Source organism: Pseudomonas sp. GW821-FHT05D12 (assembly GCF_059419825.1).
In genome coordinates this window covers 55,118-112,788 of the sequence record NZ_JBWKSN010000010.1, presented here as the reverse complement: position 1 = coordinate 112,788, position 57,671 = coordinate 55,118, and the positions used below count along the sequence as shown (strand labels likewise).

52 protein-coding genes and 1 pseudogene (1 of these 53 cut by a window edge) are annotated in these 57,671 nt (G+C 61.7%); 29 read left to right on the top strand and 24 right to left on the bottom strand.

Annotation, left to right across the window (positions count from 1 at the left end; translation table 11 throughout):
- The 7 genes in view from AC07SI_RS19640 to tssA are tightly spaced (at most 32 nt apart) and all read right to left on the bottom strand, a layout consistent with a single transcriptional unit that may run on beyond the window.
- Positions 1-367: the 5' end (the start) of an AAA family ATPase gene (locus AC07SI_RS19640; RefSeq protein WP_495006320.1), read on the bottom strand. Its footprint begins 2,066 nt before the window's first position; only the first 367 of its 2,433 coding nucleotides appear in the window; the start codon lies at positions 365-367; its stop codon lies off the left edge, out of view.
- Positions 368-379: 12 nt separating this feature from the next.
- Positions 380-1,387, bottom strand: a complete 1,008-nt coding sequence (tssG, locus tag AC07SI_RS19635; RefSeq protein ID WP_495006319.1) for a type VI secretion system baseplate subunit TssG — start codon at positions 1,385-1,387, stop codon at positions 380-382.
- Positions 1,351-3,138, bottom strand: coding sequence for a type VI secretion system baseplate subunit TssF (tssF, locus tag AC07SI_RS19630; protein WP_495006318.1), 1,788 nt, complete (start codon positions 3,136-3,138; stop codon positions 1,351-1,353). Before tssF ends, tssG begins: the two co-directional genes overlap by 37 nt.
- The gene (gene tssE / locus AC07SI_RS19625) at positions 3,128-3,529 is read right to left on the bottom strand and encodes a type VI secretion system baseplate subunit TssE (protein WP_495006317.1); all 402 of its coding nucleotides are present in this window, start codon (positions 3,527-3,529) and stop codon (positions 3,128-3,130) included. Before tssE ends, tssF begins: the two co-directional genes overlap by 11 nt.
- 14 nt (positions 3,530-3,543) lie before the next feature.
- A complete protein-coding gene (gene tssC, locus AC07SI_RS19620; protein ID WP_106803592.1) occupies positions 3,544-5,019 on the bottom strand; it encodes a type VI secretion system contractile sheath large subunit in 1,476 nt (491 codons plus the stop codon).
- A gap of 28 nt (positions 5,020-5,047) precedes the next feature.
- The gene (tssB, locus tag AC07SI_RS19615; RefSeq protein ID WP_495006316.1) at positions 5,048-5,545 is read right to left on the bottom strand and encodes a type VI secretion system contractile sheath small subunit; all 498 of its coding nucleotides are present in this window, start codon (positions 5,543-5,545) and stop codon (positions 5,048-5,050) included.
- A 32-nt stretch (positions 5,546-5,577) separates the two neighbouring features.
- Complete coding sequence (gene tssA / locus AC07SI_RS19610; RefSeq protein ID WP_495006315.1) at positions 5,578-7,131, bottom strand: type VI secretion system protein TssA; 1,554 nt, start codon at positions 7,129-7,131, stop codon at positions 5,578-5,580.
- Between the two features lie 478 nt (positions 7,132-7,609).
- Between tssA and AC07SI_RS19605 the strand changes: the two genes are divergently transcribed.
- On the top strand, positions 7,610-8,125 hold the full coding sequence (locus tag AC07SI_RS19605; protein WP_106803590.1) for an Hcp family type VI secretion system effector: 516 nt from the start codon (positions 7,610-7,612) through the stop codon (positions 8,123-8,125).
- 52 nt (positions 8,126-8,177) lie between these two features.
- Here AC07SI_RS19605 and AC07SI_RS19600 read toward each other — a convergent pair whose 3' ends face one another.
- Entirely contained in the window at positions 8,178-8,999 is an 822-nt protein-coding gene (locus AC07SI_RS19600; protein WP_495006314.1) for an aldo/keto reductase, read from the bottom strand.
- A 106-nt stretch (positions 9,000-9,105) separates the two neighbouring features.
- Here AC07SI_RS19600 and AC07SI_RS19595 point away from each other — a divergent pair, with 106 nt between their 5' ends.
- The 15 genes from AC07SI_RS19595 (at position 9,106) to AC07SI_RS19525 (ending at position 28,311) form a co-directional block, all read left to right on the top strand.
- Positions 9,106-9,600, top strand: coding sequence for a DUF1543 domain-containing protein (locus AC07SI_RS19595; protein WP_065907782.1), 495 nt, complete (start codon positions 9,106-9,108; stop codon positions 9,598-9,600).
- A 104-nt stretch (positions 9,601-9,704) separates the two neighbouring features.
- Positions 9,705-10,805 (top strand): polyamine ABC transporter substrate-binding protein, encoded by a 1,101-nt coding sequence (locus AC07SI_RS19590; protein ID WP_106803588.1) that lies wholly within the window; start codon positions 9,705-9,707, stop codon positions 10,803-10,805.
- Between the two features lie 25 nt (positions 10,806-10,830).
- Positions 10,831-12,249: an aminotransferase gene (locus AC07SI_RS19585; protein ID WP_106803587.1), complete on the top strand. Its 1,419-nt coding sequence runs from the start codon at positions 10,831-10,833 to the stop codon at positions 12,247-12,249.
- Positions 12,250-12,314: 65 nt separating this feature from the next.
- Positions 12,315-13,160: a helix-turn-helix domain-containing protein gene (locus AC07SI_RS19580; RefSeq protein ID WP_065907777.1), complete on the top strand. Its 846-nt coding sequence runs from the start codon at positions 12,315-12,317 to the stop codon at positions 13,158-13,160.
- A gap of 87 nt (positions 13,161-13,247) precedes the next feature.
- Positions 13,248-13,529, top strand: coding sequence for a peptidylprolyl isomerase (locus AC07SI_RS19575; protein ID WP_065887453.1), 282 nt, complete (start codon positions 13,248-13,250; stop codon positions 13,527-13,529).
- A gap of 130 nt (positions 13,530-13,659) precedes the next feature.
- The gene (locus AC07SI_RS19570; protein WP_282396927.1) at positions 13,660-15,519 is read left to right on the top strand and encodes an extracellular solute-binding protein; all 1,860 of its coding nucleotides are present in this window, start codon (positions 13,660-13,662) and stop codon (positions 15,517-15,519) included.
- Positions 15,519-16,580, top strand: coding sequence for a microcin C ABC transporter permease YejB (locus AC07SI_RS19565; RefSeq protein ID WP_106803584.1), 1,062 nt, complete (start codon positions 15,519-15,521; stop codon positions 16,578-16,580). The genes AC07SI_RS19570 and AC07SI_RS19565 overlap by 1 nt, the downstream gene beginning before the upstream one ends.
- Positions 16,580-17,602 (top strand): ABC transporter permease, encoded by a 1,023-nt coding sequence (locus AC07SI_RS19560; protein ID WP_495006313.1) that lies wholly within the window; start codon positions 16,580-16,582, stop codon positions 17,600-17,602. Before AC07SI_RS19565 ends, AC07SI_RS19560 begins: the two co-directional genes overlap by 1 nt.
- Before the next feature lie 10 nt (positions 17,603-17,612).
- Entirely contained in the window at positions 17,613-19,184 is a 1,572-nt protein-coding gene (locus tag AC07SI_RS19555) for an ABC transporter ATP-binding protein (RefSeq protein WP_495006312.1), read from the top strand.
- Positions 19,185-19,322: 138 nt separating this feature from the next.
- The gene (locus AC07SI_RS19550; protein ID WP_495006311.1) at positions 19,323-20,729 is read left to right on the top strand and encodes a sigma-54 interaction domain-containing protein; all 1,407 of its coding nucleotides are present in this window, start codon (positions 19,323-19,325) and stop codon (positions 20,727-20,729) included.
- A 287-nt stretch (positions 20,730-21,016) separates the two neighbouring features.
- Positions 21,017-22,408: a GntP family permease gene (locus AC07SI_RS19545; protein ID WP_065907757.1), complete on the top strand. Its 1,392-nt coding sequence runs from the start codon at positions 21,017-21,019 to the stop codon at positions 22,406-22,408.
- A gap of 7 nt (positions 22,409-22,415) precedes the next feature.
- Positions 22,416-23,189 carry a 3-hydroxybutyrate dehydrogenase gene (locus AC07SI_RS19540; RefSeq protein WP_495006310.1) on the top strand — a complete coding sequence of 258 codons (774 nt, stop codon included), beginning with the start codon at positions 22,416-22,418 and terminating at the stop codon, positions 23,187-23,189.
- A gap of 170 nt (positions 23,190-23,359) precedes the next feature.
- Positions 23,360-25,312 carry an acetoacetate--CoA ligase gene (locus tag AC07SI_RS19535; protein WP_495006309.1) on the top strand — a complete coding sequence of 651 codons (1,953 nt, stop codon included), beginning with the start codon at positions 23,360-23,362 and terminating at the stop codon, positions 25,310-25,312.
- Between the two features lie 142 nt (positions 25,313-25,454).
- Entirely contained in the window at positions 25,455-27,992 is a 2,538-nt protein-coding gene (locus tag AC07SI_RS19530) for a PAS domain-containing hybrid sensor histidine kinase/response regulator family protein (protein ID WP_201144975.1), read from the top strand.
- Between the two features lie 43 nt (positions 27,993-28,035).
- Complete coding sequence (locus AC07SI_RS19525) at positions 28,036-28,311, top strand: peptidylprolyl isomerase (protein WP_003174397.1); 276 nt, start codon at positions 28,036-28,038, stop codon at positions 28,309-28,311.
- 170 nt (positions 28,312-28,481) lie between these two features.
- Here the strand turns inward: AC07SI_RS19525 and AC07SI_RS19520 are convergent, their stop codons facing one another.
- The 8 genes from AC07SI_RS19520 to AC07SI_RS19485 all read right to left on the bottom strand — a co-directional run bounded on the left by AC07SI_RS19520 (position 28,482) and on the right by AC07SI_RS19485 (position 35,063).
- The gene (locus tag AC07SI_RS19520; RefSeq protein WP_495006308.1) at positions 28,482-29,390 is read right to left on the bottom strand and encodes a sugar kinase; all 909 of its coding nucleotides are present in this window, start codon (positions 29,388-29,390) and stop codon (positions 28,482-28,484) included.
- A gap of 90 nt (positions 29,391-29,480) precedes the next feature.
- Positions 29,481-30,689 carry an amino acid deaminase gene (locus tag AC07SI_RS19515; RefSeq protein ID WP_120448865.1) on the bottom strand — a complete coding sequence of 403 codons (1,209 nt, stop codon included), beginning with the start codon at positions 30,687-30,689 and terminating at the stop codon, positions 29,481-29,483.
- Between the two features lie 9 nt (positions 30,690-30,698).
- Complete coding sequence (locus AC07SI_RS19510; RefSeq protein ID WP_065907743.1) at positions 30,699-31,463, bottom strand: IclR family transcriptional regulator; 765 nt, start codon at positions 31,461-31,463, stop codon at positions 30,699-30,701.
- A gap of 167 nt (positions 31,464-31,630) precedes the next feature.
- Positions 31,631-32,020, bottom strand: a complete 390-nt coding sequence (locus AC07SI_RS19505) for a RidA family protein (protein WP_032896881.1) — start codon at positions 32,018-32,020, stop codon at positions 31,631-31,633.
- Between the two features lie 26 nt (positions 32,021-32,046).
- A complete protein-coding gene (locus AC07SI_RS19500; RefSeq protein ID WP_065907741.1) occupies positions 32,047-32,829 on the bottom strand; it encodes an amino acid ABC transporter ATP-binding protein in 783 nt (260 codons plus the stop codon).
- Positions 32,826-33,488 (bottom strand): amino acid ABC transporter permease, encoded by a 663-nt coding sequence (locus tag AC07SI_RS19495; protein ID WP_065907739.1) that lies wholly within the window; start codon positions 33,486-33,488, stop codon positions 32,826-32,828. The genes AC07SI_RS19500 and AC07SI_RS19495 overlap by 4 nt, the downstream gene beginning before the upstream one ends.
- A gap of 11 nt (positions 33,489-33,499) precedes the next feature.
- Complete coding sequence (locus tag AC07SI_RS19490; protein WP_065907738.1) at positions 33,500-34,162, bottom strand: amino acid ABC transporter permease; 663 nt, start codon at positions 34,160-34,162, stop codon at positions 33,500-33,502.
- Positions 34,163-34,214: 52 nt separating this feature from the next.
- The gene (locus AC07SI_RS19485; protein WP_065907736.1) at positions 34,215-35,063 is read right to left on the bottom strand and encodes a transporter substrate-binding protein; all 849 of its coding nucleotides are present in this window, start codon (positions 35,061-35,063) and stop codon (positions 34,215-34,217) included.
- Between the two features lie 404 nt (positions 35,064-35,467).
- On the opposite strand from AC07SI_RS19485, the gene AC07SI_RS19480 reads away from it, so the two are divergent.
- Together AC07SI_RS19480 and AC07SI_RS19475 are read left to right on the top strand one after the other, a co-directional pair.
- Complete coding sequence (locus tag AC07SI_RS19480) at positions 35,468-35,722, top strand: hypothetical protein (protein ID WP_065907734.1); 255 nt, start codon at positions 35,468-35,470, stop codon at positions 35,720-35,722.
- 69 nt (positions 35,723-35,791) lie between these two features.
- A pseudogene (locus AC07SI_RS19475) lies at positions 35,792-36,079 on the top strand (thioredoxin family protein); the annotation flags it as partial.
- A 28-nt stretch (positions 36,080-36,107) separates the two neighbouring features.
- On the opposite strand, the gene AC07SI_RS19470 reads toward AC07SI_RS19475, so the two are convergent.
- The 3 genes from AC07SI_RS19470 to rpiB form a co-directional block, all read right to left on the bottom strand.
- The gene (locus AC07SI_RS19470) at positions 36,108-37,676 is read right to left on the bottom strand and encodes a TerC family protein (protein ID WP_213553971.1); all 1,569 of its coding nucleotides are present in this window, start codon (positions 37,674-37,676) and stop codon (positions 36,108-36,110) included.
- 376 nt (positions 37,677-38,052) lie between these two features.
- Positions 38,053-39,033 (bottom strand): sugar-binding transcriptional regulator, encoded by a 981-nt coding sequence (locus AC07SI_RS19465; protein ID WP_025857542.1) that lies wholly within the window; start codon positions 39,031-39,033, stop codon positions 38,053-38,055.
- 63 nt (positions 39,034-39,096) lie between these two features.
- Positions 39,097-39,558 carry a ribose 5-phosphate isomerase B gene (gene rpiB, locus AC07SI_RS19460; RefSeq protein WP_016969738.1) on the bottom strand — a complete coding sequence of 154 codons (462 nt, stop codon included), beginning with the start codon at positions 39,556-39,558 and terminating at the stop codon, positions 39,097-39,099.
- A 283-nt stretch (positions 39,559-39,841) separates the two neighbouring features.
- Between rpiB and AC07SI_RS19455 the strand changes: the two genes are divergently transcribed.
- From AC07SI_RS19455 to dhaL, 7 genes are all read left to right on the top strand, one after another.
- Entirely contained in the window at positions 39,842-41,329 is a 1,488-nt protein-coding gene (locus AC07SI_RS19455; protein WP_495006307.1) for a sugar ABC transporter ATP-binding protein, read from the top strand.
- Positions 41,326-42,312, top strand: coding sequence for an ABC transporter permease (locus tag AC07SI_RS19450; protein WP_025857540.1), 987 nt, complete (start codon positions 41,326-41,328; stop codon positions 42,310-42,312). The genes AC07SI_RS19455 and AC07SI_RS19450 overlap by 4 nt, the downstream gene beginning before the upstream one ends.
- A gap of 34 nt (positions 42,313-42,346) precedes the next feature.
- The gene (locus AC07SI_RS19445) at positions 42,347-43,354 is read left to right on the top strand and encodes a substrate-binding domain-containing protein (RefSeq protein ID WP_106803573.1); all 1,008 of its coding nucleotides are present in this window, start codon (positions 42,347-42,349) and stop codon (positions 43,352-43,354) included.
- Between the two features lie 142 nt (positions 43,355-43,496).
- Complete coding sequence (locus AC07SI_RS19440; RefSeq protein ID WP_065907725.1) at positions 43,497-44,252, top strand: SDR family oxidoreductase; 756 nt, start codon at positions 43,497-43,499, stop codon at positions 44,250-44,252.
- 26 nt (positions 44,253-44,278) lie between these two features.
- Entirely contained in the window at positions 44,279-45,394 is a 1,116-nt protein-coding gene (locus AC07SI_RS19435) for an MDR/zinc-dependent alcohol dehydrogenase-like family protein (RefSeq protein ID WP_065907723.1), read from the top strand.
- 69 nt (positions 45,395-45,463) lie between these two features.
- Entirely contained in the window at positions 45,464-46,465 is a 1,002-nt protein-coding gene (locus tag AC07SI_RS19430; protein ID WP_201144987.1) for a dihydroxyacetone kinase subunit DhaK, read from the top strand.
- A gap of 3 nt (positions 46,466-46,468) precedes the next feature.
- Positions 46,469-47,116, top strand: coding sequence for a dihydroxyacetone kinase subunit DhaL (gene dhaL / locus AC07SI_RS19425; RefSeq protein WP_120448870.1), 648 nt, complete (start codon positions 46,469-46,471; stop codon positions 47,114-47,116).
- Here dhaL and AC07SI_RS19420 read toward each other — a convergent pair.
- Entirely contained in the window at positions 47,073-47,969 is an 897-nt protein-coding gene (locus AC07SI_RS19420; RefSeq protein ID WP_106803570.1) for a LysR family transcriptional regulator, read from the bottom strand. The genes dhaL and AC07SI_RS19420 overlap by 44 nt on opposite strands.
- Before the next feature lie 103 nt (positions 47,970-48,072).
- Here AC07SI_RS19420 and AC07SI_RS19415 point away from each other — a divergent pair, with 103 nt between their 5' ends.
- Both AC07SI_RS19415 and AC07SI_RS19410 read left to right on the top strand, forming a co-directional pair.
- On the top strand, positions 48,073-48,558 hold the full coding sequence (locus AC07SI_RS19415) for a GlcG/HbpS family heme-binding protein (RefSeq protein ID WP_495006306.1): 486 nt from the start codon (positions 48,073-48,075) through the stop codon (positions 48,556-48,558).
- Complete coding sequence (locus AC07SI_RS19410; RefSeq protein WP_495006305.1) at positions 48,555-50,087, top strand: MFS transporter; 1,533 nt, start codon at positions 48,555-48,557, stop codon at positions 50,085-50,087. The genes AC07SI_RS19415 and AC07SI_RS19410 overlap by 4 nt, the downstream gene beginning before the upstream one ends.
- Before the next feature lie 114 nt (positions 50,088-50,201).
- Here the strand turns inward: AC07SI_RS19410 and sohB are convergent, their stop codons facing one another.
- On the bottom strand, positions 50,202-51,227 hold the full coding sequence (sohB, locus tag AC07SI_RS19405; protein WP_065907712.1) for a protease SohB: 1,026 nt from the start codon (positions 51,225-51,227) through the stop codon (positions 50,202-50,204).
- 193 nt (positions 51,228-51,420) lie between these two features.
- Here sohB and AC07SI_RS19400 point away from each other — a divergent pair, with 193 nt between their 5' ends.
- Complete coding sequence (locus AC07SI_RS19400; protein ID WP_065907710.1) at positions 51,421-52,131, top strand: histidine phosphatase family protein; 711 nt, start codon at positions 51,421-51,423, stop codon at positions 52,129-52,131.
- 56 nt (positions 52,132-52,187) lie between these two features.
- Positions 52,188-52,502, top strand: coding sequence for an SCP2 sterol-binding domain-containing protein (locus tag AC07SI_RS19395; RefSeq protein WP_016969749.1), 315 nt, complete (start codon positions 52,188-52,190; stop codon positions 52,500-52,502).
- 62 nt (positions 52,503-52,564) lie between these two features.
- Here the strand turns inward: AC07SI_RS19395 and AC07SI_RS19390 are convergent, their stop codons facing one another.
- The 3 genes from AC07SI_RS19390 to AC07SI_RS19380 form a co-directional block, all read right to left on the bottom strand.
- On the bottom strand, positions 52,565-53,158 hold the full coding sequence (locus AC07SI_RS19390; RefSeq protein WP_495006304.1) for a hypothetical protein: 594 nt from the start codon (positions 53,156-53,158) through the stop codon (positions 52,565-52,567).
- 213 nt (positions 53,159-53,371) lie between these two features.
- A complete protein-coding gene (locus AC07SI_RS19385; protein WP_495006303.1) occupies positions 53,372-56,008 on the bottom strand; it encodes an MGH1-like glycoside hydrolase domain-containing protein in 2,637 nt (878 codons plus the stop codon).
- A gap of 69 nt (positions 56,009-56,077) precedes the next feature.
- On the bottom strand, positions 56,078-57,487 hold the full coding sequence (locus AC07SI_RS19380) for an OprD family outer membrane porin (RefSeq protein WP_106803564.1): 1,410 nt from the start codon (positions 57,485-57,487) through the stop codon (positions 56,078-56,080).
- Positions 57,488-57,671: the final 184 nt, after the last annotated feature.

Sequence of the window (57,671 nt, the reverse complement as noted above, 5' to 3'; positions counted from 1 at the left end):
ACGGATGGCGCAACAGCGCCAGCAACAGGGCGCCATGATCAACTTCGGTGTGTTTGAGCTCCAGTTGGGCAACCATCCAGGCTTGTTGCAGCCATTGCACAAGCGCCATGGCAAATACCGGGTTGCGTGACGCGCTCGACTCGCCCTTGGGTTGCAAGGTGGCTCGCAGCTCGCCGGCGTCGATCCCTGCATCCGCCAACGCTTGCATCAGAAGGCCTTCGTGATCGTCCAGCAAGGCCAACAGCAAGTCTTCCACCAGCACTTGCGTGCCGCCGCGAGCCACACAACGCTCGGCTGAACGGGCAAGGTCCTGGCGGGCTTGGGCGGTCAACGTCTGGATCAGGTGTTGCAGGTCCACATTCATCATGATGATTCATCCCTAATTAGCGTTGCTGGCCACAATGACCACACCGTCAGCGCATTCATGCGTCAGCCAGCTGGTCCAACCGAGGTGGCAAACGTTCTGTTCGCCCAGGTGCAATGGCCTTATCGATTCCTTGGCCAGCACCAGGCGCAGGTCATATTCCAGAGGGTCCCGTGCGGTCAGTCGCACCAATGAACACAACAATGGATAGTCCGTGCCCGTGGGTAAAAACCCGTGAAAGCGCTGCCAGTCGAGACCTTGCACGTGCACCCTGAACTTGCCGCTGCGATCGGCAACCCGACTTCCCAGCACTTGGTCCACACCCAGCACACTGTTGGCAGTACCCAGGCGATTTCGCTGTGAATCGGCAATCACCACCGTGCGTTCAACCCATTGCTCGATGTGCAAGCGACGGTGCTTGAAGTAGTAACGCAGTACCGTTTCGATCAAGGCTGCCGAATGCGCGCGCAGGCTGAGCAGGCCCAGGTAGGGCAGCAGCCGCTTGCAGTTCAATGGCACAGCGTTGCGGATCTGCGGCCCCCGCAAGCCGATCAAGGCAAACATCTGCTCGGAAAAAGCATCGCGCGCCCCCGCCTGGAAACACGCCCGATAGCGATATTTGCGCCAGATAGGCAGCATCAGCCGCTGCAGGCGATGGTGAAACAGGTCGAGAAACTCGCGCGTCGTGTTGCCCCCTACGCCATCGGCAAACGCCTGCTCGCCATAAAACGCAGGCAGTGGCGAACCGGCACCGCACAGGCCCAGCACGTTAAGGCGCAGCCGCGCTCGCAACAGGCCGCGCTCAACGAAAAACTCCACCCGGTCAATATCGTGACCGGGAAACCCCAGGCCCGGGTTGGCCTGAAACTCCAACTGGTCATACAGCGCGTCGTCATCCAAGGTCGGATGGGCAACACGCAGACGCTTGATCACCTGCAGAACCGCCTGGAACAGCGAGTACTCACGGATGACGCAGGACAGCGCCGTCAAAGCAGGGGTTGCTGGCCCATCCGGGGTGGCCATAGATACACGTCTCCTTGTGTGCTGATGACTCGTAGTTCGTGGAAGGCATTCAGGCTGGCGTAGAGTGCGAAGAACTCATTGAGTACCGACGCGAACACAAACACTTCGCCCTGGCCGAGAAAGCCTTGCGGATCGATCGTCAGGTCGATGCGTAACCCTCGAAACGGCAGGCCACGCTGCAATCGGTCGACGGCCACATGCCTGACGGAGTGCAATGCGCCCAGCCGTCTCTCGCTGACCTTCTGCGCTTGCCGGTCGTGGTAGCGCGGCAAGTCATAGGTTTCGAGGATGACCCTCAGGGCATTGATGTCGCTCAGTGACAGGTAGTTGAGCGACAGGTTGCTGATAAGCCGCCAGAGAAAGTCCTGGTCCAGGGGCGGTGAAAAACTCGCCGTCGGTGCACTGATATTCCGAAACGACAACCCTTGGGGTGTCTGCTCGCATGGCTGGTTGATCATCCCGATCTGAAGCAACCTGGGCAGGTTGTGGTTGGTACAGGTCAACTCGATAGACAGCGTTTCCTGATCGTGCTCCGGCGCCCTGTCGAACCCCAGCCAGGTATCGAGCCCGGCGTGCTGTGCAGATGGGCGTTGGCGGATGCTGTAGCTGGGTGACGCCTTGGATGCCTCGGTCGCGCCGTCATGCTCGAAGGACTCGAACGGTACGTAGGTCCGATACCCTTGCCCGCCGGGCTGCCAACCGGTGATGCTGTCCACGGAAAACACACAGGCGTGTTCGCGCGAATATTCCCCCGGAATCAGCAGGTACTCGTCCTGTTTGCCGTCCAGGCGGATGGGCACCGCGTCATGCTTGAACAGGTTGACGATTGGCGTGCAGTACAGCTTCACATTCTCCAACGTGGGGTGCCGGGGCCCATGGCACGGATTGCGCAGCTCGAAACGCATCACCACCCCACGCACCTGTCTGAGCTGCTCTGACGACAAGCTGCGCAGCGCATTCAGCCCACCGACGTCGACAAACAGGTATTTGTCAGGAAAGGCGAAGTACTCCTGCAAATGGCGATACCCGCGGAAGGTATTCATCGGGTAGGGAATCAACGCGTGCTCCTCGTTGAATCCCACCGGGCTCACCTGGTCGGCACCGAGCCGCAGCGCGAGCGCCTGGCCATCAACGCCGCAGACCGGCAAGCCATCGTGGCCGAAGGGCAACACCTCGATACCTTCGAGATGGCGCAACAGGTCCAGGTACAACCCTTGGCCGAGATAGCGATCGCCGGCCAGGTGCAGGCGCAATTGATCGAAGGTCCACTCACTGAAATTGCCTTCGGCACTCATCTCCAGGCGCAGGCTCAACCGGCCCTGCTGGCCCTGTAGGCTGTAGTCCACAGCGCTCAGTTGCAGCGGCAGGACCTGTGTGGCGTAACAGGTACGGAAGCGACAGCGCTCGCCGTTGATGGCCGCACTTTCCACCGGTGTATCCCGCGCAACACTCACACCCGGCCCCGCATGCTTCAACGGATCAAACTGCAGGATGCTGAAAGCAGGCATCGGCCGCATGTAGTTGGGCCACAACAGGTGCATGAGGGAATGGGTCAGCTCCGGCAACTCGTCGTCCAGTTTCTGCCGCAGGCGCCCCGTGAGAAACGCAAAGCCCTCCAGCAACCGCTCGACATCCGGATCCTGGCCGGGCTCGGCAAGAAACGGTGCGAGCGCCGGATTGCGTTCGGAGAAACGTCGCCCCAGTTGACGCAGCGCACTGAGCTCGCTCTGGTAATAGCGATTAAAGGACATCCGGCAAGACCTCGACCTGCCCGGCATCACGCAGCCGCGCGGTAAAAACCACTGGTTGCTTGCCCCCTGCGCCCGTCATCACCGCCTCAATGACAAATGCGAGTGCCAACGGGTCGTGATCCCGTGGCAGCGCGATGACCCGCACCTCCTTTAACCGCGGCTCATAAGCACGGATAAACCGCTCGATCAGCAGGCGCGACTGGCTCAATGACTCATGCAGGCTCTGGTTCATATCATTGAGGTCGGGCAACCCATAGTCCGCCAGTGTCAGAACGCTGCCCGCGCGGATGCTGAGCATTTTCCCCAGGTGGGCTGCTACAGACGTCACGCCGCAAACGGGCGCAGTTTCCGGGCGATCAAGGCGTTCGAACAGGCTTCGGTTGTGGGTCATCCCCTGCCCCCTGCTCATGCTTTATCGAGCTTGCCAACAAGCGACAGGGTGAAATCCGCCCCCATGTACTTGAAGTGCGGTCGCACGCTGAGGTTCACGCGATACCAGCCAGGCTCACCGTCGACGTCACTGACAACGATGCGTGCCGCCCGCAATGGACGTCGCCCACGCACTTCGGCACTGGGGTTTTCCTGGTCGGCGACGTACTGGCGAATCCACTTGTTGAGCTCCAGTTCCAGGTCGGTGCGCTCCTTCCACGAACCCAGTTGCTCACGCTGCAAGACCTTCAGGTAATGGGCCAGGCGGTTGACCACCATCATGTAGGGCAGTTGGGTACCCAGGCGATAATTCAGTTCGGCATCCTTGCCCTCGGCGCTGATGCCGAACTGCTTGGGTTTCTGCACCGAGCTGGCGGAGAAGAACGCGGCGTTGTCGCTGCCCTTGCGCATCGTCAGGGCAATGAAGCCCTCTTGCGCCAACTCGTATTCACGCCGGTCAGACACCAATACTTCGGTGGGAATCTTGGTTTCGATTTCACCCATGCTGTGGAAGTGATGCAACGGCAAGTCTTCCACGGCCCCTCCGCTTTGCGGCCCGATGATATTCGGGCACCAGCGAAAGCGCGCGAAGCTGTCGGTCAACCGGGTGGCGAAGGCATAGGCCGTATTGCCCCACAGATAGTGCTCGTGGCTGTTCACCACATTTTCCTGGTACGCGAAGGTCTTGACCGGGCATTCAAGGGGATCGTAAGGCGTGCGCAGCAGAAAGCGCGGCACCGTCAACCCGATGTAGCGCGAGTCTTCGCTCTGGCGAAAACTTTGCCATTTGGCAAACTGCGGACCTTCGAAATGGTCTTTGAGATCCTTGAGGTCAGGCAGGCCAGTGAAGCTTTCCAGGCCAAAAAAGCCCGGCCCGGCGGCAGCGATGAAAGGCGCGTGCGCCATGCAGGCCACACTTGAAGCGTATTGCATCAGCTTCACGTCGGGCGCACTGGGGGAAAGAAAGTAGTTGGCGATCACCGCGCCCACCGGTTGGCCACCAAACTGGCCGTATTCAGCGCTGTAGATGTGCTTGTACAACCCCGACTGGGTGACTTCCGGTGAGTCTTCGAAATCATCCAGCAGGTCCTGCCGCGAGACGTTCAGCAGTTCGATCTTGATGTTTTCACGGAAGTCGGTGCGTTCGACCAGTAACTGCAAGCCACGCCAGGCGGCTTCCAGCGCCTGAAAATCCGGGTGGTGCAGGATCTCGTCCATTTGCTGGCTGAGCTTCGTGTCGATCTCGGCGATCATGCGGTCGACCAAACGTTTCTTGACCGGCTCGCCGCTGTTCTGCGGCTTGATCAGTTCTTCGATAAACGCCGAGACGCCCCGCTTGGCAATCCCGTACGCTTCGTCGTCGGCGCCGAGCAAAGTCTGGGCAATGATGTTGTCGAGGATGCTGTATTCATCCACGGCGTGTGCAGGCGTCGCGTTCTGTTGGGTGGTCATGCTGTCAGTGTCCTTTTAACTGAGAATGTCAGGCGGTAGGGCCGTTCAGCCCTAGCTCTGCCAATACCCTTGCGCGGGAAACGTCATCGGCCAGAGCCTGCTCGATGGCTTTGCGAAAGCTCGGCGTATTGCCCAGCGGTCCCTTGAGCGCCATGAGTGCCTCACGCAACGCCATCAACTTGTGCAGCTGGGGAATCTGCTCCACCAGGTTCGCAGGGTTGAAATCCTTCATGGTGTTGATACGCACCTGGATGGCCAACTCGGCGGCGTCGTCGCCTTCCTGGAGCCGGTTGGGTACATTCAGCGTCAGGCTCAGTGCCTGCTTGGCCAGCACCTCGTCGAGCGTGTTCTTGTCGAGTGCGACGGGCTTGCGGTCTTCAAGCTTGCGCAGGTCTTCACGCTGGGTGAAATCACCGAGGACCAGCAGCTTGAGCGGCAGCTCAACCTCTTCCTGCGCCCCACCGATAGCTGGCTTGAAGGTGATATTGATACGTTCCTTGGGTGCTACCGAACCGTCTTTGGCCATGGTGCTGCTCCGTTTTCATGTGGCTCGAAAGCCTATTCAAGTACCGCTTCAAGATCGAAGAGGCACAGCCTGCGATGGGTGTCTTCCTTGCGCTCGCGCACGGCGTGATTTTGTGGCATCAGGTCGCAGCAGCGGTGCAGGAGCTGGGCCACCTGCAGTGCCAGCTGCGGCTCCCAGCGCTCAAGCGCCGACCGTTGCAACTCGTGATCGAGGTATTCGAGCTGGATCTTTGCCAGCTCATGCTTGCCCGCGTGTACACACACGCGGGCCTGTGCGAGACGCCAATGAAACCGGGCACGATCACTGTGGGCGCCGTGCATGCCCTGCTTGAACACAGGGATGACACTCTTGAGCCCGTCCTTGCGCAGCCTGGGCACCGCCTCCTGCAAGGCCTTCTCCCAAGGTTCGGCATCGACATCGGCCGCGACTGCCGGTGACTCAGGCCTGCGCAGGTGACGGGTTACCTGCAGCGCGATCCAATCGCGGGTTGCCGTGTCGGCGAACGGTGTGCCGTCGTGAAAGCGATACTCGGGCAGGTTGGGCAAGCGCTGCAGCAACAAGGCAAAAGACACTTCCAGCTCGGTCATGGCCTGATCCGCCTGCAGCGCCTCCAGGCATTGCCAGAGCCTATGCAGCCCGTCGAACCAGAACATGGCACCGGCGAGGCTGGCCTCAAGTTCGAGCATCAGGTCGGCGTGATGCCCTTGGGCAAAACGCTCCTGGAATCGTGTGAGTTTGTCGGGGGCCAGTCCGCGCAATGAGGTGACGTGCTGGTTGTCGGCGTCCGGATAACTGACCAGCGCCAGCCATGCCAAGGTTCGATTCAGGCGTAATGCCCGCAGGTCGGTGGCGCTCTGTCGCAACCACCAGGCACACAAGGGACGAGCTTGCTCCTGCAAGGTGCGCAACACTCTGTGCGCTTGTTTTTCGTTCTCCACCACCGCTTCGGGCTTCAGCAGTTGAGTGGTGGCCTGCTTGACCTGGGCAATCGCACCGCTCAACCCGGCAGCCTGCGGCTGATCGTGTGCAACGCGTTCCAATCGCTGCGTCAGTTGTCGGCGAATCGGCAGCAACAGCGGCGCGTCATCTCCCAGGTGTTCGGTCCACAGTTCATCGAGCCGCACCAACTGTTCGAGTACGCAGTGAAACAAGGGCTGCTGGCTCTGTACCGATACACTCTGCGCAAACAACGGCTCAAGCCGTAATACCAACCAACGCAGCGCTGCGCTCCGGGTGCGCAGCTTTGCGGGATACAGCGCCGCCCAGTGCTGCTCGCAGAGATAACGCAACAACCCGAGGCCGGCCAGCAACCCGGGGAAGGAGTCACGCTGATGCAATGCCCAGGTCAACCAGACGCCTACGCGCAGATCCTTGGACTGGCGACACAACAGCGACTCACTGATTTCGAGGACCTTGTGCCAATCGGGCTGGCCGCTGCCGTGCAGCGATTGCGCCTTCTCCAACTCGGTCTCGAGCGCGTCATACTCATTCGAAAAGCGCATGTCGCTGCCAGCAAAACTTGTTTGCGAGCACGGCATTTTCGCGACTTCAAGATAATGATCACACAACTTGTCCGAATAAGACATTGAGCACCGCGCACAACTACCAAAGACAGAAAAGGCCAACTAAGCACATTAAATTCGTGCATCAGAATGCCACCTGACCTTCGCTCGATTCGCAACGAAGTTCGCAAACCTTAGCCATGCATTGAACATCCAGCAAGCGAGGGAAGTGCACTTAAGGAATTTCCTACAACCCTTGTAAATTGAGGCGTGCGCAGCAGATTGCACAGGTAGACAAGCATCCAAGCCGTAACTTCCGCCCCTACCCCAAATGCGGCTTACACAAAGCCTATGAGCAACTAATTGCGCACTTATGCGCAAAGCTCATCACTTAACACCGCTTAAAAACACCCCCACTGACTCAATAGTTCGATCAAGAACCTGCCAGACCATTACTTTCATTGACCCTCGCACTTTCCGGCACGCTTCTTGTTAAGGGTATGTCTCCGACCGGCGCACTTGCCCGTTGGAACTACCTCATCAATCAGGCAAGGAAACCGTCATGCCAACACCCGCGTATCTTTCCATCACCGGCGTCAAGCAAGGTTTGATAACGGCAGGTACATTCACCCAGGACTCGGTAGGCAATATTTATCAGGAAGGCCACGAGGACCAGATTCTGGTGCAGGCCTTTTCTCATCAGGTGATCATTCCCCGTGATCCGCAGTCCGGCCAGCCAACGGGCCAGAGGGTCCACAAGCCCCTGATGATCAGCAAGGTGTTCGATAAGTCCTCGCCACTGCTGTTCAGCGCGTTGACCAGCGGCGAGGAGGTCAAGTGCCGGCTAGAATGGCTGCGCACGTCCTCGGCCGGCACCCAAGAGCATTACTTCACCATCGAGCTTGAAGGCGCGACCATCGTCGATATCCAGTCACGCATGCCCAATTGCCAGGACCCGGACAATGCCCACTTCACTCATCTTGAGGAGGTGTACTTCACCTATCGCAAGATCGTCTGGACGCACGAAGTCTCTGGCACGTCCGGATCGGATGACTGGCGCAGCCCGGTAGCGGGCTGAGGCAACTCGTGCCGCAACGGCAGCCAGGGACGGCGCCGTTGCGGCCAGGTGGCTAGACCATGGCCAACGGGTGCTTGCGCTTGGGGGCGCCGAACACGCGGTCGATGGCGTCAAGGTCATGCTCGTCCAGCACCAGCTTGGCCGCAGCGGCGTTGAGCCGTACGTGCTCAGGGGTGACCGCCTTGGGGATGGCGATCACGCCGTCCTGGCGCAACACCCAGGCCAGGGCGACCTGGGCGGGTGAGACCTCATGACGGCGCGCAATCTGCTTGAGGGTCGTGCTGGACAACAACGCTCCGCCTTGGGCAATCGGACAGTACGCCATCAACGGCAAGTGATGTTGTTGCCACCACGGCAGCAGGTCGAATTCGATACCACGCTCTTCGATGTTGTAGAGCACCTGGTTGGTCGCGCAGGCCGGGGATGCAAGTTCCTGCAGGTCGGCCACATCGAAATTGGAGACACCCCAGCGGCCGATCTTGCCCGCCTCGCGCAAACGTTCGAAGGCCTCGACGGTTTCTTCAAGCGGGTACTGGCCACGCCAGTGCAACAGATACAGATCGATATAGTCGGTACCCAGGCGCGCGAGACTGGCTTCGCACGCACGCGGGATACCCTTCTGGCTGGCATTGTGCGGGTAGACCTTGCTCACCAGGAACACCTGGTCACGCCGGCCGCGGATAGCCTCGCCGACCACCGTTTCGGCGCCGCCTTCGCCGTACATCTCGGCGGTATCGATCAGGGTCAGGCCCTCGTCGATGCCCAGTTGCAACGCCGCGACTTCAGCGCGGTGCTGGTCCGGATCCTCGCCCATGCGCCAGGTGCCCTGGCCGACGACAGGGACGGGAACGCCCGCCAGATCAATGGTACGCATGACAATCTCCTGATGAGTGTGCGGATTAACAGTGTGGCATTGGCCGGACAAAAGGGTTCAATCGAAGTATGGTTGCGCTCTGCCAAGTCGCCAGGAAGGACCAGCAATGCTGTTTGTCGTGATGCTCGGGGGCAAGCACCCCAGGGCGAAAATTGAAGTGCATGATGTGGTGTTCGCTGCGGCGGACACGCTGGAAGCCACCTATCCGCAACTGCGCGATGGCTGGTTCGGCAGCCCCAAGGGCGTGCATATCGATTCGTGGATGGCAGTGGATGGCGTCGACGGCTGGAAGGTCGAACTCAGCCACCTGGCTCCCGAGGCGGGAGCGCATCACCTGTATTTCATCAACCTCGGCGGTTATGAAGCCAACAGCTTCGGCGAGGCCCATCATTACCTGCTGGTAGTCGCGCGCAACAAACAGGACGCCACCCGCCAGGGCAAGCAGCAGATGCTGCGCCATTGGTCCCAGGCCCACACCGACGGCGTGCTGGATATCGACGACTGCCTGCCCATCGACCTCGTGGACGGCCGCTACCTGCACCTGGTGCAGGGCCCGCACCGGCCGATCATCCAGCGCAACGACTATATCGTCCTGCCCTGAATCCGGCGCCCTACCCGAACGGGGTATGGCGCCCTGCCCGCCACCTGCCTGACAGTGCCATCAGTCCCTTCGCCTGATAACAGCACAACACAAGGTGGGTCCCCATGCATAAAGCCTTTATCGCCCTGCTCAGCACCGTATTGCTGGCCTTGCCGGCCCTGAGCCAGGCCGCAGACGCCGCGGATAACACCCTGCGTATCTACAACTGGGCGGATTATATCGGCGAGACCACCCTGGCCGACTTCGAGAAGGCCACGGGGATCAAGGTGATCTACGACACCTACGATTCCTACGAAACCGTGCAGGGCAAGTTGCTCTCCGGACGTTCCGGTTATGACCTGGCCTTGCTCAACGCCTCGCTGGTGCCGCTGCTGATCCAGGGCAAGGTGTTCCAGCCACTGGACAAAACGCAACTGCCCGACTGGAAAAACCTCGACCCGTTGGTACTCAAGCACCTGGAAGCCCATGACCCGGGTGTCACCTATTCCGCGCCGTATACCTGGGGCAGCAATGGCGTGACCTATAACGTCGACATGATCAAGGCGCGCATGCCGGATGCGCCCATCGGTTCGCTGGCGATGATTTTCGATCCGAAGATCGTGTCGCGATTTGCCGACTGCGGCATCACCTTCATGGATTCGCCCACCGACATGATCCCGCTGGCCCTGACCTATCTGCACCTGGACCCGAACAGTGTCGCGCCCAAAGACCTCAAGGCGGCCCAGGCGGTGTTGATGGCCGTGCGACCGTACATTCGAAAATTCGACTCCAGCGGTTTCATCAACGGCCTGGCCAACGGCGATCTGTGCCTGGCCACCACCTGGTCCGGCGATTACGCCACCTCCCAGGCGCGCGCGACGGAGGCCGGGGCGAAGATCAACCTGGACTACTTCATTCCCCAGGAAGGCTCGCTGATCTGGTTCGATAACTTCTATATCCCGGCGGATGCGCCGCATGTCGCCAATGCCCACAAATTCATCGAATTTCTCCTGCAGCCCGCGACCATGGCCGGCGTGAGCAACACCATCCATTACGCCAACAGCAACCTGGCATCCAAGCCGCTGGTGAATGCCGATATCCGCGACAACCCGGCGATCTACCCCGACGCCGCGACCCTGCAGCGCCTGTTCACGCAAAAAAGCCAGCCACCGGCCGCCGTGCGCCTGATCACCCGTACCTGGAATGCCGTGAAGACCGGCAAGTGAAACCCAGCCATTGAAGGTAAATGCCATGACTCTGCCAAATCCTGCTTTCTTCGCCCAGTTCGACAATGCCAAGCTGGACGCCGCCGACAAAGCTCACTACATGCACGGTTTCCATATGTTCGACGAGCACCGTGAACAGGGCTCGCTGAATATTGCCGCCGGCGACGGGGCCTACATCTACGACACCCAGGGCAATCGATACCTGGATGCGGTCGGCGGCATGTGGTGTACGAATATCGGCCTGGGCCGCGAGGAAATGGCCGAGGCCATCGCCAATCAGGTGCGTCAGCTGGCTTATTCCAACCCGTTCTGCGACATGGCCAATGTCACCGCCATCGAGCTGTGCGCCAAGCTTGCCAGCCTGGCGCCCGGCGACCTCGACCATGTGTTTCTCACCACCGGCGGTTCAACGGCGGTGGACACCGCTTACCGGCTGGTGCAGTTCTACCAGAACAGCCGTGGCAAGCCGGCCAAGAAACACATCATTTCGCGTTTCAGCGCATACCACGGCAGCACGTTCCTGACCATGTCGATCGGCAACAAGGCCGCCGACCGCGCGCCGGAATTCGATTTCATGAGCGACCTGTTCCACCACATCGCCTGCCCCAATTACTACCGGGCGCCACAGGGGATGAGCGAGGCGGAGTTTCTCGACAGCCTGGTCAACGAGTTCGAAGACAAGATCCTTACCCTGGGCGCGGACAACGTCGCAGCGTTCTTTGCCGAGCCAATCATGGGGTCGGGTGGCGTGATCATTCCGCCCAAGGGCTACCACCGGCGCATGTGGGAAATCTGTCAGCGCTACGACTTGCTGTACGTGGCCGATGAGGTGGTGACGTCCTTCGGACGCCTCGGTGCGTTTTTTGCCTCCGAGGACGTGTTTGGCATGCAGCCGGACATCATCACCACCGCCAAGGGCCTGACCTCCGGCTACCTGCCATTGGGCGCGTGTATTTTCTCCGAGCGCATCTGGCAGGTGATCGGCGAGCCGGGCAAGGGCCGTTGCTTTACCCACGGTTTCACCTACAGCGGCCACCCGGTGAGTTGCGTGGCGGCGCTGAAGAATATCGAGATCATCGAGCGCGAAAACCTGCTGGCGCATGTGGAAGATGTCGGGGTTTATCTGGAGCAACGCCTGCAAACCCTGGTCGATTTGCCACTGGTAGGCGATATCCGCTGCCAGCGCCTGATGGCCTGCATCGAGTTTGTCGCCGACAAACGCACCAAGGCGCTGCTGCCGGACGCGGTCAATATCGGCGAAAAAATCCATCTTCGCGCCCAGGCCAAGGGCTTGTTGGTACGCCCCATCGGTCACTTGAATGTGATGTCACCGCCGCTGATCATCACCCATGCGCAGGTCGACGAGGTGGTCGAGACCCTGCGCCAATGCATCCTCGACACCGCCGCCGAACTGCGCCAGACGGGCGAGTACCAGGGCCAATGAACCTCAACGCCGAGCCTGTCTCGGCGTTTTTGCCTGGGGGTTGGCCTGCGGGTAGACTGGCCAGCATGACGACAGCCCCCGACCCGACCCTGCAGCAACTGGAAGCCTGGCACCGCGCCCTGGCCCAGGCACTGATCCATGTGGACGAGGCGTGCTTCCTCGAACACCTGGCCAGCGCGCTGTGTGTGCTCACGCCCATCGAATCGATGATGATCAGCCTGGAGCGCCAGGGCCTGGCCCCGCATCTGCTCTATCAGCAGGGTATTCCCCGCGCCTATCAGGACGAAATCATCCACCGCTACTTCTCGCGCGGCTACCTGCTGGACCCGTTCTGCCTGGCAGTCGACAAGGGCCTGGCCGAGGGTTTCTATCACTTGGCCCAGATCGCCCCGGACGATTTTTTCAACAGCGAGTACTACAAGACCTACTACCTGCGCAGCGGCGGTGCCCAGGAGAGTTACTACATTGTTGACCTGGGGCCGCAGAGCAAGATCTCGCTGTGCATGTTCCAGGGCCTCAGCGCCGGGCAGTTCAGCGACGCGCAACTGGCGTTGCAGCAGGCCACCCAGGCCATGGTCCGCGAATTGCTGCGCCGCTTTGGCACCACCGGGGGCCTGGCCAAGGTGATCCGTGATGAAGGGTTTACCCAGACCCAGGCGCACCAGCAAATCGAGGCGGCGTTCATGGGGTTTGCCAGTGGCGTGCTGACCGTGCGCGAGCGCGAGATCGCGCACTTGATCCTGCGCGGCCACTCGGTGAAATCCACGGCCCAGGTGCTGGGGATCTCGCCGGAAACCGTGCGCATGCACCGCAAGAACCTGTACACCAAGCTCGCGATCAATTCCCAGGCCGAGCTGTTTGCGTTGTTTATCGAATGGTTGACCCGCAGCGGCGCCATGGCCCGCGCGTGAGCCACTGGGCATTTACCGGGAACTTTGCCAGGAAATAACCGCCTGAATCCGGTACGCTCACCGTTTTTACTCAAGGAGTTAATCCCCATGGCCAAAGCCACCGCCCGTCACATCCTCGTTTCCACTGAAGACAAGTGCAACGAACTCAAGGCCCAAATCGAAGGCGGCGCTGATTTCGCAGAAGTTGCCAAAGCCAACTCCAGCTGCCCATCCAGCCGCCAAGGCGGTGACTTGGGTTCGTTCGGTCCAGGCCAGATGGTCAAGGAATTCGACAGCGTCGTGTTCAGCGCCCCGGTCAACACCGTGCAAGGCCCGGTGAAAACCCAGTTTGGCTACCACCTGCTGGAAGTGACCAGCCGCCAGGACTGATCCAGTCTGCGCTGATGCTATAAACAACGGCCCGCCTTTTGGTGGGCCGTTGTGCATGTGGTGACTGGCGACGTTGATGCCGTTAGCGTACAAATCCCTAATCTTCTTCACCCGGCGTTCAAGGCTGACAATGCGATTGGCTTTTTCATCTCTGCTGAGTTCCACCCTGGCCTTGCTGATGGCCAGCACGGCCGTGATCGCGGCCCCGCAAACCTACCTGACGGTGTACGGCGAACCGGCCAAATATGCTGCCGGCTTTACCCATTTCGACTACGCCAATCCGAATGCGCCCAAGGGCGGCACGCTGCGGCGCTCGGCCCTGGAAATCGGGCGTTTCGACCACGTGTTGCCGTATATCGACAAAGGCATCGGCGTGTCCCAGGTCGACGGCTGGCTGTATGCCCCCCTCGCCCAGCGTTCCTTGGATGAACCCTACACGGTGTATGGCCTGGTGGCCGAGAAGATGGAACGCGCCGACGACGGCCTGTCGCTGCGTTTCTACCTCAACCCCAAGGCGCGTTTTGCCGATGGCAAGCCGATCACCGCCGAAGACGTGCGCTACAGCTTCGACCTGCTGATGACCCAGGGCAGCCTGCGCTTTCGCACACTGTTCGCCGACGTCAAGCACGTCGAGGTCGAAGGCCCGCGCCAGGTGCGCTTCGATTTTTCCAGCAACGAGAACCGCACCCTGCCGCTGGATATCGCCACCCTGCCGGTGTTCCCCGAGCACTGGTGGAAAACCCGCGACTTCGCCAACGGCGGCGGCTACGAAGCCCCGCTGGGCAGCGGCCCGTACAAGGTCAGCAAGATCGATTCGGGCAACACCATCACCTTTACCCGCGACCCGGACTGGTGGGGCAAGGACCTGCCCGTCAGCCGTGGCCTGTACAACTTCGATCACCTGAGCCTGGAATACTTCGGCGACACCGAGGTGGCCCGCCAGGTACTGCGCGGCGGCGCCTACGATTTCAACCGTGAATTCTCCGCCACCGGTTACTCCATCGGCTACAACGGCCCGGCACTCGACGATGGCCGCCTGCAACGCGCGCACTTGGCCAAAGCGATGTCGCAGCCGTCCCAGGGTTATGTGTTCAACGTGCAAAAACCGATGTTCAAGGACCGCCGTGTGCGCCAGGCGCTGGCGATGCTGTGGGATTTCGAATGGGCCAACCGGCAGATGATGCGCAATATGTACATCCGCCAGCAGAGCTACTTCTCCAACAGCCCATTGGCCGCAACCCAGTTGCCGACCCCGGAGGAACTGGCAATTCTGGAGCCCTTGCGCGGCCAGGTGCCGGACGAGGTGTTCACCCAGGTGTTCAAGGCGCCGGTCACCGACGGCAGCGGCATGATCCGCGACAAGCAACTGCAAGCCCTGGCCCTGCTTGAAGAGGCCGGTTGGAAACCGCAGGGCGACAAGCTGGTCAACGCCGCGGGCGAGCCACTGGAATTCACCTTCCTGAATGCCCAGAACGGCGTCGAGCGTTTGCTGTTGCCGTATAAACGCAACCTCGCGCAGATCGGCATCACCTTGAATATTCGCCGCATCGACTCCTCGCAGTACGTGAACCGGCTGATGGCGCGCGACTACGACATGATCGTGACCGGCTTCCCGGTGACGACGTCGCCCGGCATGGAGCTGTACAACTACTTCGGTTCGGCGGCCGCGTTTGATTCGGGCGCCAACAACTACATGGTGCTCAAGGACCCGGCCGTCGACACGCTGATCAAGGGCCTGGTCAAGGCTGATACCCAGGCGCAGATGCTCAACTACGCCCATGCCCTGGACCGCGTGCTGCAATGGAATTACCTGTGGATCCCCAATTACTACCCGCCCGGCACGTCCGCCGCGTGGTGGAACCGGTTCGGTCGCCCGGCCATCGAGGCGCAGAACGACGAGGCCCTGGAAACCTGGTGGGAGATCAGCCCGACGCCGCTGACCAATGAGCAAATGGACGCCGAGCTGAAAAAACGCGGAGGGACGCGCTGATGTTTGCCTATATCGTGCGGCGCCTGCTGCTGATCATCCCGACGCTGGTGATTATCCTGCTGGTCAATTTCGTCATCGTGCAGGCCGCGCCAGGCGGCCCGGTGGAACAAGCCATCGCCCACCTGCAAGGCATCGGCGGCGGCGCAATCGGCGGTTCATCCGGCGAGGGCATCAGCAGCGGCTCCCGCGCCAGCCGTGGCCTGGACCCGAAACTGATCAAGGACATCGAAAAACAGTACGGCTTCGACAAGCCCGCGCCGGAACGCCTGTGGCTGATGCTCAAGAGCTACGCCAAGCTGGATTTCGGCAACAGTTTCTTTCGCGGCGCCACGGTAACCGACCTGATCCTGGAGAAAATGCCAGTCACCGTATCTCTCGGCCTGTGGGCCACGCTGATCACCTACCTGGTATCGATCCCCCTGGGAATTCGCAAGGCGGTGCGCCATGGCAGCAGCTTTGATGTGTGGAGCAGCACCGCCATCGTGATCGGTTATGCGATGCCGGCGTTCCTGTTCGCAATGTTCCTGATCGTGGTGTTCGCCGGCGGCACGTCGCTGAACTGGTTCCCGGTACGCGGGCTGGTCTCGGAGAATTTCGAAGAGCTGAGCACCGTGGGCAAGATTGCCGATTATTTCTGGCACCTGGTGCTGCCAGTGTCTGCATTGGTGATCGGCGGGTTCGCGACCCTGACCATCCTCACGAAGAATTCGTTTCTCAATGAAATCACGCGTCAATACGTGGTGACCGCGCGCGCCAAGGGCTTGAGCGAACGGCGAGTGCTGTACGGCCATGTGTTCCGCAATGCCATGCTGCTGGTGATTTCGGGGATTCCCCAGGCGTTTATCAGCGTGTTTTTTGCCGGTTCGCTGCTGATCGAGGTGATCTTCTCCCTCGATGGGCTCGGGCGCATGAGCTACGAAGCCGCCGTGTCGCGTGACTACCCGGTGGTGTTTGGCTCGCTGTTTATCTTCACCTTGTTTGGCCTGCTGATAAAACTCATCGGCGACCTCTGCTACACACTGGTGGACCCGCGTATCGACTTTGCCGCGAGGAACGCCTGATGCTTAATCTGTCTCCGGTGGCCCGTCGGCGTTTCGAACGCTTCAAGAAGAACCGTCGCGGCTGGTGGTCGCTGTGGCTGTTCATCGGCCTGTTCATCCTGACCCTGGGCGGCGAGTTGATCGCCAATGACAAGCCCCTGGTGCTCAGCTTCAAGAACGAACTGTATTTCCCGGTGTTCAAGCGCTACACCGAACAGCAGTTCGGCGGGCAACTGCCGTTCCAGGCCGATTACCGCAGTGACTACGTGCAACAGCTGATCAAGCAGGACGGTGGCTGGATGCTGTTCCCGCCGATTGCGTTCAGCGAGGACACCCCCAACTACGAACTGACCCGCCCTGCCCCCAGCCCGCCCTCGGCGGTGAACTGGCTGGGCACCGACGATCAGTCGCGGGACGTGCTGGCGCGGGTGATCTTCGGCGCGCGGGTGTCGATCCTGTTTGCCCTGGCGCTCACCGCGATCAGTGCCACCATCGGCATCGCCGCCGGTGCATTGCAGGGTTACTACGGCGGCTGGGTGGATTTGCTTGGCCAGCGCATCCTGGAGGTGTGGTCCGGGCTGCCGGTGCTGTATCTGCTGATCATCCTGTCGGGCTTTGTCGAGCCCAACTTCTGGTGGCTGCTGGGGATCATGGCGCTGTTCTCCTGGCTGGCCCTGGTGGACGTGGTGCGCGCCGAGTTCCTGCGCGGCCGCAACCTGGAGTACGTCAAGGCGGCGCGGGCCTTGGGCTTGGGCGACGGCAAGATCATTCGCCGGCATATCCTGCCCAACGCCATGACCGCCACCTTGAGCTACCTGCCGTTTATTCTGACCGGGGCGATTTCGACCTTGAGCGCCCTGGATTTCCTCGGCTTCGGCATGCCGGCGGGCAGCGCGTCGCTGGGGGAACTGATCGCCCAGGGCAAGCAGAACCTGCAGGCGCCCTGGCTGGGCCTGACTGCGTTTTTCACCTTGGCGCTGATCCTGTCGCTGCTGGTCTTTATCGGCGAGGCGTTGCGTGACGCCTTCGACCCCCGCTCATGAGTAACTGCGTATGAACCTGATCGAGATCCGCGACCTCAGCGTCGCCTTCAGCGGCCAGACCGTGGTACGCAACCTGTGCCTGGATGTGCGCCCCGGCGAGTGCCTGGCGCTGGTGGGCGAGTCCGGCTCGGGCAAGTCGGTGACGGCCCATTCGATCCTGCAATTGCTGCCCGAGGTCGGTACTGCAACCACCGGCTCGGTGAAGTATCGCGGACAGGAACTGGTCGGCGCCTCGGCCGCCACCCTGCAGAAATTGCGTGGCAACCGCATTGCGATGATTTTCCAGGAGCCGATGACCTCGCTGAATCCGCTGCACAGCATCGAAAAGCAGATAGGCGAAACCTTGCTGTTGCACAAGGGCCTGGGCGGCAAGGCGGCGCAGGCGCGCATTCTGGAGTTGCTCGAGCTGGTCGGGATCCAGAAACCCCAGGAGCGTCTCAAGGCTTACCCGCATCAGCTCTCCGGCGGCCAGCGCCAGCGGGTGATGATCGCCATGGCCCTGGCCTGCGAGCCAGAGTTGCTGATCGCCGACGAGCCCACCACCGCCCTCGACGTTACCGTGCAGCGCAAGATCCTGCTGCTGCTCAAGTCGTTGCAGCAGCGCCTGGGCATGTCGCTGCTGCTGATCAGTCACGACCTCAACCTGGTGCGCAGCATTGCCCAGCGCGTCTGCGTGATGCGCGCCGGAGAAATCGTCGAGCAGGCCGACTGCCAGACCTTGTTCACCGCACCGCAGCACCCTTACAGCCGCCTGCTGCTGGATGCGGAGCCGGCCGGCGAACCGCTGTGCAGCGATGCGCGCGAAACGGTGTTGCAGGTCGACGACCTGAGCGTGCAATTCCCCCTCACGGGCGGGCTGTTGCGGCGCAAGACTTACCTGCGTGCAGTGGACGGTATCAGCCTCAGCGTGCAGCGCGGCAAGACCCTGGGGATTGTCGGCGAGTCGGGCTCGGGCAAATCCACGCTCGGCCAGGCGATTCTGCGCCTGCTGGATTCCACCGGCAGCATCCGCTTCCAGGGGGCCGCCCTCGATCCGCTCAACCACCAGCAGATGCGCCCGTGGCGCAAGCAGATGCAGGTGGTGTTCCAGGACCCTTACGGCAGCCTCAGCCCACGCATGTCGGTGCAGCAGATCATCAGCGAAGGCCTGGAAGTGCATGCGCCGTGCAGCCTGGCCGAGCGTGACGCGCAAGTGATCCAGGTGCTCAAGGACGTCGGCCTCGACCCTGCCAGCCGGCACCGCTACCCGCATGAGTTCTCCGGCGGGCAGCGCCAACGCATTGCCATTGCCCGCGCGCTGGTGCTCAAGCCGGCGCTGATGCTGCTCGACGAGCCGACCTCCGCGCTCGATCGTACGGTGCAGAAACAAGTGGTCGCGCTGCTGCGCGAACTGCAGGAAAAGTATGGCCTGACCTACCTGTTCATCAGCCATGACCTGGCCGTGGTGCGCGCCATGGCGCATGACATGATCGTGGTGAAGGACGGCAAGGTGGTGGAGCGTGGCGCGAGCCATGCGGTTTTCGACGCGCCGCAGCATCCCTACACCAAAGAGCTGCTGGCGGCGGCGCATATTCCCTTGTAAAACGCGCCTCCTGTGGGAGGGGCTCGCTCGCGAAAGCGCTGTATCAGTGCCGGATTTACTGGCTGGCACGCCGTCTTCGCGGGCAAGCCCGCTGCCAAAGGATCGCGCCCATCCCCCATTTGTGTTGACGGCGTAAGCATGAACATCAACGAAAACCTCAAGGACTACCAACAGGTTCGTGGCCTGGCGATCCAGTCGTTGTTCGAGATTATCGAGCAGTCCAGCGAAGGCACGGTGATTGTCGACCGTGACGCGAATATCGTCTGGATGAACGAGCGCTACGCCAAGCGTTTCGGCCTGAACAGCGCCGATGAAGCCATCGGCCAGCCGTGTGAACAGGTGATTTCCAACAGCCTGTTGCGCCAGGTGGTGCGCAATGACCAGCCGATCCTGCTGGATATCCAGGACACGCCCAAAGGCCCGCTGGTGGTGATGCGCCTGCCGATCCACGACGATGCCGGCGCGGTAATTGGCGCGATTGGGTTTGCGCTGTTCGATGAACTGCGCAACCTGTCGCCGCTGATCGAACGCTACCTGAGCATGCAGCAGGAGCTGGCCTCGACCCGTTCGTTGCTGCGCAAACGCCAGAGCAAGTACAACTTCGCGCATTTTATCGGCACCAGCGCAGCCAGCCTCGAAGTCAAGCGCCGCGCCCGGCGCAGCGCGAGTGCCGAGTCGCCAGTGTTGCTGCTCGGCGAAACCGGCACCGGCAAGGAGCTGCTGGCGCAAGCGATCCACGGCGCCTCGCCGCGGGCGCACAAGGCATTTGTCAGCATCAACAGCGCGGCGATTCCGCATGATTTGCTCGAGGCCGAGTTCTTCGGCACTGCACCCGGCGCGTTTACCGGCGCCGACCGCAAGGGCCGTCCCGGCAAATTCCAGATTGCCCAGGGCGGCACGCTGTTCCTCGATGAAATCGGCGACATGCCACTGCCGCTGCAAAGCAAGCTGCTGCGGGTGCTGCAGGAAAAGGAATTCGAACCGGTCGGCTCCAACGAGATGCTGCACAGCGATGTGCGCGTGATCGCCGCGACGTCGATGGACCTCGAAGCGGCAATCAAGCGCGGGGAATTTCGGGCAGACCTGTATTACCGGCTGAACGTGCTGCCGATCCAGGTGCCGCCACTGCGTGAACGCCTGGAGGATATTCCGGCGCTGAGCGAGGCGATCCTGGAGGAGCTGCGCAGCCAGCATGAACTCGACCGTGAAGCCCTGGGGTTGTTGGCGCAGCATGCGTGGCCGGGAAATATCCGCGAGCTGCGCAATGTGCTGGAGCGCGCGGCGTTGTTGAGTGATGGCCTGGTGTTGGATGCCGAGGAAATTCGCGCGGCGATCGGCACCTTTACCCCGGTCGAGCGCACCGCAGTGCCGGCCGTAGCCGGTGAAACATTCAGCGCAGCACGCGAGCGCTTTGATCGGCAGGTGATTGGGGCGGCGCTTGCGGCGTGTGAAGGCAATGTGGTGGACGCGGCGCAGCAGCTGGGGCTCGGCAGGTCGACGCTGTACAAGAAGATGGTGGCGTTGGGCATTGCTCAGTCTCAATAAAGAGACACAGTTCCACAAATATAGACACTCTAGTGTAGGAGCGGGCTTGCCCGCGATAGCGCTGTGTCAGTCGGCTCACCAGGCACTGGGACACCGTCTTCGCGGGCAAGCCCGCTCCCACAGGGGATCTCCCGCAGTCTCAAAATAGAGATAAATCTCACAAGACGTTTAGCCAAAGCAGAAAATATTCTTATATTTCAATAAGTTAAATATTTGGCACACATCTCGCTATAGCCCTTCCCCACCACAACACCCCCACAAAAATAACAATCCGATGGAGACACACCATGAGTGTGATCATTGCCCTGGCAGCCCTCGCGCTGCTGATGCTGGCTGCCTACCGTGGCTATAGCGTTATCCTGTTTGCCCCCATCGCCGCGCTCGGCGCTGTCCTGCTCACCGATCCTTCTGCCGTTGCCCCCGCGTTTACCGGGGTGTTCATGGAGAAAATGGTCGGCTTTATCAAACTGTATTTTCCGGTGTTCCTGCTCGGGGCGGTGTTCGGCAAGCTGATCGAGCTGTCGGGCTTTTCGCGCTCCATCGTGGCGGCGGCGATCCGCTTGCTCGGCACCCGCCAGGCGATGCTGGTGATCGTGCTGGTGTGTGCCCTGCTCACCTACGGCGGCGTGTCGCTGTTTGTGGTGGTGTTTGCGGTGTACCCGTTTGCCGCGGAGATGTTTCGTCAGAGCAATATCCCCAAGCGCCTGATCCCGGCGACCATCGCCCTCGGCGCGTTTTCGTTCACAATGGATGCCCTGCCCGGCACGCCGCAGATCCAGAACATTATCCCCAGCACCTTCTTCAACACCACCGCCTGGGCCGCGCCGTGGCTGGGGTTGATTGGCACGATCTTCGTGTTCTGCACCGGCATGCTGTACCTCGCGCGCCAACGCAACAAGGCCCAACGCGCCGGTGAAGGCTACGGCACCGAGTTGCGCAACGAGCCGGAAACCGCCGACAACCTCAGCCTGCCGAACCCGTGGATTGCGCTGTCGCCGCTGATCCTGGTCGGCGTGATGAACCTGCTGTTCACCCACTGGATCCCCCAGTGGTATGGCAAGACCCACAGCCTCAGCCTGCCGGGCATGAGTGCGCCGGTGACCACCGAAATCGCCAAGCTCACCGCGATCTGGGCGGTGCAGGCGGCGTTGCTGGTGGGGATCCTGATGGTGCTGGTGTTTGGCTGGTCGGCAATCAAGAGCAAGCTTGCCGAAGGCAGTAAAAGTGCGGTCAGCGGTGCGCTGCTGGCGGCGATGAACACCGCGTCGGAATACGGCTTCGGCGCGGTGATCGCTTCGTTGCCAGGTTTTCTGGTGCTCGCGGACTGGCTCAAGGGCATTCCCAACCCGCTGGTCAACGAAGCAATTACCGTGACCTTGCTGGCCGGTATCACCGGTTCGGCCTCGGGCGGCATGAGCATCGCCCTGGCCGCCATGTCCGAGAGCTTTATTTCGGCGGCGCATGCGGCCAATATCCCCCTTGAAGTGCTGCACCGGGTCGCCGCCATGGCCAGCGGCGGCATGGACACCCTGCCGCACAACGGCGCGGTGATCACGCTGTTGGCGGTCACCGGGCTGACCCACCGCGAAGCCTACAAGGACATTTTCGGCATCACGATCATCAAGACCCTCGCGGTGTTCGTGGTGATCGGTACTTTCTACGCCACCGGCATTGTGTGAGGTTTTCATGACGACATTGAACGGCAAGACCGCCCTGGTTACCGGCTCCACCAGCGGCATCGGCCTGGGCATCGCACTGAGCCTGGCCAAGGCCGGCGCCAACCTGATCCTCAACGGTTTCGGCGACGCCAGCGCGGTGATTGCCCAGGTGCAGGCGTTCGGCGGCAAGGTCGGCCATCACCCGGCGGACGTCAGCGACCCGACGCAGATCGCCGACATGATCGCCTACGCCGAGCGTGAGTTCGGCGGCGTGGACATCCTGGTCAACAACGCCGGCATCCAGCATGTGGCGGCCGTGGAAGACTTCCCGGCCGAGCGCTGGGACTCGATCATCGCGATCAACCTGTCCTCGGTGTTCCACAGCACGCGCTTGAGCTTACCGGGCATGAAGGCCAAGGGCTGGGGGCGCATCGTCAACATCGCCTCGGTGCACGGCCAGGTCGGTTCGGTGGGCAAGGCCGCGTATGTCGCGGCCAAGCATGGCGTGATCGGCCTGACCAAGGTGGTCGGCCTGGAAACCGCCACCAGCAACGTGACCTGCAACGCGATTTGCCCGGGCTGGGTGCTGACGCCACTGGTGCAGAAGCAGATCGATGACCGTGCCGCCAATGGCGTCGACCCGCAGCAGGCACAGCATGATCTGCTCGCGGAGAAACAGCCGTCGCTGGAGTTTGTCACGCCGCCACAACTGGGTGAGCTGGTGCTGTTCCTGTGCAGTGAGGCGGGTGCCCAGGTCCGCGGGGCCGCCTGGAACATCGACGGTGGCTGGCTGGCCCAGTAACCCGCGCGATGCCCCAAACATAGATCCAAATGTGGCAGCGCGCTTGCTCGCGAATGCGGTTTGCCAGTAACGCATAGGCTAACTGACCCACCGTATTCGCGAGCAAGCCCGCTCCCACATTGGAACGGTGATTTGTGGCTGACTTCATACAAGAACTAGAGACCGTGCTGATGTCCGACATCCTCTGGCAACCCTCCCCCGAACGCATCCGCAACACGCGGATGGACCAGTTCCGGCGCTATATCAACGAACACCACGGCGTGCAGCTCGGCGACTACGCCGCCCTGCACCAATGGAGCATCGACCAGCGCCCGGCCTTCTGGCAGGCGATCGTGGCATTTTTCGAGGTGCAATTTCGCAGCCCGCCAACGGCCACGCTGATCGAAGACCGCGAGATGCCCAGCGCCCAGTGGTTTCCCGGCGCCACGCTGAATTTTGCCGAACACCTGCTGCGCCGCCGCGATGCCCACCCCGCCGTGATTGCGATCAGCGAAGACGGCCGGCGCGAACAACTGACCTACGCCGAACTCGCGGCCCACGTCGCCGGCCTGCAGCGCAGCCTGCGTGCGGCCGGGGTCGGCGTGGGTGACCGGGTCGCCGCGTGCATGCCCAACACCTGGCAAACCCTGGTCGGCATGCTCGCCACCACCAGCCTGGGCGCAATCTGGTCATGCTCATCGCCGGACTTCGGCACCCAGGGCGTGATCGACCGTTTCGGCCAGATCGAGCCCAAGGTGCTGATCACCTGCGCCAGCTACCGCTATGCCGGCAAAACCATCGACCAGAGCACCAAGCTGAATGAAATCCTGGAGCGCCTGCCGTCCCTGCAGCAATTGATCATCGTGCCGTACGCACGGCCGCAGGCGCAGGTCGAGGACTACCGGACCCAGGCCAATGTCGCGCTGTGGGAGGACTTCTATCGCGCCGGTGGCGAGCCGGAATTTGTCCCGGTGCCGTTCGATCACCCGCTGTACATCCTGTATTCCAGCGGCACCACCGGCGTGCCCAAGTGCATCATCCACGGCACCGGTGGCGTGTTGCTCACCCACCTCAAGGAACACGGCCTGCACGCCGACCTTTCGCGTGAGGACTGCCTGTTCTACTACACGACCTGCGGCTGGATGATGTGGAATTGGCTGGTGTCGGTATTGGCCCAGGGGGCCACGGCGGTGCTGTATGACGGCTCGCCGTTTCATCCGGGGCCGGAGCGCTTGATCGATCTGATCGACGCGGAACGCATCAGCGTGTTCGGCACCAGCCCCAAGTTTCTCGCCACCCTCGAAAAGGCCGGGCTGCAACCGCGCCTGAGCCATGACCTGGGCAGCCTCAAGGGGCTGATTTCGACTGGTTCGCCGCTCTCGCCGCAGAGCTACGACTACGTGTACCGCAAAATCAAGGGTGAGCTGTGCCTGTCGTCGATGTCCGGCGGCACCGATATCGTCTCCTGCTTTGTGATCGGCAACCCGGTGTTGCCGGTGCGTCGCGGTGAAATGCAGTGCAAGAGCCTGGCGATGGCCATCGAAGTCTGGGATGACCAGGGCCAGCCGCTGGTCGGCGAAAAAGGCGAGCTGGTGTGCACCCGGCATTTCCCGGCGATGCCGATTGGCTTGTGGAACGATCCGGGCCAGAAGAAGCTGCGCGCCTCCTACTTCAGCCAGTTCCCTGGCGTGTGGGCGCAGGGCGACTACGCCGAACAGCGTCCCAACGGCAGCCTGCTGATCCACGGACGCTCCGACGCAGTGCTCAACCCGGGCGGTGTGCGTATCGGTACGGCGGAGATTTATCGCCAGGTGGAAAAAGTCCCGCAGGTGCTGGAGAGCCTCGCCATCGGCCAACGCTGGCAGGACGACGTGCGGGTGGTGCTGTTTGTGCGGCTCAACGACGGCGTCACGCTGGACGACGCGCTGGAGCAGCAGATTCGCCAGGTCATCCGCGCCAACACCACGCCACGCCACGTGCCGGCGAAGATCCTTGCCGTCACCGATATCCCGCGCACCATCAGCGGCAAAATCGTCGAACTGGCGGTGCGCAATGTAGTGCATGGCGAGCCGGTCAAGAACACCGACGCACTGGCCAATCCGGAGGCGCTGGCGCAGTTTCGCGACCGTCCTGAACTGGCCTGAAGATGAAAGGTTTCAGCCCTGAAGCACTCATTTGAAGACAAAGCCCCAATGCATGCTATTTTTCGAGGGGTAGTCAGCCGTTCCCGACTCACGGGATAATCGGCCTTTGTCATTTTCAAAGCGTCATGCTCAGGGCTTTTTCATGAAAGGAACATCCACCGGTAGCGAAGCTGCTGCATTGATTGCGCGGCTGGACTGGGCGCAAAGCCCCCTCGGTGAGGCCAATGATTGGCCGCAAAGCCTGCGCACAGCCGTGGATATCGTCGTCAATTCGCCGATGCCGATGCTCCTGCTGTGGGGCAGCCAACTCACCCAGCTCTACAACGATGGCTTCGCGCGCCTGGCAGGCAACAAGCACCCCGAGGCGATGGGCCAGCCGGCCCATGCGACCTGGCCGGAGCTGGAAAGCTTTACCGGGCCGGTCTACGACGCCGTCCTCAGCGGCCAGGTACGCACCTTCAGCGAGCAGCGCTTCGTGCTGCAACGCGACCACCGCGATACCGACATCTGGCTGGACCTGACCTACAGCCCGATCCGCGACGAAAGCGGCTGCGTGGCCGGCATCCTGGTCACCGCCATCGAAACCAACGAGCGTCGGCGCGTCACCTTCGAACTGCAACAGCGCTCCGAAGACAGCCTCAAGGCCCAGCACAACAGCGAGCAACGCCTGCAACTGGCCCTGGCCGCCACCGACGCGGTGGGCACCTGGGACTGGGACATCGGCGAGGACCGCTTTATCGCCGATGCGCACTTCGCCTACCTGCATGGCGTTGATCCCGACGATGCCGGGCTGCTGCCCATCAGCGCCTACCTGCAAGGCGTGCACCCCGAAGACCGCGCCATGGTGGCGCGCAGCATCAAGCACTGCATCACCTTCGGCACCGAGTACGCCGAGGAATACCGTCTGCTGCAGGCCGATGGCCAGGTACGCTGGGTGTTCGCCCGTGGCCGCTGCTACAAGGACGCGCACGGCCGCCCGGCGCGCTTCCTCGGCGCCGCGCTGGACCTCACCGAGCGCAAGCACACCGAGCAGGCCTTGCGCCAAAGCCAGACCGAGCTGCAGCTGATCATCAACGCCATGCCGGTGCTGATCGGCTATGTCGACCACGAACAACGCTTTCGGCTGAACAACAGTGCCTACCTTGAGTGGTACGGCATGACGCCCCAGGAGCTGTACGGCAAGAGCATCCGCGAAGTGCTCGGCGAGGAGGTGTATGCCGGGCGCGCGGACAAGATTGCCGCCGCGCTCAAGGGCAAGGCCTGCAGCTTCATGACCATCACCCCGCACCGCGACGGCCGACCGCGCCATGCGCTGATGAAGTACCTGCCGCGCTTCAGCAATGACGGTTCGGTGAATGGTTTCTACATCTTTGTGATCGACGAGACCGAACGCAAGCTCACCGAAGAAGCCCTGCGCCACCTCAACGAGAACCTCGAGGAACGCGTGGCCCAGCGCACCCAGGCGCTGGCCGAGGCCAACCAGCGCCTGCAGAACGAAATGTTCGAGCGCGAACGCGCCGAAGATGCCCTGCGCCATGCGCAGAAAATGGAAGCGGTAGGCCAGCTCACCGGCGGTATCGCCCACGACTTCAACAACATGCTCACCGGCATCATCGGCAGCCTCGACCTGATGCAGCGTTACATCGCTGCCGGGCGCAGCGACGACATCGGCCGTTTCGCCGACGCCGCGGTGTCCTCGGCCCATCGCGCGGCCGCCCTCACCCATCGGCTGCTGGCGTTCTCCCGGCGCCAGTCGCTGGACCGCCGCCCGACTGATCCCAACCAGCTGGTGGCCTCGCTGGAAGACTTGTTCCGGCGCACCAAGGGCGCGCACATCAGCCTCAAGGTGCAACTGGGCCACGACATCTGGCCGGTGAACACCGACGCCAGCCAGCTGGAAAACGCCCTGCTCAACCTGGTGATCAACGCGCGCGACGCCATGCCCGATGGCGGCGAGATCCTGATCGAGACCGCCAACAGTTATCTCGACGGCACCGACATCACCACCCTTGAACCGGTGCGCGCCGGCGACTACGTGATGCTCGGCGTGTGCGACAACGGCACCGGCATGGCGCCGAAGATCCTGGCCAAGGCATTCGACCCGTTCTTCACCACCAAGCCCATCGGCCAGGGCACCGGCCTCGGGCTGTCGATGATCTATGGGTTTGCCCAGCAATCCGGTGGCCACGTGACCATTCAGAGCGAACCAGGCCAGGGCACCTGCGTGCGCCTGTACCTGCCACGCCTGCACGGCACCGCCCTGGAAAGCAGCCTGCCGCCGAACCTCAGCGAGGCACCGCTGGCGCTGGCCGGCGAAGCCGTGGTGGTGGTCGAGGATGACCCGGCGGTGCGCATGCTGGTGGTGAATGTGCTCGACGAACTCGGCTACACCGCGCACCAGGCCGCCGATGCCCGCACCGCGCTGCCGCTGCTGGAATCGGATTTGCGCGTGGACTTGCTCGTCACCGACGTCGGCCTGCCGGGCATGAATGGCCGACAACTGGCGGAAATCGCACGCCAGCATCGACCGGGTCTCAAGGTGCTGTTCATGACTGGTTACGCTGAAAAAGCCGCCGAGCGCCAGGGCTTCCTGGAGGACGGCATGGACATGGTCGCCAAGCCATTTTCCATCGACTTGCTGGCGACAAAAATCCGCAGCATGATCAGCGTCGAAGAGTGAGTTCAGGCATAATCGCGCGCCGTCGCACACCTGGTAGAGACCAATGAAAGCCCAAGCCCGCCATATCCTGGTGAAAACCAGCGAAGAAGCCGAACAACTCAAGCAACGCATTGCCAAGGGCGAAGCGTTTGATGTGTTGGCCAAGAAGTACTCGACCTGCCCGTCCGGCAAGCGCGGCGGGGACCTGGGTGAAGTGCGGCCGGGGCAGATGGTCGGGGCGATCGATGCGGTGATCTTCAAGAAGCCGGTAAAAGTGGTGCACGGCCCGATCAAGAGCAAGTTCGGGTATCACCTGGTGCAGGTGTTTTACCGGGATTGATCGCTTGCTGCTGTGGTGGTTGTGAGTAGTTGTGGTGAGCGGGCTTGCCCCGCGTTGGGCTGCGTAGCGGCCCCAAAATCTTGGGAGCGCTGCGCACTCCAACGCGGGGCAAGCCCGCTCACCACAACAAGCCCGCTCACCACAGAAGCCCGCTCACCACACGGAGCGGCTTAAATTCGCGGGATGAGCGCACCAGGCACTTGAATCACCCGGCTCGCCAACCGATGTCCGGCCAACGCGGCCTCCTCTGTTGAGCCGCCTTTCAGCCGACCCGCCAAATACGCCGCACTGAACGAATCCCCCGCAGCCGTGGTGTCCACCACTTTCTCGACCTTCAGCGCAGGCACTGAAAAGCGCTCGCCGTTGCAGCGAATCAAGCACGCATCCGCCCCGCGCTTGAGCACTACTTCGGCGATACTCGGGTAGGCCGCGAACACTTGCTCGCTGTCTGCATAGCCAAACACAGCGCGCTCGTCATCCTCGGTGAGCAAGGCGATGTCCACCTCGGCCAACACCGTGTGATACGCCGCGCGTGCCGCTTCGACACTGGCCCACAGGCGCGGCCGGTAGTTGTTGTCGAACACCACTCGGCCGCCGCGCCGACGGGTTTCCACCAGCGCTTGCAGCAAACGCGCGCGCCCGACTTCACCCAATACCGCCAGGGTAATACCGCTGAAATACACCACGTCATAACCCGGCAAGGCCGCCAGGATCGGCTCGGCGGCCGGCGTGGTGAAGCAGTCGCGCACCGCCGCTTCGTTGCGCCAGTAGAGGAATTTGCGCTCGCCGTTGGCGTCGGTCTGGATGCAATAAAGCCCCGGCAGGCGACCAGGCAGGCGCTGGACCTGCGCCAGGCCAAGGCCCTCTTCGGCCCACTGCGCGCACATGGCATCGCTGAAACTGTCGTCGCCCAGGGCGGTGACGTAGTCGACGGCGCCGCTATCGCCCAGCTCGCGGCGCAGGTACACCGCCGCGTTGAGGGTGTCGCCGCCGAAGCTCTGGTGCAGGCTGCCATCGGCGCGGTGTTGCAGTTCGATCATGCATTCGCCGATCAGGGCGATGCGCAAGGGTGTGTTCATGCCTTCTCATCTCTGGTGTTCTGTGGGGCGTCATCGCCGGGGGCGCCTGCAGGGGAAAGCGCTGCCAGGCCGGCGATGGAGCAACGCGGACTAGAAGCAGGTCTGCAGGGACTCGATCACCTGCAACTGCTCATCCACCAGGCAGCCGACCTGCCACTTGTCGAAGGTCAGGCAAGGGTGCGAAGTACCGAACGAAATGATGTCGCCGATACGCAGTTCCACACCCGGCGCCACGCTCATGAAGGCGTGCTGGTCCATCACCGCGGTGACGGTGCAGGCGCTTACGTCATCGCCTTCCGCCGGCACGATCCCGGCCTTGTAGCGCTTGAGCGGCACCGGCAGGCCGGCGTCGTAGGCCACGTCGCGCTTGCCCAGGGCGATCACCGCAAAACCTGGCTCGGGCAGCGATTGCACATGGGCCCAGACTTCCAGTGCCGGGCGCAGGCCTTCGTTGAGATCGCTGCGGCGGTCAAGCACGCAGCACTGTGCTTGCTTGTAGATGCCATGGTCGTGGGCCACGTAGCTGCCAGGGCGCAACACACTGAGGAAACGGCCGGCGGCGTTCTGCTCTTCGAACGACTCGGCGATCAAGTCGTACCAGGCCGAACCCGAGGCGGTGACGATCGGTTTGGGCAGGTCAAAGGAGCCATTGTTCTGCAGATCGACAGCCAGGCGCACCAGGCTGGCGGCGAAATCGCGGATGCCGCTGATGGCGTGCTCGCCGTGGATCACGCCTTCATAGCCTTCGATCCCCGTGAGGGCCAGCGCCGGCTGGGCCTTGATCGCCTTCGCCAGGTCACGCACTTCCTGCTCGCTGCGGCAGCCGCAACGCCCCCCCACCACACCGTATTCGATCATCACGTTCAGGCGCAGGCCACGGGCAGCGAAAAACAGACCGAGGTCGGCGACGTTGTCCGGGTGATCGACCATGCAGTGGAAGTCGAAATCCTGGTCGGCCAGCAGGTCGGCGATCAATGCCATGTTCGGCGCGCCGACCAGTTGATTGGCCATCAACACGCGACGCACGCCACCGGCATACGCAGCACGGACCTGCACGGCGTTGGCCAGGGTGATGCCCCAGGCGCCGGCCTCGATCTGGCGTTGGAACAGCGCCGGCATCATGCTGGTCTTGCCATGGGGCGCAAGCTCTGCGCCACTGCGGCTGACAAAGTCCTGCATCCAGCGGATGTTGTGTTCCAGGGCCTCGCGGTGCAGCACCAGGGCAGGCAGGCTGACGTCGCGGACCAGGTGTGCACCGACGGCGGCGGCGCCTTTTTCAACGGCATTGTTGGCAGGCATGGAAGGTTCCTATTCGTTGATGCGACGGGCCAGGTTGTTGGCGCTTTCGATCAGCACCCGGCGGTAGTCGTTGTAATTTTTGATCGCATCGGCGCGCGGCGCGACGATGCATAGAGTCGCAATGCTGATGCCCTGCGCGTCCCGCACCGGGGCGGCAAAGCAATGGGTAAAGGTGTCGGCCACACTGTCGAAGGAGAAGAACCCATCGAGCGTGGCCTGGCGGATCTGGGCCAGGAAGGTCTCCAGCGGCAGGCGCTGGCCGTCCGGCAGGATGAAGTCGGCGTAGTCGATCAGGTCGATGATCTGCTGGTCGCTCAAGTGCCCCAGCAACAGGCGCCCGGACGCGGTCCACGGGATCGGCGCGTTTTCGCCGATGTCCGAGGAAATACGAAAATGCCGCTCACCCTCGCGCATCAGCGCGACCGTGTATTTGCGCCCGTTGAGCAGGCACATCTGCGCGGTTTCGTGGGTCTGGCTGACGATTTCCTGCAGGGCTTGGTCGGCCTCGCGGGTCAGGTCGAAATGACGCAGGTGCGCCTGGCCGAGGAAGTACAGCTGGCGACCCAGGTAGACGTGACCGTCCTTGCCGACCGTTTCCAGGATGCGCCGTTCGAGCAGGGACGCGACCAGCTCGTAGACCGTGGATTTCGGGCTGCCGATGCCGCTGGCGATATCATTCGGGCGCAGGGGCTGGCCGATTTCCTTGAGAAAATCGAGGATATCGAATGCCCGGTCCAGGCCCTTGGCGCGGCGTTTGATGGTGTCTTCGGTCATGGCGGTTTTCGGTCCGGTCAGAATGTTGCTATCAACACAAATCCCCTGTGGGAGCGGGCTTGCTCGCGAATGCAGTGGATCAGTTACAGGTGCGCTTAATGACACACCGCATTCGCGAGCAAGCCCGCTCCCACATTTGATCAGCTTTGGGCTTCAGATCCGGGCATTTAGCCTTTTTTCTTGTAGGCCACGCAATCGATCTCGACCTTGCAGTCCACCATCATGTTGGCCTGCACGCAGGCGCGCGCCGGGGCGTGTTCCGGGGTGAAGTATTCACCGAATACCTTGTTGAAACTCCAGAAATCCCGTGGGTCTTCCAGCCAGACGCCGACGCGCACCACATCTTTCAATTCGTAACCGGCCTCTTCGAGGATCGCCACCACGTTACGCATGGTCTGGCGGGTCTGTTCGATGATGCCGCCGTTGATGATTTCACCGTCCACCGCTGGCACCTGGCCCGAGACGTAGAGCCAGCCGTCCGCTTCCACCGCGCGGGCGAAAGGACGTGGCTGGCCACCGCCGGCGGTGCTGCCGGTGCCGTAACGAGTAATGCTCATAAATATATCTCCTGCTGAAAAATCGATTAAAAACGAATGTTCTTCAAAAACTCCGCCAGGCGCGGCGATTGCGGCCGCTCGAAGATGTCCTTCGAGGTGCCCTGCTCTTCAATGCGGCCCTGGTTCATGAACACGATCTTGTCGGACACTTCATAGGCAAAGCGCATTTCGTGGGTGACCAGCAACATGGTCATGCCCTCTTCCGCCAGGCCCTTGATCACACTGAGCACTTCCCCAACCAGTTCCGGGTCGAGGGCCGAGGTAACTTCGTCGAACAGCATCAGGCTGGGATTCATCGCAATCGCGCGGGCAATCGCCACACGCTGCTGCTGGCCACCCGAGAGCTGGCCCGGGAAGTGATTGCGCCGCTCCAGCAGGCCGACGCGGTCGAGCCATTTTTCGGCGAGGGCCACGGCTTCGTCCTTGCCCATCTTCTTGACCTTGAGCAGGCCGAGGGTCACGTTCTGCAACGCGGTCAGATGTGGGAACAGGTTGAATTGCTGGAACGCCATGCCCGTCATCGCGCGGTGCTGGGCAATCACCCGCTCGGGGTGACGCACGCGTTTGCCGGCAATCTCGCTGTAGCCGATGGACTCGCCATCCAGGGTGATCTGGCCACCCTGGAATTCCTCCAGCAGGTTGACGCAGCGCAGCAGCGTGGTCTTGCCCGAGCCGCTGGAGCCGATCAATGTCACCACGTTGCCGCGCTGCATGGACAGGTCGACGCCCTTGAGCACTTCGACCTGGCCGTATTGCTTGCGCAGGCCACGGATGTTCAGCAGCGGTTGGTTGGTTTGAGGTTGGTTCATGGCAAGGCCACCCGCTTTTCAATGTAGCGCCCGAATAACTCGATGGCGTAGTTGATGACAAAGAACATAAAGCCTGCGAACAGGTAGAACTCCAGGGTCATGAAGGTGCGTGCGATCACCTGTTGGGTGCTCAGCAGCAATTCGGCCACGCCGATCACCGACAGCAAGGTCGAGGCCTTGACGATTTCCGTGGAGGAATTGACCCAGGTCGGCAGGATCTGGCGCAGCGCCTGCGGCAACAGCACGTAGCCCAGGGACTGGTAAAACGTCAGGCCGATGGCCTTGCCCGCTTCCAGTTGCCCACGGGGAATGGCTTGCAGCGCGCCGCGCACGATTTCCGAGACATGAGAGCCGCAGAACAGCGTGAGCCCGACGGCACCGGCCTGGAATGCGCTGATCTGCCAACCGAGCGCCGGCAGCATGTAAAAGCACGCCAACACCAGCACAAACACCGGCGTGCCACGGATCAGGTCGACATACAGGCGAAACGGCGCGCGCATCCAGAATTTGCCGTAGGTCAGGATCAACCCGGCGACGATGCCGATCAGCGTGCCGAAAATAATCGCCAGTGCCGAGACATACACACTGGCCTGGAACCCCGCCCAGAGGGTGTCCCGGGCGATCCACAACTCATGCAACCAGCTGGGGGATTCGTACATGGAAACCTTCCTTAACGACGGATCGCCAGACGCTGTTCCAGGTAACGGAGCAGCATGGCAATGAGGTAACAGGCAGCCACGTAGAGCGCGGTCGTGACCAGCCAGGTTTCAATCACCCGGTAGCTTTCGACGTTGATCTTGCGGGCGTAATAAGTCAGCTCGGGCACCGCAATGGCAGCGGCCAGCGAGGTGTCCTTGAACAGCGAAATAAAGTTGTTCGACAGGGCTGGCAGCACGTTGCGCAACATCACCGGCACGGTGATATAGGCACGGATGCGCCATTCGCCCAGGCCGATGGCCAGGCCGGCTTCGCGCAAGCCCTTGGGAATATTCAACAGCCCGGCGCGGAACACTTCGGTCAGGTAAGCCCCGGCGTACAACGACAAGGTGATAATGAACGAGGGGATCTTGTCCAGGCGGATACCCAGGCTGGGCAGCGCGAAGTAGATCAACAGGATCAGCACCAGGATCGGCGTATTGCGGATCACCGTCACATACACCGAGGCGAGCACACGCAAGACCTTGTGTTTGGACAGCATGGCAAATGCCATCAACAGGCCGATCACGCAACCGATGGCGATCGACAGCAGCGCCAGCTCGAGGCCCAGGCCGAGCCCCGCCAGCAAGCTGGGGAAGTCGCGCCACACGGCGGCAAAGTTCAACTGATAGTTCATGGTCGGCAGTACCTGAATGGGGCGCCGTCAGCGACGCCCCAGCGTTTACGAATTACTTGAACTCAACCGGGAAGCCGATCGCCGGTTCCGGCAGATCCACACCGAACCATTGCTTGAACGAGGCCTTGTAGGTCGGGAACTCCACACCGGTCATGGCTTCATGCAGCGCGGTGTTGACGAAGTTCAGCCAGTCCTGGTCGCCACGCTTGACGGCGCACGCGTAGGTTTGCGGGCTCCAGGCGTAGGTCGGGCTGCGGTAGCGGCCGGGGTTCTGCACCATCAGGTATTTGACCGAGGACTGGTCGGTGGCGGCGGCATCGGCGCGGCCGGAGTTCACCGCCTGGTACATCAGGTCGACGCTGTCGTACTGGTCGACCTTGGCCTTGGGCAGTGCCTGGTGCACCAGTTCCTCGGCGTAGACGTTCTGCAGCACGGCGACGGTGACGCCATCACCGGCGGCCTGCAGGTCTTCGATTTCCTTGTATTTGCTGTTGTTCGGCAGCAGCAGGCCCACGCCTTCACGGTAGTAAGGCAGGGTGAACGCCACTTGCTGCGCACGGCTGGCGGTGACGGTGATGAACTGGCAACTCATGTCGACCTTGTCGGTCAGCAGGTTGGGAATCCGTGCGTCTGACGACTGCACCACAAACTCGACCTTGCTCGGGTCGTTGAACAGACCCTTGGCCACAATGCGGCCGATGTCGATATCAAACCCCTGCAACTTGCCATCCGCTCCCTGGAAGTGCCACGGCGCATTGGTACTGCCTGTACCCACGATCAGGTGCCCACGCTTGAGCACATCATCGAGCTTGCTGTCCGCCGCCTGCACTACGCTGGCGAGGGAAGCCGATGCGGCGAAGAGAAAAACACACGCTTTAAACACGGAAGGTCGGTGATGCATGACAAGCACTCCAGGAGTTGTGTATTCCGCTATACCGGAACATAGTATGTAACAACGGAATAGACAGCAGAAAGTGTGCCACACGCGGTAACAGAAAAATATGACAGGACTAAATTGCTTATAAATCAGCTAGATGAACACTCGCGATTCAACAGGCGTTGCGCCACTACCTGGAATCATTTTGCTACCCAAGGCCCCAGACGCCGGTGACAGCCACTGACCCGTGCGCCACAACGGTGTTACCCCGCACCATCACGGTGCGCGGCAGGCATGGAAAAATCGCGGCGCTCGGCTAGCCTTGATGCAATGCCTACACGCCCCGCTGCAGGAGCCGGCTTACTGGCGAAAATCGTCAACGCTGACGCCGGCGCCGACAGATGGGCGCCATTTGGTTGAGAGGGTCTATGTCGATAAAAGTCTGTCTTGTCGCGGGTTTGCTGACGTTGCTGGTGGCTGGCAACGCTGCGGCCAGTAACGACCGCCGTGAATGCAAGGAAGAACTGCGCAAGCTCAACGATGCCTTGAGCACCAACTACACCAGCCAGAATCATCATGGTTACCGCCAGGCGAAAGCCTCGCGGGACAACCTGGAATACAAGAAATGCGCGAGCCAGGCCCGCAAGGCGCGCGAGCGGGTGGAGCGCGACGATGACCTGTGAAGGTTGACAGTAGACGCAGGTGATATCCCGGCTTAGCGTTGGCAACACACCCACGCGGCCTGAAGGGAGATGACCATGGGAGTGGCCACGCAAGAAATTTCCAATGCGCAGGAGTTTGCCAGGGTGCTTAACACACCACGCCCGGTGTTCATTCTGTTTGTTAGCGAACACTGCGCTGCCTGTGCGACTGCAGGGCCGCTATTTGCCAGGACGGCCGGCAGGCATCCCTGGATCGTCAGCCTGATACTCGATTGCGCGCACACGCCGAGGCACCCTGATGTGACGGGCACCCCGACATTACTGATCTACCTGAACGGAACCCTGGTAGACAAACTCAAAGGTTTCGGCCCTGAAGAAGACCAAGTGCAGTGTGTGCAGGCCTTGTTCAGCCGCTATGACCGCAGCCTGCGTGCAAAAGCACCTGCGTCACCCGGCGCTCCTCCACTGCGGCTACCGTCAGACGCCAGCCCTCATGCTCCAGGCTATCGCCCACCACCGGCAGGCGGTCGAGCAGGCTCATCACCAAACCCGCCAGGGTTTGATAATCCTCGGTTGCGGCAGCCTTGAAACCGGTACGCTGACGCACCAGGTTCAGGTTCAAGGCGCCATTGGCACGATAGCCACCCGCTTCCTCGACAATGTCCGGGCCCTCGACTTCACTGGCGTCCGGCAACTCACCGGCGATGGATTCAAGGATGTCAGTCATGCTCAGCACCCCCATGAAGTCGCCGAATTCGTTGATCACGAAGGCGATATGGGTCGACTCCTGACGCATCTGCTCCAGCGCGTTGAGAATCGAAAAACTCTCCAGCAAGTTGATCGCGCGGCGCGCCAGGTGCTCCAGGTTCGGCTCGTTGCCGGCCAGGTATTCCTTGAGCAACTCCTTCTTGTGCACAAAGCCCAAAGGCTCATCGACATCGCCGTTGCGGATCAACGGCAACCGCGAGTAAGACGAATGCATCAGTTTCAGGCGGATAGTCTCGGGATCGTCCGCCAGGTCAATACAGTCGACCTTGGCCCGCGGCGTCATCAGTGTGCGAATCGGCCGCTCGGCCAGTTGCAGCACACCGCTGATCATCACGCGCTCACGCCGATCGAACAGCGGGCCCTGTGCAGCATCCGACTCGCCCAGCAGGTCGGCAACCTCTTCACCCACCTCCTCCACCGCCAGGCTGCGACCGCCGAGCAAGCGCATCACCGCGTGCGCGGTACGCTCACGCACCGGCAGCACACCTTGTGCAGACTTCTTGCGACGCGCGCGGGCAATCTGGTTGAACACCTCGATCAGGATCGAGAAACCAATCGCCGCGTACAGATAGCCTTTCGGGATATGGAAGCCCAGGCCTTCGGCGGTCAGCGCGAAGCCGATCATCATCAAAAAGCCCAGGCACAGCATGATCACCGTCGGGTGCGCGTTGACGAATCGCGTCAGCGGCTTGCTCGCCACGATCATCAGGCCGATGGACACGATCACCGCGATCATCATGACCGCCAGCTCATCCACCATGCCCACGGCGGTAATCACCGCGTCGAGGGAGAACACCGCGTCAAGCACCACGATCTGCGCCACGATCGGCCAGAACATCGCATAAGCCACATTGCCGGAGCGCTGTGCCACATGCCCTTCGAGGCGTTCGTGCAATTCCATGGTGGCCTTGAACAACAGGAACACACCGCCAAACAGCATGATCAGGTCACGCCCCGAGAAGCTCTTGTCGAACACCTCGAACAGCGGCTGGGTCAGGGTGACCAACCAGGAAATACTCGCCAGCAAGCCCAGGCGCATCAGCAGCGCCAGCGACAAACCGATCAAGCGCGCACGGTCGCGCTGCTCCGGTGGCAGTTTGTCCGCCAGGATCGCGATAAACACCAGGTTGTCGATACCCAGCACCAGTTCCAGCACAATCAAGGTCAACAGGCCGAGCCAGGCCGTTGGATCCGCTAACCATTCCATTTATAGAGTCTCTTTACAGGTTTCAGAATGCCGGGCACGACAAGGCGCGATCAGTGGATGACCGGGACAAGGTTAGCAAGCGAAATACGGGGTGCTTCAGCGGGAACAGCAACAGCGGATGTCTTGGGGAAAGACGACTGGGAGGCTCCGAGAGGGTGTTCATGCAAGTCCTGAAATGACAAAAGGACTTGAATCCTACAGCCGAAATACAAATTTCCTACAACGCAAAACTATTACAAGATCTGTACACCAAGCCAACACAAAACCCATTTAGCAGCGGGCTTGCTGGCGAGTGCGGTGTGTCAGTCAACACATGAATTAACTGAATCACCGCCTTCGCGAGCAAGCCCGCTCCCACATTTTGCCCTGCGTCGCGTCAGCTTTTACGGGTTGCATCATCCAGCGCCAAAATCGTATGCGCATTCGTCACCGTCGTCGCCAGCGTATTGATCACCCCCGACCGCAACGCCCCCAGCGTCGCCGCGGCCTTGGTGTTCTCGCTGGCAATCGCCACCACGTCTGGAATCCGAAACAGCTCCTGTACCGTCAACCCGATCACTCGCCCCTGAATCGCGTTGACCGCCGGCTGGCCGTGAATGTCGATAAAGTCATAGCCCATCATGTCGCCCACAGTGCCGGACAACCGCGCCTGGGCAATTTCCTGAGGCGAGAACCAGCCCATGCGCACCATGTTGCTGTTCTCGCTCATGTCGCCGATACCGATCAAGGCGATATCGGCACGCCGCGCCCGGTCGAGGGTCGAGCGCACCGTGTCGTTATTGATCAACACCCCGCGCAGCTCCGGGTTGGCGACCAGGGCCGGGGCGTACAGGCTTTCGCTTTCACCGCCAAACCGCAGCGCCAGGCGCCGGCAGATATGGTCGGGGTTCATGTATTCGCCCGCCTTGAGCGAACCGCCGATCGCACAGACAAACGTGCAGTTGCGCGTCACCGGCAGGAACACGTTATCGGCCACCGCACCGACGTTGCGCCCCATGCCCACGGCGACAATCATGCCGTCGCTGAGCGTCTTGTTCAGGTAGTTGGCGACCAGGCTGGCGACGGCCGAGCGCTGGGTGTCGGGCTCACTGTGATCGACGGCGATCAACGCGCGATCCAGCTTGAAGCGCTTGACCAGGGCCTGCTCCAGCTCGTTGTTCATGGCCGGATGCTGCAACACGCGCACCTCGACAATGCCCTCATCGCGTGCACGCTTGAGCAGGCGACTGACCTTTGCGCGTGACAGGTCGAAGCGCTTGGCGATGGCTTCCTGAGTGACGTTCTCAAGGTAATAGAGCATCGCCACTTCGGTCATCTGATCGATATCGCTGGCTATGCGCTGGGTACTGTCACTCATGGGGACGGGCTTCCGTTTCGGCGTCAAAGGCGCATTCTCCCGACTCTTGCCCCGTTTAGTCCACTACTGATGCCCATCGCGCTCGATTGCATTGATGCGCTCGACCTTGGCCCCGGAACGCGCCGCTTCGAACTCCGACTCCAGGAACGACTTGACGATGCTCTTGGCCAACTCGGCGCCGATTACACGCGCACCGATGGACAGGATCTGCGCATCGTTGCTCTTGCGTGCACGCTCCGCCGAATAGGTGTCATGGGCCTGGGCCGCGCGGATGCCCAGCACCTTGTTTGCCGAAATGGCCATGCCGATCCCGGTGCCGCACACCAGCACGCCCAGCCGCTGCTGACCGGCATTGATCGCCGTGGCCACGGCCAGGGCGATGTCCGGATAAAGCACGGGCGCAGTGGAATGGGTGCCGAAGTCGGTCACCGGATAGCCCAGCGCCTCGATATGGCGCTTCAACAGCTCTTTGAGCTCAAAACCTGCTTCATCGCATCCGATAGCCACCGGGAAAGGTGTGTTCATGGCGTCTGGCTCCGCTGCCGTGATCGTATTTATGACTGATCAAATGATCATTCAGTGAAATTCCGCTCAGACATTTCGCGGCCATACAACCCTCTATGTCAAGCATGATTTAACTGACCCTGCAGTCAAAGGCGTCAAACACGGCCTTATAGACCGCAAAGATGAGAATCATCGCTTTTACATGAAAGAGATTGACTGATCAGAATTTCATTTGATACACATATGATCACAGCGAAACATGACTGTGCGACCTAATAAGAATTCACAGCACGAGGACACGCCGATGGCCACGCCATTACTGCTCCAGGCTGAACACGTCGCCAAGGCTTACGCCGGGGTCCCTGCCCTGCGTGACGGGCGCCTCTCTCTGCGGGCCGGCAGCGTCCACGCCCTGTGCGGCGGCAATGGCGCAGGCAAATCGACATTCCTGAGCATCCTGATGGGCATCACCCAGCGTGATGCCGGCAGCATTCTGCTCAACGGCACGCCGGTGCAGTTCAACCGCCCGAGTGAAGCGCTGGCGGCGGGGATCGCGATGATCACCCAGGAACTGGAACCCATCCCCTACATGACCGTTGCCGAAAACATCTGGCTGGGCCGTGAACCGCGCCGCGCCGGTTGCATCGTCGACAACAAGACCCTGAACCGCCGCACCCGCGAGTTGCTCGACAGCCTGGAGTTCGAGGTCGACGCCACCAGCCCCATGCACCGCCTGAGCGTCGCGCAGATCCAACTGGTGGAAATCGCCAAGGCCTTCAGCCATGACTGCCAGGTGATGATCATGGATGAGCCCACTTCGGCCATCGGCGAACGCGAGGCAGAGACTCTGTTCAAGGCCATCCGCCGCCTGACTGCCCGGGGCGCCGGCATCGTGTATGTGTCGCACCGCCTGAGCGAACTGGCGCAGATCGCCGATGACTACAGCATCTTTCGCGACGGCGCCTTTGTCGAAAGCGGGCGCATGGCCGATATCGACCGCAACCACCTCGTGCGCGGCATCGTCGGCCAGGAACTGACCCGCATCGACCACAAGGTCGGCCGCGAATGCGCCGCCGACACCTGCCTGCAAGTCGACAACCTGAGCCGCGCCGGTGAGTTCCACGACATCAGCCTGCAACTGCGCCAGGGTGAAATCCTCGGCATCTACGGCTTGATGGGTTCGGGGCGCAGCGAGTTCCTCAACTGCGTCTACGGCCTCACCGTCGCAGACTCCGGCAGCGTGACCCTGCAAGGCAAGCCCATGCCCATCGGGCTGCCCAAGGCGACCATCAGTGCCGGCATGTCGCTGGTCACCGAAGACCGCAAGGACAGCGGCCTGGTGCTCACCGGCAGCATTCTTTCCAACATTGCCCTGTCGGCCTACAAGCGCCTGTCGAGCTGGTCGCTGATCAATGCGCGCAAGGAAACCCAACTGGCCCAGGACATGGTCAAGCGCCTGCAGATCAAGACCACTTCCCTGGAATTGCCGGTGGCGTCCATGAGCGGTGGCAACCAACAGAAAGTGGTCCTCGCCAAATGCCTGTCCACCGAGCCGGTGTGCCTGCTGTGTGACGAACCGACCCGTGGGATCGACGAGGGCGCCAAGCAGGAGATCTACCACCTGCTCGACCAGTTCGTACGCGCCGGTGGCGCGGCCATCGTGGTGTCGTCGGAAGCGCCGGAGCTGCTGCATCTGAGTGATCGCATCGCCGTATTCAAGGGCGGCCGGCTGGTGACCATCAGCACCGACACCGCCCTTTCCCAGGAAGCCTTGTTGAGTCTTGCCTCATGAATGCCAAAACCCTCTCCACACCCGCCGCCGCACCTATTGCCACACCCCGCAATCGCCTGCGCCTGTCCCTCGACCGTTTCGGCCTGCCGCTGGTATTCATCCTGCTGTGCGTGGTGATGGCGTTCTCCAGCGAGTACTTCATGACCTGGCGCAACTGGATGGACATCCTGCGCCAGACCTCCATCAACGGCATCCTCGCGGTGGGCATGACCTACGTGATCCTGACCAAGGGCATCGACTTGTCGGTGGGCTCGATCCTCGCCTTTGCCGGACTGTGCAGCGCCATGGTCGCCACCCAGGGTTATGGCCTGCTCGCGGCGGTCAGCGCCGGGATGTTCGCCGGGGCGATGCTCGGCGTGGTCAACGGTTTCATGGTCGCCAACCTGTCGATCCCGCCGTTCGTGGCCACCCTGGGCATGCTCAGCATTGCGCGGGGCATGACCTTCATCCTCAACGATGGCAGCCCGATCACCGACCTGCCCGACGCCTACCTGGCGCTGGGCATCGGCAAGATCGGTCCGATCGGCGTGCCGATCATCATCTTCGCCGTGGTCGCGCTGATCTTCTGGATGGTGCTGCGCTACACCACCTACGGCCGCTATGTGTACGCGGTGGGCGGCAATGAAAAGAGCGCACGCACCTCAGGCATCGGCGTGCGCAAGGTGATGTTTTCGGTTTACGTGGTCTCGGGCCTGCTCGCCGGACTGGCTGGCGTGGTGCTGTCGGCCCGCACCACCTCGGCCCTGCCCCAGGCTGGGGTTTCCTACGAACTGGACGCGATTGCCGCCGTGGTGATCGGCGGTACGAGCTTGTCGGGGGGCACCGGCAGCATTGTCGGCACGCTGTTCGGCGCACTGTTGATCGGCGTGATCAACAACGGGCTGAACCTGCTCGGCGTGTCCTCTTATTACCAACAGGTCGCCAAGGGCCTGATCATCGTGTTCGCAGTACTGATCGACGTGTGGCGCAAGAAAAAACGCTAGAGAACGACCCACAACAATAACTGGAGTTCTACTCATGAAACTTGGTACCACCTTGGCCGCCACAGCGGCTTTCTCCCTGCTCTCCTGCAGTATCGCCATGGCTGCCGACGGCAAGACCTACAAAATCGGTGCCGCCGTCTACGGCCTCAAGGGCCAGTTCATGCAGAACTGGGTACGCGAGCTGAAAGAACACCCGGCGGTCAAGGACGGCACCGTGCAACTGACGGTGTTCGACGGCAACTATGACGCCCTGACCCAGAACAACCAGATCGAAAACATGGTGACCCAGCGCTACGACGCCATTCTGTTCGTGCCCATCGACACCAAGGCCGGCGTCGGCACCGTGAAGCAAGCCATGAGCAACGACGTGGTGGTCATCGCCTCGAATACGAAAGTAGCCGATGCCGCTGTGCCGTACGTGGGTAACGACGATGTGGAAGGCGGCCGCCTGCAGGCCCAGGCCATGGTCGACAAGCTCAATGGCAAAGGCAACGTGGTGATCATCCAGGGCCCGATCGGCCAGTCGGCGCAAATCGACCGGGAAAAAGGCGAGCTGGAAGTACTGGGCAAGCACCCGGACATCAAGATCATCGAGAAAAAGACCGCCAACTGGGACCGTGCGCAGGCGCTGACCCTGACCGAAGACTGGCTGAACGCGCACCCCAAAGGCATCAACGGCGTGATCGCGCAAAACGACGACATGGCCCTCGGCGCCGTACAGGCGCTGAAGTCTCACGGGCTGACGTCCAAAGACGTGCCGGTGACCTCCATCGACGGCATGCCGGACGCGATCCAGGCCGCGAAAAAAGACGAAGTCACCACCTTCCTGCAAGACGCCCAAGCCCAATCCCAAGGCGCACTGGACGTGGCGTTGCGCGCCCTGGCCGGCAAGGACTACAAGCCGCAATCGGTGATCTGGGAGCGTTACGCCAAGGACGTGAAATGGGCTGACGGCACCGCCAAGAATTACATCCTGCCGTGGGTGCCAGTGACGAATGCCAACGCCGATGCGCTGTACAAACAAGTCAGCGGCGGTAAGTAGCTTTCACCCTGAAATAGGGTCAAGTGTGGGAGCCGGCTTGCCTGCGATGGCATCACCTCGGTTTGACTGAAAGACCGAGTCGCTTGCATCGCAGGCCAGCTCCCACATTGGATCTCCAGCGCTTTCGATAGAGGAGTCATGCATGTCTGGATTCTGGAACCAAGCCTTCGACCTCACCGGCCGGTGCGCAGTGATCACCGGTGGCGCCGCCGGGATCGGCCTGGCCTGCGCCACCCTGCTGGCGGAACGCGGCGCCCGCGTGGCGTTGCTCGACCGCGACCCCGCCGTGGCTGAAGTGGCCGCCAGCCTGGGCGCCGGGCACTTGGGCATTGCCGTTGATCTCAGCCAGATCGGCCAGATACAAACCACCGTCGATAGCGTATTCGAACACTTCCAACGCCTCGATTACCTGATCAACAGCGCCGGCGTGGCGCTCCTGGACAAGGCTATTGATGTCAGCGAAAGCGCGTGGGACACCACGCTGGACATCAACCTCAAGGCGAGCTTTTTTGTCGCCCAGGCCTGCGCCAAGCACATGCTCGCCAACGGCGGCGGGCGCATCGTCAACCTTGCCTCGCAGGCTGCCGTGATTGGCCTGGACCGCCACGTCGCCTACTGCGCGAGCAAAGCGGCCATTGTCGGCATGACCAAGGTATTGGCGATGGAATGGGCGCCGCACATCAACGTCAACGCCATCTCCCCGACCATCGTCGAGACCGCGCTGGGTAAAAAAGCCTGGGCCGGTGAAGTCGGCGAAAAAGCCAAATTGCAGATCCCGGCGGGCCGTTTTGCCCAGCCGGAGGAAATCGCCGGGCTGGCGTTGTACCTGCTCAGCGACGCCGCGCAGATGGTCACCGGCGCCAACATGGTGATCGACGGCGGCTACAGCATTCAGTAATTCATTTTTTGTCGTGAGGTTTTGTCATGTCCACCGTCACCGAACGCACCCCCGAACAACTGTCACCGGTCATCCCGAAAACCATGCAGGCCGTGGTCTGTCACGGCCCTGAAGATTACCGCCTGGAAACCGTCGACGTGCCCACGCCCGGCCCCGACGAGATTCTTACCAAAGTCGAGCTGTGCGGCATCTGCATGGGCGATATCAAGACCTATCGCGGCGCCCCCTCGTTCTGGGGTGACGCCGAGCAACCCCGCTATGTGAAACCGCCGATGATTCCCGGCCATGAATTCGTCTGCCGTGTGGTTGCCCTGGGCCCAGGCGCGGAGAAACGTGGCGTGGCGGTCGGTGACCGGGTGATCTCCGAGCAGATCGTGCCGTGCTGGGGCTGTCGCTTCTGCAACCACGGCCAATACTGGATGTGCCAGAAGCATGACCTCTATGGCTTCCAGAACAATGTGCAGGGCGCCATGGCCCAGTACATGATCTTCACCAAGGAAGGCATCATCCACAAAGTGCCGGACTCCATCGCCCCGGACGAAGCAATACTGATCGAACCGCTGGCGTGTTCGCTGCACGCGGCGGAACGCGCGAATGTGGATTTCGACGATGTGGTGGTGGTCGCAGGTGCGGGCACCCTGGGGCTGGGGATCATCGGCGCGGTGCGCATGCGCAACCCGAAAAAGCTCATCGTGCTGGACATGAAGCCCGAACGCGCTGCCCTTGCCTTGCGCATGGGCGCCGACGAGGTCTGGAACCCGGCCGAGGTCGATGTACTGGCGAAGATCCGCGAGATCACCGAAGGCTACGGTTGCGACATTTACATCGAGGCCACCGGGCACCACAAGGCCGTGAACCAGGGCCTGGCGATGCTGCGCAAGCTGGGGCGTTTCGTCGAGTTCAGCGTGTTCAATGACGAAGCCACGGTGGACTGGTCGATCATTGGCGACCGCAAGGAGCTGGACGTGCTGGGCTCGCACCTGGGCCCGTACATGTACCCGCGTGCCATCGACTTCATCGGCAACCGCAAGATCGACATGCGCGACGTGGTGACCCACAAGTTTGCGCTGGCAGACTTCAAGGAAGCGTTCGCAGTGATGGAGCGCGGCGACAAATCACTGAAGGTAGTCCTGGAACCCTGACCCACAGGCGAACACGCCCTGGCGTTGATCCATGTTGCCCACTAGAACAAGAACACAGGAACCCGCGTTATGAATCGAGTCATCAACGATCCGGACCAAGTGGTCGAGGACATGCTGCGCGGTATTCTGGTCGCGCACCCCGAACTGCGCCAATACGAGGCCAACCCTCGGGTGATCGTCAAGGCCAGGCCTTCGGCCCAAGGCAACGTCGGCATTGTCACCGGCGGCGGCTCGGGGCATGAACCGGCCTTTCTCGGTTATGTCGGCCCAGGCCTGGTGGATGCGGTAGCCGTCGGCGAGATCTTCTCCTCGCCCACTGCCAAGAGTTTTTTCGACGCGTTCCGCGCCGCTGACCAGGGTGCCGGCGTGGCCTGCCTCTACGGCAACTACGCCGGCGACAACATGAACGTGAAGCTGGCGATGAAAATGGCCGCCAGCAAAGACATGCGTATCCGCACCGTGGTCGCCAACGATGACGTGGCATCCGCGCCCAAGGCCGACATTGCCAAGCGCCGTGGCGTGGCCGGGGAAATCTTCATGTGGAAGATCGGCGGCGCCGCTGCGGCCCAGCACTACGACCTGGACGGGGTGATCCGGGTGGCGCAGAAAACCGTCGACCACTGCCGCTCGATTGGTATCGGCCTCACGCCGTGCACCATTGCCGCGGTAGGCAAGCCGAACTTCCAGATCCCCGACGGCCAGATGGAACTGGGCATCGGCCATCATGGCGAACCGGGTATCGAAGTGGTTCCGATCGAACCGGCCGCAGCCATGGCCGAACGCATGCTCGCGCCGATCCTCGCCGACCGTGACTTCAGCCAGGACGACAGCGTGGTGGTGCTGGTCTCGGGCCTGGGCGCCACGCCGGTCATGGAGTTGTATATTTTCTATGCCGAGGTCGAAAAACAGCTCAAGGCCAAAGGCTTGAAGATTCACCGCTGCTATGTCGGCAACTACTTCACGTCCCTTGAGATGATGGGCGTGACCCTGACCTTGCTCGGCCTCGACGCCGAGTTGAAAACCCTGATCGACCAACCCTGCCGCTCCATCGGCATGACCCAGGCGGAGTGAACCATGAGCCAGCATTTTTCCACCCGTGACGGCAGCGCCATCGTCGCCGACCTGGTCAGCGTGATCGTGGCCAACCGCGAATACCTCAGCGAAGTCGACGGTGCCATTGGCGATGGCGACCATGGCATCAACATGGCCAAGGGTTTCGCCCATTGCGGGCGCACCATCGAAGGCCGCCAACTGACCCTGGCCGAAGCACTCGACGAACTGACCCTCAGCCTGATGGAAGGCATCGGCGGCTCCATGGGCCCACTGTATGGCAGTCTGTTCATTGGCATGGCCGATGAAGTGCGCAACAGCGACGACATCGACGCCGCAACCTTTGCCCATTTGCTGCGCGGCGGCTTGACCTCGTTGCAGGACATTACCGAGGCGGGTGTGGGCGACAAGTGCCTGATGGACACCTTGATCCCGGCCGTCGAAGCCTTCGAGCGGGCGCATGCCTCCGGGGCCGCCTTCAGCGACGCACTGGACGCGATGAAAGCCGCCGCATCACAGGGCCGCGATTCGACCAAGGACCTGGTGGCGAAGATCGGCCGCGCCAGTCGCCTGGGCGAACGCTCCCTCGGCGTGCTGGATGCCGGGGCCGTGTCGTGCTGCCTGATCCTTACGCGCCTGGCCGATTCGGTACAGCCGCGACTGTCTGCTTGACCTGCTGGATGTACCGCGCCACCGCCGGCGCTTTTTCGAAGCGCCGGTGAATCAGCGACAGCCACGACGACGCGTCACTGCCCTGGATGCTGCGGTACACCACGCCTGGCAAACTCACATGCCCGACCATTGACGCCGGCACCACCGCCACGCCCTGCCCGAGTGACACCAGCGCCACCACCGCCACCAATCCGCCGGGCTGCGGTCCGAGCCGCGGTGCATAGCCGCCTTGCGCCGCCACTTGCAAGGTACCGCTGATTTGCTCCGGCAAGATGAACGTCTCGTTTTGCAGGTGCTCGCAACCGATGGCCTTCAGCCCCAGCAGCCAGGAGTCCTGCGGCAGCGCCAAGACAAACCCTTCACTGTCCAGGCGTACCGCCTCGACACCCTCGGGCAGGGTCATGGGCGAGCGGATATAGCCGATATCGACACGCCCATCCGCTACCGCGCCAGGCAACGTCGCCATCGCACATTCGCGCACGTTCACGCTGACATCCGGAAACGCCTGGCTGAACGCCTGAATTTGCCGCTGCAACAGGCCCGAGTACACCGCCGACGCCACATAGCCCAATTCGATATGACCGATCTCGCCGCGTCCGGCGCGCTGGGCATTGCGCTGGGCGAACTCGAACTGGCGCACCGTCGCCTCGGCCTCGATCAACAGCGCCGCACCCGCCTCGGTGAGGCTGACTTCGCGTTGCTGGCGGACAAACAGGCGCGTGCCCAGCGTCGCCTCCATGTCCTGGATTTGCCGACTCAGGGTTGGCGGTGCAATGCCCAGCTGCTCCGCCGCGCGGGTGAAGTTTCGGTGCCGGGCAACCGCCAGGAAATAGCGGAAATGACGTATTTCCATCGCAGGATTAGCTCAAAGGTAATGAAGATCACACTGGCACCTAATAAAGCCACGATGGACCGAAGATAAGCTAGGCGCACGCTCACAGTAGAGAGACCCGCTTATGTTAGTCAAATCGCTGGTACTGGTATTGACCGGCCTGAGCCTCGCCCCCCCGGCGATGGCGAACGAACCACCCGCCAGCGTTGCCCACAAGGCAATACTGACCCTGGCCACGGCCCAGCAGATTGCGGCGCAGGCACGTAAAGTCGCCGCGGATAACGGTTGGCCCTGCGCGCTGGCAATTGTCGACGACGGCGGCTGGCCGATTCTCACCACGCGCATGGACGGTGCGCCGGTAGTCGCCGGGATCGAGCTGGCCCAAGGCAAGGCGCGCACCTCGGCGCTGTTCAAACGGCCTTCGGCCGACCTCGAAAATGCCATCAACGGTGGGCGCCCGGCGGCTGTCACAGCCGGCCTGCTGATGATGAAGGGCGCGCTGCCGATCATCCTCGAAGGCCAGGTCGTGGGCGCCCTCGGCATCAGCGCCGACACCCCGGCCCACGATGAACAGATTGCCCAGTCGGCGCTGGCGGCGGTGCAGCCATGAGCACCGCCAGCCCACGGTTTACCTTGCTGACCGCCTCCGGGGTCTGTTCGCTGATTGTGCTCGACACCAACATCGTCGCCGTGACCCTGCCGAGCATCGCCCGCGACCTGGGGGCGAACTTTGCCGATATCGAATGGGTGGTCAGCGCCTACATGCTCGCGTTCGCCGCCCTGCTGTTGCCAGCCGGCAGCATCGCCGACCGCTTTGGTCGCAAGAAGACCCTGGTCTGGGGCCTGGGGATTTTCATCCTGGCCTCTCTCGGCTGCGGCGCGGCGCCCACTGCGCTGTGGCTGGATATCGCGCGGGCTGTCAAAGGTGTCGGCGCAGCCCTGCTCTTGACCTCGGCGCTGGCCTCCATCGGCCACACCTTCCACGACGAGGTCGAGCGCGCCAAGGCCTGGGCCTTCTGGGGCGCTTGCATGGGCGTGGCGATGACCGCCGCGCCGACGCTGGGCGGCCTGATCACCGAATACCTGGGCTGGCGCTGGATCTTCTACCTCAACCTGCCCGTGGGCCTGGTGTTGATGAGCCTGGTGCTGCGCGCCATTCCAGAGTCCCGAGATACCCAGTCTGCACGCCTCGACCCGTGGGGCAGCCTGACCTTCAGCGCAAGCTTGCTGTGTTTGATCTGGGGCCTGATCGAGGCCAACCGCATCGGCTGGGACAACCCGCTGACCTATGCGCGGCTACTGGGCGGCGCAGCCTTGCTGGCTGCGTTTGTCCTCGCCGAACGCCTGCAACAACGGCCGATGGTCGACCTGCAACTGTTCCGGCATCCGCGCTTCATCGGCGCGCTGCTGGGGATGTTTGCCTATGCCGGCTGCGCCCAGGTGATGATGACGCTGCTGCCGTTCTACCTGCAGAACGGCCTGGGCTTTTCCGCGATTGCTTCAGGGCTGGGCATGCTGCCCTTTGCCCTGACGATGTTGATCTGCCCAAGGATTGGTGCACGCCTGGCCAGCCGTTTTACCCCGTCGACGATGATGGCGACGGGACTCACGTTGGTCGGCAGCGGCAATTTGCTGAGCGCCTGGGCGGTGAACATCGGTGGTTACCTGCCCTTCGCCCTGGCCATTGCAGTCACGGGCGCCGGAGCGGGCCTGCTGAATGGCGACACGCAAAAAAACATCATGGCCTGCGTGCCACGAGACCGTGCCGGCATGGCCTCGGGCATGAGCACTACCATGCGGTTCAGCGCGATCATGCTGGCGATTGGCGTGTACGGGGCATTGCTGAGCAGCCACAGCGAGCAACTGCTGCGTGCGAGTCTCGACAGCCAGTGGCAGGAGCAGCTAGCGGGAATTGCCTCGCGGGTGGTGGCCGGGGACATGCCGGCGGCGATGGGCTTGTTGCCGGAGACGGCCCGGGCGGTAGCACAACCACTGGCGCGGCAGGCGTTTGTCGGCGGGTTCGGCGCTGTGTTGTGGGTGGCAGGGTTGTTGGGCCTGCTGGGCGCGTTGGTGGTGGGGATGCTGATGCGAAAGCCGATTCCTGTGGTGCAACAGGCCTGCGTGCTAACGCAGAACTGAATGTGGGAGCGGGCTTGCCCGCGATGGCGTCAGTTCAGTCGGTAGAGGCATCGACTGGTACATCGCTATCGCGGGCAAGCCCGCTCCCACAGGGGCATCACCCAAATTACGGCGTTACCAGAAGCGCTGCTGGGTCAACCGGCTCCACCAGGTCAGCAGCACACGGTCCACCGAGCCGCTGGCCGCCAGGCCCACTCGCTCCTGCAGGCTCTTGCGCTCGGCGTAGTGCAGGTGGAATACCTCGGCGGTCTTGGCCTTGGTAGCCAGGTATTCGTCGCTGGTCTGCAGCTCGTCGACCAGTTGCTTGTCCAACGCTGCAACACCCAGCCACACTTCTCCGGTCGCCACATCATCAATCGCCAATTGCGGGCGATAGCGCGAGACGAAGTTCTTGAACAGTTGATGGGTGATGTCCAGGTCTTCCTGGAACTTCTCGCGGCCCTTCTCGGTGTTTTCGCCAAACACCGTGAGGGTGCGCTTGTACTCACCGGCGGTCAGCACTTCAAAGTCGATGTCGTGTTTCTTCAGCAGGCGATTGACGTTGGGCAACTGCGCCACCACGCCGATGGAGCCGAGGATCGCGAACGGGGCGCTGATGATCTTCTCGCCGATGCACGCCATCATGTAGCCGCCGCTGGCCGCGACCTTGTCGATGCACACGGTCAATGGCACGCCCGCCTGACGGATACGCGCCAGTTGCGACGACGCCAGGCCATAGCTGTGGACCATGCCGCCGCCGCTCTCCAGGCGCAGCACCACTTCGTCCTTCGGGGTGGCCAGGCTCAGCAAGGCAGTGATTTCGTGGCGCAGGCTCTCGGTGGCCGAGGCCTTGATGTCGCCGTCGAAATCCAGCACGAACACCCGTGGCTTGGCCTCGGGTTTCTTCTTGCCTTTCTTCTTTTCGGTCTTGCTCTCGGACTTGCGCAGGGCCTTGAGCTGGTCCTTGTCGAGCAGGCTCGACTCCAGGCGCTCGCGCAGGCCCTTGTAGAAATCATTCAGTTTGCTGACCTGCAGCTGTCCGGCGGATTTGCGACGGCCTTTGCTGCGCAGCGCCGCGAAGCTGATCAGTACCACCAGAATAGCGACCACCAGGGTGACGGTCTTCGCCAGGAAACTCGCGTATTCGGCCAAAAAATCCATGTGACTCCTTACAAGTGCAGTGCGCCAGGCGCGGATTGCCCCAGCATACCGGCGGCACCGCGTTCGGGCCAGTGATCAAACCGCCAGTAAGCGGCCTCTAACGAGCTTTTAAAACAAGCGTATGTTTTTTCATTGACAGCTCCCTGGCATCCTCATAACCTCGCCAGACTTTCAACGTACCGGGAAAACGGACGTGGGCAGCATCTATCTGATTCGACATGGCCAGGCCTCCTTCGGTGCAGACGACTATGACGTCCTGTCGCCCGTCGGCGTGGAACAAGCGCAAGTGCTCGGGCGCCACCTGGCGGACCTGGGCCTGGTGTTCGACCGCTGCGTGGCCGGCGACCTGCGCCGCCAGCAGCACACCGCCACGGCCGCCTTCGATCAGTACAGCGCCCTTGGCCTGCCGGTACCGGCCCTGGAAATCGACAGCGCCTTCAACGAATTCGACGCCGACGCGATTATCCGCGCCCTGCTTCCCGACCTGCTGACCACCGAACCCGAAGCCCTGGAGATCCTGCGCAACGCCGCGCAGAACCGCAGCGAATTCCAGCGCATCTTCGCCCTGATCATCGAGCGCTGGCTGGCCGGCACCTATGATCCGCCGGGCCTGGAAAGCTGGCTGGGCTTCGTCGAACGGGTCCAGGGTGGCCTGCAACGCATTCTGGAAGCAGCGGACAACGCACAGAAGATTGCAGTGTTCACCTCCGGCGGCACCATCACTGCCCTGCTCCACCTGATAACCCGAATGCCGGCGGCCCAGGCCTTCGAACTGAACTGGCAAATTGTTAACACCTCGCTCAACCAGCTGAAATTCCGTGGTCGCGAGGTGGCACTGGCTTCCTTCAACAGTCATACCCACTTGCAACTGTTGAAGGCGCCGCAGCTCATCACGTTCCGATGAACTGCGGCCAACCGTGACCCCAAGGTCACTGGACTCTACCCTAAAGGATCGAAACCATGACTGACGTAGCCAAAGCTGTAGAAGCAATGAAAGCCAAATTCAACCCAGCCGCTGCTGACGGCCTGGACCTGGTGTTCGGTTTCCGTATCGACGACACCCAGAACTTCTCGCTGGTGGTCAAGAACAACACCTGCGAACTGCTGGAAGGCGAAAACCCTGACGCCCAAGTGACCCTGGTCACCGACGGCGAAACCATGGAAGGCATCGTCAGCGGCGACACCGACGGCATGCAGGCCTTCATGAGCGGCAAGCTGCGCACCGAAGGCGACATGATGCTGGCCATGAAACTGAGCGAGCTGTTCCCGGCCTGATAAGCCTGCGCTCAAAAAAATCCCGCCTTTCGGCGGGATTTTTCGTTCAGCCAGCCTCCCGGTCAGCGGGTGTTGGCGTCATCCATTTCTTCGAACGTGTCCATGTACGCAGGGTCATTACCATCGTTTTCACGAATCACACGCCCATCATACTCGGCGGTGATTTCACCGGTATTGACGTCAAGCCCAACCACGATCACCAGCTTGTACTTGCCCACTTGCAAGTACATGTCATAGAGGTCCCGGGGTTCATCGGGCAGCATAAAAAAGCTGTAGCTGTAACGTACGCGCTTGGTTAACACGGGCCACTGTGCTTCAAACGCGCGGGGATCGAAGGATGGGAGCACATCGCCGATTCCACGCAGCGCGGCCTCGACCAGTTGGTCATTGTCCTTGGCTTTGAAGACCACCGGATGAGTGCGAGTCATCGTCCGCATCGGGTTGGGAACAATATCCGTTTCAAGGCGGTACATGCCGCTGCTGAACCATTTTGTCGCATCGAAGGTGTCGTCACCTTTCTCGCAGTCGCGGCAATGCATCATCAGCGACGCCGCAGCGCTTTCCCGGGGATACAGTGAAGTGATCAACACTGCGCAGGTGATCAGCAGTGCCCCCAATAGGCCTGCACTGCCAACCCGCGCGATAACATTCGCCATCGTCTACATCCTTGTCTGAAGGGGTGGCGAATTTACCTGATTCAGACCTTTCGGTGGCGGGATTTTTTTGCCTGCCATTTCGCAAGCCATGGAGTTTCAACGTGGGAACTGGCTGGCCTGCGATAGCGTCGGCACTGCCTGCATCCATGCTATCGGCTCCACCGCCATCGCAGGCAAGCCAGCTCCCACAGAAAAGCAGATCCGTGGCGCAACCTAGATTTTCGGCTGCAGCAACAACGCCACCAACGCACTCCACCCCGTCTGGTGCGACGCCCCCAACCCACGCCCGGTTTCGCCATGGAAATACTCATGGAACAACACCAGGTCGCGACTGGCCGGGTCTGCTTCCAATTGCGCATAGCCCGCCATCGACGGGCGCAGGCCATCTTCATCGCGCAAAAACAATCGCGTGAGACGTTGGCTGAGGCTGTCGGCCACTTCTTCAAGGGACGCCAGATAACCGCTGCCCGTCGGGTACTCCACCGAGAAGTTATCCGCGTAGTAGCGGTGAAATTCGCGCAGCGATTCGATCAGCATGTAGTTCACCGGCATCCACAGCGGCCCGCGCCAGTTGGAGTTGCCGCCGTACAGGCGCGAATCGGATTCGCCAGGCTGGTAGCGCGCGCACAAGGTGTCGCCATTCATCTTCAACCCCAGCGGCTGCTCGGCGAAGGCCTTGGACAAGGAGCGCACACCAAACGCCGAGAGAAACTCGTTGTCATCGAGCATGCGCCGCAGCAAGTCCTTGGTGCGCTCGCCCCGCAACAAAGCCAGCAACAGGCGATTGCCCTGCCCCGGTTCGTTCCAGCGCGACACCAGCTTGGCCAGGTCCGGCCGATGGTGCATGAAGCCCAGCAGGCGCTCGCGCAGACCTTCAAGACCCTCATGCTCGCGCTGCTCCAGCACCAGCACCGCGAACAACGGCATCAGGCCGACAATCGAACGCAGGCGCACCGGCTCGCTCTGGCCATCGGGACGGTGCAGCACGTCGTAGAAAAACCGGTCCTGCTCGTCCCACAACCCTTCGGCGCTGTCATCGACCCGGTTGATCGCGCCGGCGATATAGAGGAAATGCTCGAAGAACTTCACCGCGATATCGACATAGACGACGTTGCGCTTGGCCAGCTCCAGCCCGATGCGCATCAGGTCCAGTGCATACGCCGCGACCCACGCCGTGCCGTCGGCCTGGTCCAGTTGATAGCCCGGCGGCAACGCGGCCGAGCGGTCGAACAAGGCGATATTGTCCAGGCCGAGGAAACCGCCCTGGAACAGGTTGCGCCCCTCGGCGTCCTTGCGGTTGACCCACCAGGAAAAATTCAGCAGCAGCTTGTGGAAAATTCGCTCGAGGAAATCCATATCGCCGACGCCAGTCAGCGCCTTGTCCTGCTGATACACACGCCAACTGGCCCAGGCATGCACCGGCGGGTTGGCATCATCGAACCGCCACTCATAGGCCGGCAGCTGGCCGTTGGGGTGCATGAACCGGTCTTTGACCAGCAGCAGCAACTGTTGCTTGGCATACCCGGGATCAATCAGCGCAAAGGCCACTGCCTGGAAGCCCTGGTCCCAGGAGGCGTACCACGGGTACTCCCAGGTGTCGGGCATGGAGAGGATGTCGAAGTTGGACAGGTGCCGCCAATGGGTATTGCGAAAATGCAGGCGTTCGGGCGGCGGCGCAGGCTGGGCCGGGTCTCCGTCGAGCCACTGGTTCACATCAAAGTAGTACAGCTGCTTGGACCACAGTAATCCGGCCAGCGCCTGGCGCTGCACATTGCGCGCGTCGTCATCGGCGATGCCGTGCTGCAAGGCGGCGTAGAACTCATCCGCCTCCTGGCGGCGCAAGTCGAACAGCCTGCGCGCATTGACCTCGGGCGCGTCCGTCGGGGCAAAACGCAGGTACAGGGTTTTATGCTCAAGGCCTGCAAGTTCAAGGCTAAACCGCGCGGCGACCTTGGTGCCGGCGTCGCGGCGAATCGCCGTGGCAACGCCGTCCACCACGTAATCGTTGATGCCATCCTTGAACGGCCCCGGCGTCGGTTGCCCGTCGAGCTTGGGAAAGTTGGTCTGGTTTTCGCAGAACAGCCATTCCACCCCCTCCTGGCCCCAGGCGCTGAGATGGCGATCGTCGAGTTCGTGATGCCGGGCCAGCACCCGATCAGTGTCCAGCGTCAACGCTGGCTTGGGCGCGTCGGAGGTCCAGCTCCAGTCATTGCGCGCCCACAGTTGCGGCAATACCTGCAAGCGCGTTGGTTGTTCGGAGCGGTTGTGGACGGTGACGCGCATGAAGATGTCGTCGGGCGCGTGCTTGGCGTATTCGACGCTGATGTCGCAGTAACGGTTGTCTTCGAACACGCCGGTATCGAGGATTTCATACTCGGCATCATCCAACCCGCGGCGCCCGTTCTCGGCGATCAGGTCAGCGTAGGGAAAGGCTGCGTGCGGGTATTTGTAGAGCATGCGCATGTAGGCATGGCTCGGTACGCCATCGACGAAAAAGTACAGTTCCTTGACGTCTTCACCGTGGTTGCCCTCGGCGTTATTCAGGCCGAACAGGCGTTCCTTGAGGATCGTGTCGCGCTCGTTCCACAAGGCCAGGCCCAGGCACCAGCGTTGCGCCTTGTCACTGAAACCGGCAAGCCCATCCTCGCCCCAGCGGTAGGCGCGGCTGCGTGCATGTTCATGGGGGAAATAGGTCCAGGCATCGCCATCGGCGCTGTAGTCTTCGCGCACCGTGCCCCATTGGCGTTCGCTCAGATAGGGGCCCCACTCGCGCCAACGTTCGGCATCCGGCGTCGCCAGGCGTTGGCCTTCAATCGTGTCCAGTATTCGGGTGTTGGGTGTGGCCGTCATTGGGTCCTCCATCGCCTACCAGGTGAGGAGCAGTGTAGAACCCAATGACGCCCGGGTGCACATGAAGACTTAGAAGATCGCGTACGTGTAGTTGAAGATCAGGCGCGTCTGGTCCTGGTCGGGGGTGCCGGTGTTTTTGCCGTGGTAGGTACCGGTACGGAAGGTGGTACCGAAGCCTTTCAGAGGACCGGCCTGCACAACGTAGTCCAGGCGGAAGTCGGTTTCGTTTTCTTTCTGGTCCGGACCACCGGCCACCTTCGACTTGATGTCCGAGCCGTCCAGGTACGCCACGGACGCCTTCAGGCCCGGTACATAAGCCTTGAAGTCATACGAGTACTGACCGAAGTTGACCTGCTCGCCGGCACGGGAGAACTGGCCGACCACGGCGTCGGTGAACAGGTAGAAGTCGCTGCCGCCGGCGCCTTGCGCGTGCGGGTCGGCGATGCTGCCCTGGTTGACCCAGACAAAACCGCCATCGTCACCCACGCCAATGTGGCCCAGCATCAGGCTGCTGCCGCCCAACTGGTAGGTGAAGGCGGCACTGTAGGTTTTGTTGTCGACTTCGTTGGCGTGCTTGGCGTAACCGCCGTTGTTGTTGAACTGGTAGCCGCTCTCGCCGTTCTTGCCGTCGCTGGTGCTGTCGAAGTAGCGCAGGTCAGTCTTGAACGACTGGTCATTGCCCAGCGGCAGCACGTGGACCAGGCCGAAATAGTTCTGTTTGTAGAAGTCTTGCAGTTGGGCGTAGTAGTACTGCAACGTCAGGTTTTTCGCGACGACGTTGTCGGAAGAACCAAACGGCTTGTAGTCCAACCCACCGAACTTGAAGCTGTCGCTGTCGCGCTGGCCACCGGCAACGCTCAAGCCTGTGGAGTTGCTGGAGGCACGGCCTTCGGCGCGGTTCAATTCACCACCGGTGAACGTCACGTTGGGAATGTCGCTGGAGGTGAGGATGCCGCCGTCAAAGGTCTGCGGTGCCACGCGGCTGTCGTTGGAGACCAGGATCGGCAACACCGGCGCCAAGCCACCCCCGACGTGCAACTCGGTCTGGGAAATGCGGAACTTCACGTTACCCGCCGCACGACCAAAGGAATCGGCCGGCTCGGTGCCGTTGTTCTTGGTCGGGAAGAAACTGTTGCCGTTACCCGACAGGCCAGGGCCCGCGGTGTGGCCATCGCCGCCGTCCAGGCGCAGCGCGCCAAAGGCCATGACGTCGAAACCGACACCCAGGGTGCCTTGGGTGTAGCCGGATTTATAGTCGAAGCGCAGCAATGTCGCGGCTTCGCGCAGATCGTTGTTGGTCCCCGAGCGGTTATCCGCGCTGTAGTACATGGTCCGCGAACTGATGGCGGCGTGGCTGTCTTCGAGAAAGCCGCTGTGACCGTTGCCCGTGCCCAGCGAACCGAGCCCGAAATCATCAGCCAATGCGTGTTGTGCAAGAACGGCGGCGGTGATGGATAACGCCAGTGTAGAAATTTTCATTAACGACGGCCCCTAAACATATTTTTATGTGTGCGATGTGCGAAACGACGTTTTCATCCTTGCAAACGTGACGATTCTTTCATGGCGGATGGGGCTGACTCCGTGAAGAATTAGTTAGGAAAGGCTCGGGAAAATGAAATTTCCAGCCGGCCGATTTTTGTCATATTCGCGTCATCTCATTCAT

Coding starts and splice junctions, on each gene's coding strand:
- tssG (WP_495006319.1), bottom strand. CDS start 1,387: ATGGCCACCCCGGATGGGCCAGCAACCCCTGCTTTGACGGCGCTGTCC.
- tssF (WP_495006318.1), bottom strand. CDS start 3,138: ATGTCCTTTAATCGCTATTACCAGAGCGAGCTCAGTGCGCTGCGTCAA.
- tssE (WP_495006317.1), bottom strand. CDS start 3,529: ATGACCCACAACCGAAGCCTGTTCGAACGCCTTGATCGCCCGGAAACT.
- tssC (WP_106803592.1), bottom strand. CDS start 5,019: ATGACCACCCAACAGAACGCGACGCCTGCACACGCCGTGGATGAATAC.
- tssB (WP_495006316.1), bottom strand. CDS start 5,545: ATGGCCAAAGACGGTTCGGTAGCACCCAAGGAACGTATCAATATCACC.
- tssA (WP_495006315.1), bottom strand. CDS start 7,131: ATGTCTTATTCGGACAAGTTGTGTGATCATTATCTTGAAGTCGCGAAA.
- AC07SI_RS19605 (WP_106803590.1), top strand. CDS start 7,610: ATGCCAACACCCGCGTATCTTTCCATCACCGGCGTCAAGCAAGGTTTG.
- AC07SI_RS19600 (WP_495006314.1), bottom strand. CDS start 8,999: ATGCGTACCATTGATCTGGCGGGCGTTCCCGTCCCTGTCGTCGGCCAG.
- AC07SI_RS19595 (WP_065907782.1), top strand. CDS start 9,106: ATGCTGTTTGTCGTGATGCTCGGGGGCAAGCACCCCAGGGCGAAAATT.
- AC07SI_RS19590 (WP_106803588.1), top strand. CDS start 9,705: ATGCATAAAGCCTTTATCGCCCTGCTCAGCACCGTATTGCTGGCCTTG.
- AC07SI_RS19585 (WP_106803587.1), top strand. CDS start 10,831: ATGACTCTGCCAAATCCTGCTTTCTTCGCCCAGTTCGACAATGCCAAG.
- AC07SI_RS19580 (WP_065907777.1), top strand. CDS start 12,315: ATGACGACAGCCCCCGACCCGACCCTGCAGCAACTGGAAGCCTGGCAC.
- AC07SI_RS19575 (WP_065887453.1), top strand. CDS start 13,248: ATGGCCAAAGCCACCGCCCGTCACATCCTCGTTTCCACTGAAGACAAG.
- AC07SI_RS19570 (WP_282396927.1), top strand. CDS start 13,660: ATGCGATTGGCTTTTTCATCTCTGCTGAGTTCCACCCTGGCCTTGCTG.
- AC07SI_RS19565 (WP_106803584.1), top strand. CDS start 15,519: ATGTTTGCCTATATCGTGCGGCGCCTGCTGCTGATCATCCCGACGCTG.
- AC07SI_RS19560 (WP_495006313.1), top strand. CDS start 16,580: ATGCTTAATCTGTCTCCGGTGGCCCGTCGGCGTTTCGAACGCTTCAAG.
- AC07SI_RS19555 (WP_495006312.1), top strand. CDS start 17,613: ATGAACCTGATCGAGATCCGCGACCTCAGCGTCGCCTTCAGCGGCCAG.
- AC07SI_RS19550 (WP_495006311.1), top strand. CDS start 19,323: ATGAACATCAACGAAAACCTCAAGGACTACCAACAGGTTCGTGGCCTG.
- AC07SI_RS19545 (WP_065907757.1), top strand. CDS start 21,017: ATGAGTGTGATCATTGCCCTGGCAGCCCTCGCGCTGCTGATGCTGGCT.
- AC07SI_RS19540 (WP_495006310.1), top strand. CDS start 22,416: ATGACGACATTGAACGGCAAGACCGCCCTGGTTACCGGCTCCACCAGC.
- AC07SI_RS19535 (WP_495006309.1), top strand. CDS start 23,360: ATGTCCGACATCCTCTGGCAACCCTCCCCCGAACGCATCCGCAACACG.
- AC07SI_RS19530 (WP_201144975.1), top strand. CDS start 25,455: ATGAAAGGAACATCCACCGGTAGCGAAGCTGCTGCATTGATTGCGCGG.
- AC07SI_RS19525 (WP_003174397.1), top strand. CDS start 28,036: ATGAAAGCCCAAGCCCGCCATATCCTGGTGAAAACCAGCGAAGAAGCC.
- AC07SI_RS19520 (WP_495006308.1), bottom strand. CDS start 29,390: ATGAACACACCCTTGCGCATCGCCCTGATCGGCGAATGCATGATCGAA.
- AC07SI_RS19515 (WP_120448865.1), bottom strand. CDS start 30,689: ATGCCTGCCAACAATGCCGTTGAAAAAGGCGCCGCCGCCGTCGGTGCA.
- AC07SI_RS19510 (WP_065907743.1), bottom strand. CDS start 31,463: ATGACCGAAGACACCATCAAACGCCGCGCCAAGGGCCTGGACCGGGCA.
- AC07SI_RS19505 (WP_032896881.1), bottom strand. CDS start 32,020: ATGAGCATTACTCGTTACGGCACCGGCAGCACCGCCGGCGGTGGCCAG.
- AC07SI_RS19500 (WP_065907741.1), bottom strand. CDS start 32,829: ATGAACCAACCTCAAACCAACCAACCGCTGCTGAACATCCGTGGCCTG.
- AC07SI_RS19495 (WP_065907739.1), bottom strand. CDS start 33,488: ATGTACGAATCCCCCAGCTGGTTGCATGAGTTGTGGATCGCCCGGGAC.
- AC07SI_RS19490 (WP_065907738.1), bottom strand. CDS start 34,162: ATGAACTATCAGTTGAACTTTGCCGCCGTGTGGCGCGACTTCCCCAGC.
- AC07SI_RS19485 (WP_065907736.1), bottom strand. CDS start 35,063: ATGCATCACCGACCTTCCGTGTTTAAAGCGTGTGTTTTTCTCTTCGCC.
- AC07SI_RS19480 (WP_065907734.1), top strand. CDS start 35,468: ATGTCGATAAAAGTCTGTCTTGTCGCGGGTTTGCTGACGTTGCTGGTG.
- AC07SI_RS19470 (WP_213553971.1), bottom strand. CDS start 37,676: ATGGAATGGTTAGCGGATCCAACGGCCTGGCTCGGCCTGTTGACCTTG.
- AC07SI_RS19465 (WP_025857542.1), bottom strand. CDS start 39,033: ATGAGTGACAGTACCCAGCGCATAGCCAGCGATATCGATCAGATGACC.
- rpiB (WP_016969738.1), bottom strand. CDS start 39,558: ATGAACACACCTTTCCCGGTGGCTATCGGATGCGATGAAGCAGGTTTT.
- AC07SI_RS19455 (WP_495006307.1), top strand. CDS start 39,842: ATGGCCACGCCATTACTGCTCCAGGCTGAACACGTCGCCAAGGCTTAC.
- AC07SI_RS19450 (WP_025857540.1), top strand. CDS start 41,326: ATGAATGCCAAAACCCTCTCCACACCCGCCGCCGCACCTATTGCCACA.
- AC07SI_RS19445 (WP_106803573.1), top strand. CDS start 42,347: ATGAAACTTGGTACCACCTTGGCCGCCACAGCGGCTTTCTCCCTGCTC.
- AC07SI_RS19440 (WP_065907725.1), top strand. CDS start 43,497: ATGTCTGGATTCTGGAACCAAGCCTTCGACCTCACCGGCCGGTGCGCA.
- AC07SI_RS19435 (WP_065907723.1), top strand. CDS start 44,279: ATGTCCACCGTCACCGAACGCACCCCCGAACAACTGTCACCGGTCATC.
- AC07SI_RS19430 (WP_201144987.1), top strand. CDS start 45,464: ATGAATCGAGTCATCAACGATCCGGACCAAGTGGTCGAGGACATGCTG.
- dhaL (WP_120448870.1), top strand. CDS start 46,469: ATGAGCCAGCATTTTTCCACCCGTGACGGCAGCGCCATCGTCGCCGAC.
- AC07SI_RS19420 (WP_106803570.1), bottom strand. CDS start 47,969: ATGGAAATACGTCATTTCCGCTATTTCCTGGCGGTTGCCCGGCACCGA.
- AC07SI_RS19415 (WP_495006306.1), top strand. CDS start 48,073: ATGTTAGTCAAATCGCTGGTACTGGTATTGACCGGCCTGAGCCTCGCC.
- AC07SI_RS19410 (WP_495006305.1), top strand. CDS start 48,555: ATGAGCACCGCCAGCCCACGGTTTACCTTGCTGACCGCCTCCGGGGTC.
- sohB (WP_065907712.1), bottom strand. CDS start 51,227: ATGGATTTTTTGGCCGAATACGCGAGTTTCCTGGCGAAGACCGTCACC.
- AC07SI_RS19395 (WP_016969749.1), top strand. CDS start 52,188: ATGACTGACGTAGCCAAAGCTGTAGAAGCAATGAAAGCCAAATTCAAC.
- AC07SI_RS19390 (WP_495006304.1), bottom strand. CDS start 53,158: ATGGCGAATGTTATCGCGCGGGTTGGCAGTGCAGGCCTATTGGGGGCA.
- AC07SI_RS19385 (WP_495006303.1), bottom strand. CDS start 56,008: ATGACGGCCACACCCAACACCCGAATACTGGACACGATTGAAGGCCAA.
- AC07SI_RS19380 (WP_106803564.1), bottom strand. CDS start 57,487: ATGAAAATTTCTACACTGGCGTTATCCATCACCGCCGCCGTTCTTGCA.